This window comes from Treponema sp. SP13 (assembly GCF_050938355.1).
GTDB classification, from domain to species: Bacteria; Spirochaetota; Spirochaetia; order Treponematales; family Treponemataceae; genus Treponema_D; species Treponema_D socranskii.
The window spans coordinates 172,442-230,112 of sequence record NZ_JADOVM010000001.1; the positions used below are offsets into that span (position 1 = coordinate 172,442).

The window sequence follows — 57,671 nt, forward strand, 5'->3', positions numbered from 1 at the left end:
TTCGCGCACCGGAAGGCCCGTCAATTTGACCAAGGGCGCGCCGCTTTTTATGAGCGCAAGCGCCGACGAATAATAATCCATGATGAGTACGAGGATCGCGATCTGTTTTTTCGAAACGCAGTACGCATCGATTTGGTCGAATTGATCCTGCTGTAAAAATCCGTTTTTAATCATTTCCGCAACCGAAAGCACGAGGCGGTCGGCGTCGGGAAGCGCGTCGGGACCGATGAGGCGTACGATCTGTTGGAGATGCTGTTCCCGCTTTAAAAGGTCGAGCGCACCGGTGCGTACCGACGACCACTCGGGATTATGGCGTTCCCACCACCCCTTCACTTCGTCGGCGTATTCGGAATACGAATCGATCCAGCCGATAGCCGGATAATGGCGCGCGTTTGCCAAATCCCTGTCGAGCGCCCAAAAACAGCGTATAAATCGCTTCGTGTGCTGGGTGACGGGTTCCGAAAAATCGCCTCCCGGAGGTGAAACCGCGCCGATAACGGAAACAGATCCTTCCCTGCCGCACAGCGAATTGATGCGTCCCGCCCTCTCGTAAAAACTTGCAAGGCGTGTCGGAAGATAGGCGGGAAAGCCTTCTTCGGCAGGCATCTCTTCCATACGGCCGGAAAGTTCTCGGAGCGCTTCCGCCCAGCGGCTCGTAGAATCGGCCATGATCGCGACGGCCATACCCATATCGCGGTAATATTCGGCAAGCGTGATGCCCGAATACAGCGACACTTCACGCGCGGCGACGGGCATATTCGACGTATTTGCAATGAGGATCGTGCGTTCCATGATGGAGCGTCCCGTCCGCGGATCGACGATTTCGGGGAATTCGGTGAGAACGTCGGTCATTTCGTTTCCGCGCTCTCCGCAGCCGATGTAGACGATGAGATCTGCATCGCACCACTTTGCAACGGCGTGCTGCGTCATCGTTTTGCCCGTACCGAAACCGCCGGGAATCGCCGCAGTTCCGCCCTTCGACAGCGGAAAAAACACGTCGATAACGCGGAGCCCCGTAACGAGGGGCTCGGATACCGTAAGCTTTTCGATATAGGGACGCGGAGTACGCACCGGCCAATACTGCGAAAGTTTTATCTCTTCGTCCAATTCCGTCGTCGCAATGACATCGTCGACGGTACAATCGCAGCTTCCTTTAAATGTTTTAAGCACGCGCCCGCGGATATAGGGCGGCACCATAATCGTATGCAAAACGGACGGCGTTTCCCGCACCGTTCCGAGCGGGAGACCCGGCGCGATCGGAGAGCCCTCCCCGATCGTTTTTCCGTCGGAAGTTTTTCCGGCATCGAAGTGCCACGTTTTTTTCGTGTCGAGCGGTTCGGTGCGCTGCCCCGGAAGCAAAAACGCAGTCCCGTCTTCGTACATCGATTCGAGCGGGCGCTGGATACCGTCGTAAATCGTACCGACAAGTCCCGGCCCGAGCCTGAGCGACAGAGGGCGTCCGTAGCTTACGATCTTTTCACCGACGTGCATGCCAGTGTCGTCTTCGTAAACCTGAACGGTTGCTTTGCCTTTATTTTGCCTGATGATTTCGCCGATAAGCTTTTTTTCGCCGACATCGACGACATCGTATAATCCGCATTCGTCGAGCCCTTCGGCAAAAACGATGGGGCCGGAAATGCGCGTAATTTTCCCTTCAACTGTCATGAATCAAACCTCCCGCCGAACAGAGCTTTGGCGAGTTCCGCGCGGTGTTCCGTTTCAAGCTCGCCGACGATCTGTGAAAGCGTCAGACGGCAGCGGATCATTTTATCTTCCGTTTCGAGGATGATACCCTCTTTAAATGTCAAGCCGGCGATCTCTTCGTCACCGCTTTTTTCGTATGCGACGGACGAGCAGGATGCAAGCGACACGCCTTCTTTTTTCAAAGCCGCTTCCGCACGCGCGGCATCGAAGCCGAACACAAGCGCGTTCACTTTTTGAGAAGCGACAACCGCTTTATATGCGTTCCATCGGCGGACGGCGAGCGCGATACGCTTTTCTTCCCCCAGCGCTTCGAGGTAGGAATCGATCGCTTTAATAATCGCGCTTTCCATAAACGAAACGAGAAAACGCTCTTTTTCAAGCGGGACGACGGCGTCTCTGTCGGCTTGATAGCTTTCCGTCTTTTTTTGATATTCGGCGGTTTTTTCTTCCGTAAATTTTTCGATGCGGTGCGCCACATCGGCGACGAGCGCTTTTCCGTCGCTGTCGGCTTTTGCCAAAATGCGTTCCGCTTTTTTCCGTGCGTCCGTTTCGATTTCTTTGTCGAGAACTTCGGTCGAGCGTAATTCTTCCATAACGATAATCCTTTAAATTTTTACGCCGATTGCTTCCCCGATCGCTTCGGTAAGCGTTTTGCGCCCGCTCAAATGGCCTTCGAGCCCGGGTATCTCTACGATAAGCGGATAGTCGGCCGTCTTTTGCCATTCGAGCTCTTCGTCTTGAATATAAGAGGCGGCGCTTTCCGTGAGAATGAGGACGCGGGGAATTTTTTCAACGGGAACGGATACGGTACCGCTCCTGCCGGTAACGCGGTTAAACGATTCCAGCACTTCCTGACGCGTTTCGGCTATTGCACCGTCGACGCCGACAAGTCGGAATGCGAGAACCATTTCGCGTTCACCGATCACAAAATAGTTCAAATCGGTGTATCCTCGATCAGTTGATGATAAGGAATCCGATCAAAAAGCCCCAGAGGCAAATACCTTCGGCAAGACCGACGAAAGGAAGCGCTTTTCCCGAAAGGTTCGCGTTTTCGCTCATCGCGCCCATAGCAGCCGCTCCGATTTTGCCGACGGCCATGCCGCCGCCGATACACGCGATACCGACCGCAAGAGCCGCAGCGATGTAGCGGATGCCGCCGCTCACGGAAGCTTTCGATTCCACGGCAGGTACGCTCTGCGTTTCATTTGAAGACTGCGCGAAAAGCGCGCCGACCGAAAAAATTGCCGAAAGAACGGCAACCGCGATAAGTTTTTTATACATAGAAACTCCCGTTTTCGGACATCATCAGCATCCGAAAAAGTTTTTTAATCATGCGCGTGCTTCGAAGCGCAGAGCCTTACTCCGACGTTTCCTGCAAGCGCACGCTATATATTCGAGTCTGCGACGCAAACTCACCGGGCAGCCTATTGCACGGCGCCCTGTTTATACGTAAAGCAAAACGGCGAAAACTCGACACCCGTTTCATTGAAAAACTTCGAAAAGAATTCGTAGTATTGCAGACGCACGACTTGGATCGCGACGATCATGCCTTCGAGCACGATGACGAGCGCGTTTCCGAGTACCGTTACGATGATACCGCCCGGAGAGCCGATCATGTCGGCGAGCATCGAAATGACGAACGCGAGCACCGCGTGCGCAAGCGCAAACGCACCGACGCGCAAAAAGCTCACCGAATTCGAAAGATAGGTCGAAATCACTTCGATGAGTTCGACGACGCCCGAAATGACGAGCGCACCGATGCCGTTTTCGGCGATGGGACGCTCTCCGTCGACGAGACGCTCAAAGGGCTCTCCGAATGCGGCAAAAAACATGAGCACGCCGATCACGATAAAGTCGAAACGCGACGCCGTTTGATGGAAAAACAAAACGCGTACGACGAGCGCGACGATGTACCAAAAAAAGCACGCGCCGGCAAGCCCCGTCTTTCCGAAAAGCGCACGGCCGGGTTTTCGCACGATGAATTTATTCGTGATATTGATTATTAAGCCGATCGTATTGATGAGAAAGCCGACGGCAATCGCAACGCCGAACATCGCAAACATCGCCGACGTATCGGTTCCCGACGGCATGAGCTTTATGATCGGCGCGTGCGGCTTTCCGAAAAATCCCGTCACCCAATATGCAAAGGGTTCGAGCAGCGTTTCGTTCGTAAAAAACTCGCCCGTCAAAAGTCCCATGATCATACTGCTCGCTCCGACTGCGATAAAGACGGGTGCGGATCTGTTGTACGAACCGATGCGCACGATTCGTTTTTCGAGCAAAATGCCGAGCAGAAATATGACAAGCCCTTGTCCGAAATCTCCGAACATGATGCCGAACAAAAGCGTAAAAAAGAGCGCGACAAAGGGTGTCGGATCGATCGTACCGTAGACGGGCGCGCCGTAGCTGAAGAGCATGCGCTCGAAGCCTTTGACGAATTTCCGGTGATGCACTTCGACCGGCACCTGCTCTTTTCCGTTTATGACCGACGGCACTTCGGACGGCAGATATTCGCGGATAGCGATCCGTCCCTCCGTGAGCTCATCGAGCTCTTTCATCATCGCTTTGCTGTCGCGGGATGAAACCCAGCCGGTCAAACGGTAGACGAGTTCGGTCGACTGCAGCTTCGATTCGACGTCCTGAATCTGCATGCCGATCGAAAACGAGCCGAGGAGCGCGAGCAGTTTTTCGCGGTGCGTTTCGGCAAAATTGCTGCGCTCTTTTTCCAGTACGGTGACTTTTTCCGCAGCGACGCTTTTTTCATTTTTGAGACCGGAAAGCACATCGTCGGGAATCCCTTTAAAATCTTGGGGGATTTCCATATTGACGAAATTGAATTTTTTCAATTCCGTGTCGAGTACGAAGCGTCCCTTTTTCGAAGACGCCGCGAGGATGCGCGAATTGTCGTTGCCGAGCGGAATGACGACAGCCCGCTCCCCGACCGCATCTTTGAGCGCTTCAAACAACGTCGGATCGATTTTGCCGATTCTCAGCGAAAGGAACGAAAGATGCTCGAGCTCGGAATACGACGCTTTTAAGTTCGAAAACGCGAGCGCTTCTTTGTATGCGTCGTCGACACGCTTGGCTTCTTCGATGCTTGCGGTAACGCGATGTTTCAAATCGTCCACTGCGGCAAGCAGTTTTGCAGCATCGTCCCTGTCCGCGTCGGAAGGCGCGCTGCACGATCGCCCGTCATCGGTTCTGTCGGGGACGGCGAGAAAGATGCGTGCGCGCTGAAGATTGTCGAAAAATTCTTTGTCGGCATTTTTAAAAGCGTCGGAGGGGGAAGCGTCCCCTCCCTGCAGTTTTGTCTGAAACTGAAAGTTACCCTTTTTACCGAGGTATTCGATCACTTTTGAAATATCCTGCCGGAGCGTCATAAGCTCTATGAGCCGCATTTCAGTCGTTCGTGCCATATTTCACCTTCTCGCTTTTTGCTGCAATATTATGATCGGGCATTCGCCGCCACTCCCGCAATCTTCATCCCTTCTTCCGCGCCGACATTGAGGCGGATACTTTCGGCCGCCGTCCGTATGATATCGCATTCGTGTTGCTTTATCTTAAACCACGAAATAAGCACGACATCGGTCAGCGGATATCGGTGGAAGAGACGTTCGGCGCGGCGGTTTATGTCGACTTTGCACGCATCTTCCATCCAGCGCGGATCGAGCTTCCACACAGCTCCCTCTTCGTGAGGATTGAGCAGCGGCGCATACTGCCAGTCCTTCCAATCGGCGTAGGTGTCGACCGCTTTGTCGAGAATCGCGATCGCAGGAGCGGCAAGAGGATCGGATGCTTCATGCCGGTCGTCCGCGTACGCAAGATGCGTCAATATCTCTTCCTTTTTCATGTCGTAGTACACTTTCAAACGGAGTGCCCACACGATGTTTTGCATAACATAGTAATGCGTAAAAAAATCGACGACGGGCTTTTTAATTTCTCCGCGCACTTCGTTTACGCACTGCCACATGAGCTTAACGTATTGACTGTCGAGCTTTGCGTTGACAATATGCTGGTCGTGGATATCGGGCACCGAATCGTACCACGCAAACGGTGTTCCCTTTGTGATCGAAGCGATATCCGGCCACGCTTTATAATCGAGCACACCGTATGAGCCGAGCGCAGAGAGGTGCGGCATCTTTTCTTCTTTTAAGCACAGCGCCGCGCTTATCGTTTTTAAATTTTCGATAACATAAAAGTACAAAAGCTCGGTCAAAATAGCATGAGGCTTGTCGTACATTTCAACGAGCGAAATATACTGCGCCAAAAAACGGTCTTCCGCTTCTTCTTCCAATTTTTCGCCGAGCATAGTCTGCGGGATGAGCGGTACTTCCGTACCGAACACGAGCGTCCACAATTCGGGAAGCGTCTTTACGGCAAACAGAGCTGAAGCTCTCTCGCCGACAAAAGCTTTTCGGAGCATTCCCGCAGCTTTGGCGTTTACATAAGAAGCAGCACCGGAGTATTCCATACGCGCGCCCGTCAATGCACGGCAAGCAGCGTATCGAGCAGCTTATAAAAAGCTTCGGTATCCTGTGTCGTATTTTGAATTTCGGATCGATATGCGGCGATCGTCTCAGCGTGTTTTTCGTCGATCGCTTTTGTTCGCGCAGCATAATCGCTTTCGAATTTTGCCAAGATTTCGTCGTGCTGTTTTTTATAATCGTTTTCCGCTTCGGCGCGGTACACGGAAATGCGCTTATCGGCTTCCGCCTGCGCGTCGGACGTCATACCCGATGCACGCCGCTCCACTTCAAGCAGATGATTGATAACATTGACTTCGCTTTCCGCCATAGGCTACCCCTGTAACGACATTTCAAAATTGCATACGGCGTCGAATATTTCCTGCGGCGTCTTTTTTTCCATAATTGTTTTTAAAAAATCGGGCGATTGCAAAAGATTCGCGACATCCTTCATCGTCTGAAGATGTGATTCCGTATCGCCCTGAGCAAAGAGCATCATGATGATAAAATTGACGGGGCTGCCGTCGAGGGAATCATATTCGACGCCGGTGCGGCTTAAACCCAGCGCCAAAGCCGTGCCGCGCACCGAAGCGCACTGCGCGTGAGGAACGGCGATACCGGGGATGATTCCGGTAGTCTGCTGCGCTTCCCTGAGCATGAGCGCATTCAGCGCATCCTGCCGATCTACGGACGGCTGGGATGCAACGACCATTTCGAGCATCTCTTCAAATACTTCGTCTTTTTCCGTGCTTTCCAAATCGGCTTTGATATTCGCGGGAGTGAGTAAATGACTTAACATCGCTTATCTCCTCCCGAATCACTGCTGCGGCTCAACCGCTGCGCTTCCGGCATCGTCCGCCTGAGCCCCTTGAGCATCGGATGACTTCCACCAATTGTTCGATTGCGTATCGGCAGGAGAGGTGCTCGGCTGCACGGTTTCGGCAGGAGCGAGATTTTGTTCGAGGCGCGGCCGCTTGTTCAACAGCGCGAGCGCTAATGCAAAGGCAAAAAAGAGCACGACGAGCACAAAAGTCGAGCGAGTCAGGATATTTGCGGAATGAGAACCGAATGCCGTCGTTCCGCGTCCGCCTAAAAGGCCGCCCATACCGCTCGAACCGTCATCCTGCACGAGAATAATAAGGATAAGCAACGCACACGCAATGATAAATGCGACGAGCAGAATTACACGAATAGCACCCATAACTATATACTCCCGTAAACACTCCCCGCAGAAAAGCGAAGAGAATGATATCGATAGTTTTAGTATATTAACCTAATTGTGCACTTTGGTCAATCGGCGTTTCGGCGTTTTGATCGACTTTTGAGACAGCCCTTTATTAGTTTAGAAAACGATAGACGAAATCCTGTTATTTCCCATTCCCTTGTACGCATAAAAAATACGGCGGCAGCTCATTTCGTCCGTAAGCACAAAATAAGCGCCGCCGCAAGTACACGTACCGTTTTTATAAAGCAGTCGTTATTTTAATTCATCTATAACCGCGTCGGCCGCAATCGCGCCCGTATAGGCACTGATACCGACGCCGCTTCCCGAAGAAACATAGGCGCCGGAAAAAACGTTTCCGAAAATCAATTCGCCGCAGGCAAACAGATTTTTTATAGCCTGATTCTGCGCATCCAATACACGGCAGTTTTCATCGACTTTTATGCCGGGGATGGAACCGATTAATACGGGATTGGTAACGATGCCGTAGAACGGCCCGTTTTTAATATCGTTCGCTTCGGCGGTACGTTTAAACTCCGCTTCATCGATACCGTAAGAAGAAGCCAAAGCTTCAAGCGTATCGAATTTCTTTGCAACTCCCGCAGCTACGGCTTCTTCCAAACGGTCGGCCAATTTTGCGTTCGTTTCGTCATAGATACTTATCCCCATCGAATCCGTTTGATCCAAAATCAATTTTAAACCGTCGGCATAAAAGGCTTTTTTCAGACCGAAATCTTTACCTTCTTTATTTACAACCGCTTTTGCACTGAACACAAGATTTCCGATACGGCCGTAATAACCGTAAGAAGCGGTAGTTCCGCGAATTCCCATCATACCGTTTCCGACAATTTGAACGCCGAGATTTTCAGTCAACATAAAACCGTCCCCGGTACTGCCGGCACAGGTAAAGGGAATAGCCTTTGTATAGTCGGGTGCATATTTTTTTACCAGTTCCGGATTCCGAGAAAAACCGCCGGTAGCTAAAATTACTTTTTTAGCATTCAGCGTATATTTTGAAGTTTCGTCTTCAACTTTCACTCCCGTAACGGCGCCGCTTTCGGTAACAAGTTCGGTTACTTTACTGTTCAAACGGATTTTAACTCCCAAACCTTCGGCTATTTTTCCGACAGCGTCGAACATTTGACTTTCACCGAGTTTCCATGCGTACCTTCCCTCATACCTCGATTCAAGTACGGGCAATTTACTGTCGGGGTGCGCCAAATACCAGCGCTCTTCGGAGACGGGCAATCCGCCTTTAAGGAAATAATCAAACACATCGGCAGACTTATCGTAAATATTGGCAATCAATTTTTTGTTTAAGGGGGCACCCTTGCTCCGTTTTTCATAAAATGCAATCAGCTCTTCTTTAGTGCTGTCCAATTTTACTTTTTTATTCATCTCGGAATTGACGACCCACATACCGCCGCCGCACACTCGCGCAGAGCCGCCCGTATACGCTTCTTTTTCCAGCACAACGACGGATAAATTGCTGTTGCGCGCAAATTCGATCGCGGCGCTCACACCGGCAAGACCGCCGCCGACAATCACAACGTCAACGTTTTCGGCTTCGGTTTTTTCCGTTTTTTTAACTGCGTCGCTGCCTTTTTTATACGGATCGAGTACCGCACCGGCTTCGGTCAAAGCATTTGCAACGGCGGTTTTTATCGCAAAGCTCGTTATCGTTGCACCGCTTACGGTATCGACTTCAATATTTTGCTGAGCGCAGATTCTTTGAGGAATCGAATTGACGGCGGCATCGCTGATTACGGGTGAGTCTTCGTTTTGCACAACGGTTACGGCTTTTATTTCCCCTTTTTCAAGCGTAACATCCACGACGATCGGAGCGCGCATACCCTGAGCCGAACCGCGGAAAGTGCCGTTCAGCTTTTTATTTACGCCCGACTTCCCCGCACATCCTGAAAACACCAAGAAGGCGGCAAAAAAAACCGTTACAATTTTTTTCATAAAAACTCCTTTCAGGTACAAACTTTACTGCATAAATTAGAAAAAAATGTACCACGAATAAATATTTATTGAACTTCTATTATTTTTTATTAGAAAAGTCAAGGTCGCATTCCAAAAACAAGATACGCATACAAGAGAATTTTCACTGCAGAAGATTCCATCTGCATTGCGCTTTTAGCTTTCGGGTGCTACACTGTGCGTATGAATTACGGATTTTTTCGTACGGCGGCGGCGAGTCCCGAAACCGTCGTTGCGGACTGCACGACAAATGCAAATCGTATCATAGACGCATGCAAAAAAGCGGGTGCACAGGGCGCATCCCTCATCGTATTTCCCGAACTCGCCGTGACGTCATATTCGTGCGGTGATCTCTTTTTGCAAACGACGCTCCAAGAGGCGGCGATTCGCGAAACGGAGCGCATCGCAAAAAAGACGGCTTCCCTTCCGATTCTCATCGCAGTCGGTCTTCCGTTCGCATCCGGCCGATCGCTGTACAACAGTGCGGCTTTTATCTTTGCCGGAAAAATTCTCGCGCTCGTGCCGAAAACCTATCTTCCGAACAGCGGAGAATATTCCGAGCGGAGATGGTTTTCGCCGAAAAAAAATGCCGAACCCGAAACGGTATATTTTTCAAAAGCTCATCCGGCCGTCCCGTTCGGATGCGATATCATTATCTCGGATGCGGACGATGAACGCTGTGCGATCGCTTTGGAAATAGGCGAAGACCTTCGGGCACCCGTACCGCCCTCTTCATACCACGCGCTTTCGGGCGCCGCGATCATCGCAAATCTTTCGGCGAGTTCCGAAACGGTCGGCAAAGCCGAATACCGCAGGCTCCTCGTCAAAAGTCAGTCGGCACGTACGCTGTGTGCCTATGTCTATGCCGATGCGGGACACGGGGAATCGACGCAGGACGCCGTATTCGCTTCTCACAAGATCATCGCCGAAAACGGAACGATCATCGCCGAATCGAAATCGTTCGACGATACAATTTGTTTTGCCGACATCGATATCGAGCGGCTCGCTTCAGAGCGGCGGAAAGATACGACGTTTTCGGACTGCGCGGAAAATGCAAATACGCGGCCGTACCGAAAAATTTCCGTCGACCTTTTATCCCGCGCAAAAGCTTTTTCAAAAAATACGCCGCTTTTCCGAACGATCGATGCTTCGCCTTTTGTTCCGAACGACGAAAGCGGGCAAAACGAACGGTGGAACGATATACTTGCCGTACAGGCCGAAGGTCTTGCAAAACGGATGCGCCACACGGGCGTAAAAAATGCCGTGATCGGCCTTTCGGGCGGTCTCGATTCGACGCTCGCCCTCCTCGTCACCGTCCGTGCATTCGGTCTTTGCGGTTTAAATGCGAGCGGGATTCATGCGATTACGATGCCCTGCTTCGGCACGAGCGACAGGACTTACCGCAACGCATGCACACTTGCAAAGGAGACGGGAGTCGCTCTCACGGAGATCAACATCGCCGAAGCGGTGCGCGTCCACTTCCGCGACATCGGTCAGGACGAAAGCCTACGCGATGCTGCGTACGAAAACGCTCAGGCGCGGGAGCGCACGCAAGTGCTCATGGACATCGCAAACAAAATAAACGGCATCGTCGTCGGCACGGGCGATCTGTCGGAACTCGCGCTCGGCTGGTGTACATACAACGGAGACCACATGTCCATGTACGGCGTCAACGGCTCGGTTCCGAAAACCCTCGTCCGCCGCTTGGTGCGATTTTGCGCGGACAGTACGGACAATAAAAATCTTTCGGCTGTCTTAAACGATATCCTCGCTACTCCGGTGAGTCCCGAACTGCTTCCTTCCGAACGGGGAGCCCTTTCGCAAAAAACCGAAGACATACTCGGTCCCTACGAACTGCACGATTTCTTTTTGTACTATATGCTGAGATTCGGTTTTTCGCCCGCAAAAATTTTATTTCTCGCGGACAAAGCCTCTCTCCCGTACACGCATGAAGAAAAGCTCCGCACGCTCCGCATATTTTACCGGCGCTTTTTTTCGCAGCAGTTTAAGCGCTCGTGCATGCCCGACGGCGCAAAAGTCGGCTCGGTAAGTCTCTCCCCGCGGAGCGACTGGCGCATGCCGAGCGACGCAAGCGCTTCCTTATGGCTTACGGAAATCGATTCGCTGAAATAATATGCTGAGCTACCGGCACGCTTTTCACGCGGGAAATCACGCTGACGTTTTCAAGCATACGCTTCTCGTCATGCTGCTCGAACGCTTTAACGCAAAAGAAACGCCGTATACCGTCATCGACACGCACGCAGGATCTGCGCGCTACGATTTGAATGACGAGCGTGCACAAAAAACGCTCGACGCGCAAAGCGGAATCTTGAAATTGCTCGAAACGGCTCGATACGTGGAAACACAGTCCCCCGATCGCGAACAGCCTGCCCCGGAGTTATCCCTGATATCGCGTGACGATTTGCAGTCGGCCCGAAAATCGTCCGAGTCGGTTTTACGTGAATTGCTTTTATCGGAGTGCCGAAGCGATTTTATCGATTTTCAAAAATATCTTCGCTTTGCAAAAGCCTGCCTCGATGCGGGCTTTTATCCGGGCTCTCCGGAAATCGAGCGCGCTTTTATGCGGGCAAAAGACTGCCTCATACTCTCCGAACTGCACCCTGACGAAATCGGCGCGCTGCAGCGCAATATGCGCTTAAACGCCGCTGCAACCGAAAACGCGCCCGCAGTACACATCCATCACCGGGACGGATTCGAAGCGCTCCGCGCGCTCACGCCGCCGAAAACGAAACGCGGCATAGTGTTTTGCGATCCGAGCTATGAAGATACGTCCGACTGGGAAAAAGCGGCAAACGCGCTTATCGAAACGCATAAACGCTGGGCAAGTGCGACCCTTGCGCTTTGGTATCCGCTCGTCGCGGTAAAAAAAATCGAACGGGATGCGATGAAGCAAAAGATAATCGCCGAAATAAAAGGCGGAAAAACCGAAAGAGGCATACTCGATGCACTCTTATGCGTAAACACCGAAAACTCACACCGTGAATCGGCATTGAAAGATGTGAAACGCTCCGAACCGCCGCGCCTCTACGGGAGCGGCATGCTCGTAGTCAATCCTCCGTGGAAGCTCGACGAAAAACTCGACGTCGTGCTGCCCCGCCTTGCCGACGCGCTCGGAAGTGGCGGCGCGGGTTCATATAAAATTAATAATTATTAATTTCAGCAGTTAAAACCAAAAGCGCAAGCCGACGCTGCTCGGAAAGTAGACGGGTATATAGAAAACGCCGTTTGCCCTGCCGTCTTCACCGAACGTAAACTGCAGTTCAGGTTGAATCGCCTGCTGTACGTAGAGTTCCAAAAAGCCGTCGGCAAAATGCCAATTCATGCCGGCGAGAACGCGGGGACCGGTCGCAAAGTAAAAATTTTTCCCGTTCGCCGTAAAATCCGTTCTGACTGCACCTCCGACACCCCAAAACCACCGCCACAGACCTATGATTTCGGGATTCATAAACCAATAGTCGGCCGTAACTTGCAAACCGAGTCGTGCGGTCGCGACGACAGCTCCGTCATCGTCCTTATAAAAATGCGGTGCGATATCGAATATGCCGGCAAAATACAGCGGGATACTGTCGAACTTGGCAGAACATGCGAGCCCCCATGCGGGTGGAGTGATGTACCGGGCAGCGACCGGGTCGAAGTTGAGCTGCGGCCCGATCCCCGTAGCAAACAGTCCCGCGCTTGCAGATACGACGACGGCTGCAAAAACGGCAATCAATTTCTTTTTCATAGATTTCCTCCATAAAAAACTTTTGCAAAAAGCTGTAACTTCCGAAAGAGCTTTCGAAAATCATAACACTTTTTATCGAGCGGGTCAAATATGCCGCTTGCAGTTTTCAGAACAGAGAAAGAGTTGACCGACGCGTTTTTTTTCGATATAGTGATAGCCGTATCGGCAATTTTTTACCGCTACGTTTCGGGCTATAGCGCAGCTGGTTAGCGTACAAGTCTGGGGGACTTGGGGTCCCGGATTCGAATTCCGGTAGCCCGATGAACGAGGCAGGATCGGAAGTTTTGAAAATTTCCAATCCCGCCTCATTTTTATTAACCCGATTTTTCAAACGCTTTCTTACTTTGTTATAAGGGTTACCGTAACGGGGATCGACGCTTCAACGCTTTCTCCGCGCATGAGCTTGAGCGCCGTCTGTACGGCAGTCTTTCCCATTTCAGCAGGAAGCTGAGCGACCGTTGCCGCCATGCGGCCGTCTTTTACGGCGGTAAGGGCATCGTCGGTCGCATCGAATCCTACGATAACGATATTTTTTCCGGCAGCCGCCGCGGCTTCAAGCGCACCGAGCGCCATCTCATCGTTATGTGCGAAAATACCTTTTATATTCGGATTCCCCTGCAAAATATTTTCGGTCACGGACATTCCCTCTACGCGATTAAAGTTCGCCGTAAGACTCGCAACGACGTTCGCCTTTCCGTCAACGGCTTCATGGAAACCTTTACCTCTGTCGATTGCGGCGGAAGAACCCGGGATCCCCTGAAGTTCCGCGATATCCGCAGCCGATCCGGTAAGTTGTAAAAGATATTCCCCCGCCATCTTCGCGCCTGCAACATTGTCCGATGCGATCTGACAGGCTACGCTTTCGCCGATAACCGCGCGGTCTACCGAAATCACGGCAATTCCGGCCTTTTTGGCGGCGGCAACAGCCGGTGCGATTGCAGAAGAGTCTACGGGATTGACGATAATCACGCGAACTTTTTTTGACACGAGGTCTTCGATATCGCCCGCTTGTTTCACAACGTCATCGCCCGCATCTACGACCGTCAGCTCGATCCCCTGCCCCGCAGCTTCCTGCTTCGCTCCTTCGACAAGCGTCACGAAAAACGGATTGTTCTGTGTCGATACGGCAAGCCCCACCGTATTTTTAGCCTGCTGTTTTACGCAGCCTCCCAGCACTAACGCGGAAAGCGCAATAATACCCATCACCTTTTTCATACAACCTCCTGCTATGAGATAAAACAAATCCCTGCTTTACCATGTACGTACGATCATAACCGTCCGCGCAAGTTGCAAAGCGTTCACACCGTTTAGAAAAAAATCCAAACCCGAACGACAATCGATCGGCAGAATTTCCGCCCTGCGGATCAGCGTTTGCGATCGGACAGGACGGCGAGCAGAATAACTGCGGCTTTTGCGACTTGCTGATAGTATGCGGAAATACCGAGTATATTCATGCTGTTGTTGAGCGTCGCGATAATCAGCGCGCCCGTAATTGTCCCCAATATCTTCCCACGTCCGCCGCTCATACTCGTTCCGCCCAACGCGACGGCGGCGATCGCATCAAGTTCGTAGCCCTGCCCCATCGTAGGTTGTGCGCTGCCGAGCCGCGAAACGATTATCAATCCCGCAAGCGATGCCATCAATCCCGAAAGACCGTATACGATCATTTTCGTTCTGCCTATTGCAACACCTGCAAGAGCCGCCGCTTTACTGTTGCTTCCTATAGCGTAAATCTTTCGTCCGAGAACCGTTGCATGGAGCATAAAATAAAATCCCGCAAACAAAATAAAAAGGATTATTACGGGAATAGGAATACCGCCGAAGCTGCCTTTGCCGATCCCTTCCAAAAGGCGGTTGCTTCCCAAAGCGGAAATCGGACGGCCTTTACTGAAAATCATCGTTGCGCCGCGGTATGCGGTCATTGAAACCAACGTCGCGATAAACGGCTGGAGCCTTCCCTTTACGATCATAATACCGTTCAGTATTCCGAGTACGATTCCGATCGCGAGCGCTATGAACATCGCAAGCGGTGCGGAGAATCCGCTCTTGATCATTCCAGCGCACAATATCGCCGAAAGACACAGCGTTGAACCGACGGACAAATCGATTCCGCCGGTAAGGATTACGCAGGTCATTCCGAATGCAATGAGTCCGTTTATCGCAGATTGCCGCAACAAAGAAAGTACATTGCCGACGGAACGGAATTCGGGACTGATTATACACACGGCAATAACAAGGAACAGCAACGCGATCTGCGCACCGTAATCCTCAAGCTTTTTCGCCGTCTCTCGAAAGTCAATCATGCAGCGCGCCTCCTGTCGCAAGCGTCATTATCTTATCTTGTGTGGCATCGCGACGTTCAAGCAGGCCGGCAGCTTTCCCGTCGTGTATGACTAAAATCCTATCACTCATACCTAAAACTTCCGGCAATTCGGAAGAAACCATGACGACGGCAGCGCCGCCCTCCGCGAGTTTTGTGATTATCGAATAAATTTCCTGCTTTGCACCGACATCGACACCGCGTGTGGGTTCGTCGAGTAAAAGAATTCTCGGTTCCGTATGCAGCCACTGTGCAAAGACGACCTTTTGCTGGTTACCGCCGCTGAGATTTCCGCATATATGCTCGCCGCCGGTACACTTTATGCTGAAATTACGAATCGATTCTTCGCTGAGCCGCGCTTCTTTTTTGCGGTTTAAAAAAATACGCATATCCGTTATAGACGGAAAATTCGGCAGATCGAGATTGCAGGTGATCGAATTATCCAGCATCAACCCTTCGTCTTTTCTGTCTTCCGTGATAAACGCCATTCCCAGTTCAATCGCTTTTGCAGGACTGTGATTTTTCAGCGGCACTTCTTTTCCGTCGACAAAAATCCGACCGCCGTTCGCACGGTAACTTCCGAAGATCGTCTTCATAATCTCCGACCGCCCCGCACCCATGAGCCCCGCAATTCCGAAAATTTCGCCCGCTCTGACTTCAAACGAAATATCGGAAAACATATCTTTCTTTGAAAGCGAACGGACTGCAAGACGCGTTTTACCGAGCGGGATATCCTTTTTTTGAAACAGATTCCCCAGCGGCCGGCCGATCATCATCCGTATGAGCGCATCCGGAGTTGTCCCCTCAGCGGGCACCGTACCGGCGTATGCACCGTCGCGCATAACGGTAATCCTATCGCAAATTTTGAATATTTCGTCCATGCGGTGGGAGATGTACACAAAAGCTACGCCCTTGTCTTTCAATATGCGGATAACCGAAAAAAGTTTTTCGACTTCAGTTTCCGTCAGCGCTGCCGTCGGTTCGTCGAGGATGATGACTTTTGCATTTCCCAGCAAAGCCTTCGCAATTTCGACGATCTGTCTTTGACCTACGGAAAGCAAAGCGAGCGGCGTAAGCGGATTAAGCTCGACTCCCAAAGTGTCCAAAACGCGCTGCGTTTGCCGTCTCATCGCTTTTTTGTCAAGCACGCCGAATTTTCCGAATACTTCACGCCCCAAAAATATATTTTCTTCGATGTTCATATCGGGAAAAGTATTGAGCTCTTGATAGACAAAGCTTATTCCCGCTTTTTCCGCCTCTTTGGGATTCGCAAACGAAACTTCTTTGCCGTCGATATACAGTACACCCGCATCTTTCAAATGGACGCCGGTGAGTATCTTCATCAACGTCGATTTCCCGGCACCGTTTTCCCCCATAAGGGCGTGAACTTCTCCGGGCATAAGGGAAAATTCGGCATTATCAAGAACAAGAGCGTTTCCGAAATGCTTTTTTATACCCTGCATTACGATATGCATCTGTGCGCCCCTTCCGCCGTCCGCCTAAAATATACAAGCCGATTGTAAGATGATATTCGCATACGGACTCGCTTCCCCGCTCCGCACGACAGCCTTGCACGATAAAAGCTTTTTTTTGAATTCTTCATGCGGCATAAAATCCGTCCTGACACCGGGTAAAAGCGTTTGGATTTCTTTGAGCACTGCCGGATTTTTTACGCGTATCTCCTCCGCTAAAAAAATCTTTTCGACGCTCATATCGTTTACTACGGCTTTAAGAACCCGAACAAAATCCGGCACCCCTTTTTCAAGCGAAATGTCGATCAATTCCGTTTCGTCGGGGCACGGAAGTCCGCAGTCGCTTATGCAGATTGTGTCGGTATGCCGCATATACGACAATACTCTCGAAATATCGCTGTTCAAAACCCCTGATTTTTTCATATCCGCCTCAGTTAATCGATTACGTAATCGATTAACTATACTGAATGATATCATGAACAACAAGAGTTGTCAAATTTTTTAGAAAATTCGTTTACACGATTCGCGGATTATCAAATGCGGCTCAAGAATAATTTTTTTTACATCGCGGCTTGAGTTTTCAACCTTTTGCAGCAGACGTTCGGTCGCAATCTCGGCAATCTCTTCTATAGGCTGCGCAATCGTCGTCAACGTCGGCGATACGACAGCGGAAAGTTCCGTATTGTCGAATCCTATGACGGAAATATCGTCGGGAACGCGTACGCCGTATGCAGCGGCGGTATGAATAAATCCGATCGCCATCATATCGTTGCACGCGAACACCGCCTGCGGCATTTTCGAAAGGAGATGCAAGTGTAAAAATGCATCCCTTCCTCCGCTGTAATGAAAGTCGCCGCCGTATACAAACTTTTCATCGAATGCAATGTCGTTTTCTTCAAGCGCCCTCTTAAAACCCGCCATACGCTGCATACTCGAAGAAATTCCCTTGGGTCCCGTTATACATCCGATCTTCGTAAATCCGAGTCCGATCAAATAGGACGCAGCGTCATAACCGCCCTTTTCATTGTTTACGATTATATTGTCGGCGGAACCGTGATGCACATCGCGATCAACGATAACCGCAGGAACCGAAGCCGTTTCGCATTTCCGAATATCGCCGCCTGCCCCGTTGCTCGATATAAATATAACTCCGTCAACTTGTTTGGAAATCAGCATATCGATGTAATACGACTGCTGCGCGGCGTTGTTATCCGTATTGCACAAGATGATATTGTAGCCCAATGAAAAACAAACCCTGTCTACGGCGCGCGCGATTTCAGCAAAAAAAGTATTCGTACAGTCGGGAACAATCAGCCCCAGCGATTTGGAAGCCCCGCCCCGTAGCCTCCGTGCAGCGACATTCGGCTTATAATTCAGTTCCCTTACCACCATAGCTACTTTTGACCGCAAATCATCGCTCACATAACGCGTATTGTTGAACACGTGTGAGACCGTCGCAGTAGAAACTCCGGCACGCTTTGCTACTTCATAAATCGTAGGATTCATCGGATATGAATTTACCTCATAATTTTTATTTTTACAAGATAAGATACAGTCGGTCGGTACGCATCCGGCAACAGGCATTCGCCATGCGGCGTTATTTTTTATACTACCCGCTGCCCCTGCCGACGGCAACATCGATTTTATTTGACGATTTTAAAATATACCGATATAGTATAAGCATACGGCAGAGCTATCTGCCAAAATTTTTCAAAGATGCTAACGCAATCTTAAAGGAGGTACGATAAAAAGCGCCGTCTGAAATTTCGCCGTCGCTGGAGTCTGGAGATGAAAAACGCCAAAGCGTTTTTCTTTTATAGGAGACACTTACGATTTCTGCGCATTGCTCGAAATCGCAGCGTTCTTATCGCGAGTTTGCACGGGTGTTTGCAGAAGCTATGTGTACGTATCATTTTGATGAAAATCGAATGAATACGATACAGTATAGTTTCGCAAACTCGATTATTGAACGTGTGCGCTTTTGCGCACGACTAAAAACTTTTTCGGATGTTGAAACATCCTGCAAAAGTTTTTATGGGAGTAGCTATGGACAAATACGAATGTACCGTGTGCGGGTACGTGTACGATCCCGAAAAAGGCGATCCCGACGGCGGCATAGCGCCGGGCACAAAGTGGGAAGACATCCCCGACGATTGGGTATGCCCGCTGTGCGGTGTCGGAAAAGATTCGTTTCAAAAACAATAGAAAATAGTAAATCAGGGAGGCTGTCCAAAAACTTCAGTTTTTGGACAGCCTCATAACTTTGAAAATGCGAGCCGAAAACCGCCGCTACAGCGTATAACGTGCCCGCTCTCCGCCGATAAGGCGGGGACGAGTACGCGCGCATACGACGTGTGCTTCTCCGATGCTTTTTTGTTCGATGCGGACGGGTACGGCTACATCGCGCAAATGCATGCCGATAAGCGTATCGCCGATGTCGATTCCGGCATCGGCTTTTATATGCTCCGTAACGGCAGGCTTTTCGAACAGGCGGTACGCTGCCGATGCAAAAGAGCCGCCCGCGTGAATCCACGGAACGACGGAAACCCTCTCATAACCGTATTTTTCAAGGCAGGCTGCTTCGATGACAAGCGCGCGGTTCAAATGTTCGCAGCACTGCGCTGCAAGGAATATGCCGCGTGGCCGAACGATATCGTATATCGCCTTAAAAACTTCTCTCCCCGCCTCTTCACTCGAAGTCGTTCCGATTTTATTTCCGAGTATTTCGCTCGAAGAACATCCGACGACGAGGATGTTTTCTTCTTTCAGCTCTGCCACTGAAAGCAATTGATTGACAGCATTTTTTACATCTTCGGTAATCAGGCTCATATTCATCTTCCCCTGTTTTAGAGATTTCCTTTCATTATTATTGCGGTATGTTTTTTATCACGCTATACGTATTTATATATTCAATTATCTTTTTTTCGTACTCTTTTTTGCCGAGCGCATAATTGACCGCGTGCGGCGCACCGTGCACGACGAGCAGTTCTTTCGGCGCTTTACACGCTTCGTAATTTTGCTCCGACATATACGGCGGCACAAACGTATCTGCATCCCCGTGGATAAAGAGCACGGGAATTTCATTTTCATTGAGCGCATCAAGCGTCGAATATTCGCTCAAGCTAAAACCGGCAAGAGCGCGGGCGAGCATATCGGAAATCGCGAGCGTTGGGAAAATGGGCAGGCGGTACGACGTTTTCAGCACGTGCACTATTTCATCGCGCGGAGAAGTATAGCCGCAGTCGGCGATAATGAATTTAACGTTTTCGGAAAGCTCCGTGCCCGACGCCATGAGCACCGTAGCTGCTCCCATCGAAACGCCGTAGAGTATGATCGGCAGGGCGCCGTCGTTTTTTCGATCGATCGCCGTCACCCAATCGCGGCAGTCGAAACGCTCTTTTATGCCGAAGGTGAGACAGTTGCCGCCGCTTTCCCCGTGCGCCCTTTCGTACGGCAGCAAAACATTCCATCCCCGTTCATGAAAAAAACGCACGGCAAGCGAAAAATCGCTCATCGGGCTTCCGTGATAACCGTGCATACAGACAACGGTTCCCTGTGCATCTTCCGCACGCACGTACCATGCGGTGAGTTTGATACCGTCACAGGACGTAATCCGAACTTTTTCCTTTTCCATGCGATGAAAAAAATCGACGGCGCTGTGGAGTTCCGCAAGGTACGGCGCGAGGCTCGGCGCGTCTTCAAAAATTTCAGGCGCGCTTTTCTTTTGCCTGACAACCGTCGGACAAAAGAGAAAAGCGTACACGAGCAGCGTCTGGACGGCAAACAAAGCCGCGCAGATGCCGAAAACGATACAAAAGATGCGCATAGGGCGAGTATACCGCTTTTGCATAATTATCGCACTATGCCGCCGTTTCCGACAGGGCGAACGATCACTAGACAGTATGTTAAAAACATATTATGATTTTAAAATATCGTTCCATAATGTAAATGTATATATACGGTAGAGTCGCGATCGGATTTTCGGCGCTGCCGTGTTTATAAGAAAGTTTTTATGAGGAGGATGTACTATGAAAAAATTAGGTATGCTTTTATGCATTTGTTTGACGGCCTGTCTGTTTTTCGGCTGCGGCGGAAAATCGAGTACGGGGAAAAAGGCGGGTGAAAAAGTATTCCGCCTCGCCGTCGTCGATCCGCAAGTTCCGCTCGATATGCATTTAAACACGTACTCCGATATCATGCGGCTCACCGACAATGTTACGGAATCCCTTTTTATATCGCGCGAAGACGGTTCCATCGCTCCTGTTCTTATAGAAGGGACGCCTTCTTTTTCGCCCGAAACGCTGACGTATGCTTTTACGATTAAATCGGGCGTACAATTTCACAACGGTAAGCCGTTGACAAGCCGCGACGTAAAATATTCTCTCGAACGCGTCGTAAAAAAACAGAGTATGGCGAGCCTTCTCGAAACGGTCGTCGGATACCGCGACTTACAAAGCGGCGCCGCGAACGAATTGGCAGGCATCAAAATAATCGACGACACACATTTTACGATTACGCTGTCCCGCATCTATACGCCGTTTCTCGCAGCGCTTTCGACGCCCTATACGGCGATCTATCCGGCGGATGCATGCGAAGAAGCCGGCGATACGTGGGGTACGAAGACGCTCATCGGAACGGGGCCGTTTAAATTGGACAGCTATACACCCGACGTCGGTGCGGAAATGTCGAAATTCGCAGAGTATCACGGAGGTGCGGCGATCCTCGATAAAATCAACTATAAATTCGTTCCCGATGCGAATACGCAAGTGCTCGAATATCAAAAGGGCAATGTCGATTTTGTCGGTTTGAAAAATTCGCTGTATCCGGTGTATGCGAACAATCCGCAGTTGAAAGACCAAATCCACAGCTATCAGCAGCCCGGCGGATATTATTTTCTCCCGAACGTAAAAGTGATTCCCGACGCAAAAGTGCGCGAAGCCATTTCGCTTGCGATCGACAGAAAGGCGATCTGCGAAAGCGTGCTGCACGGCACGGCATCCGTTCCGAGCTCTTTTATCCCGCCGGCGCTTATCGGTCACGATAAAAACGCTTTACCTTTCGAATACGCCCCCGATCGCGCAAAGGCGCTGCTTGCCGAAGCGGGTTTTGCAAACGGATACGATCTGCGCGTTACGGTTATTTCGTCGAACAGCTTGGGTTTGCAAATCGCAACCGCGTTTCAGGAAGAAGCGAGACCAGCAGGCATCAACGTTCAGATCGAACAGGTAGACCGCTCGGCATGGACGGATATGAAGCGGAACGGCGGCATCGACTGCAGCGTAAGCAACTGGTACGTCGACTACAGCGACCCCGACAGCATGCTCTACCCCGTCAGCGCGGGCAGAGTCGATCTCTCATCGTCGTTTTGGCACGATCCGCGCTTTGAAAAATTGATGGACGACGGAGTGCTCACCGACGATACGGCCGCCCGCCAAAAGATATACGAACGAGCCGAGCACATTTTAACGCGCGAAGATTTCGCGGCGCTCCCCCTTATCAACGAAGTGAATTTTTATCTGCTGAATCTGAAAGTAACCGGTTTTACAATCGATTCGGCAAATCGCATTGATTGCAGAAAAGCCGACATTCAATAACGTCAAAACCGTGCGCCGCGCGGAACGCGCGGCGCACGATATGTAAGGAAATACGATGGCCGCATATATAGCAAAGAGATTGCTGCAAACCGTTATCGTCATATTCGGCATCACGCTGATCACCTTTATCCTGCTGCAAGTCGTACCCGGAGATCCCGTAGCGATGATGCTCGAACGGAGAGCAACGCCCGAAACGATTGCTGCCGTCCGTCACCAGCTCGGCCTCGATATACCGCTTTCGCGGCAGTATGTAAATTTTATCTCAGGTGTCGTCCGTATGGATTTCGGCGTTTCATATTTTTCAAAAGAGCCCGTTATCCTCGCCCTCTCCCGCGCATTCCGCGTAACGCTCAAACTGGCGATGATTTCGTTTTTATTCGCCGTCGTACTCGGCATCGGCTGCGGACTTGCGGCCGCGTTGAACCGCGGTACGTGGATCGATTCGGCGTTTATGGCACTGTCGGTATTCGGCGTGTCGGCGCCTTCGTTTTGGATCGCCATTATTTTGCAGATCATATTCGGTTTAAAATTAAATCTCTTCCCCATTTCGGGATTCGATTCACCGGTCGCCTATATTTTGCCGAGCATAGCGCTCGGAACGCGGTATGCCGGAAGCATCGCACGCATAACGCGGACAAGTATGCTCGACGTCATCAAACAGGATTATATCCGTACGGCGCGCGCAAAAGGCGTAACGCGGAGTGCGCTTATCATACACCATGCGCTTAAAAACGCGATGATTCCGATCGTAACGCTTGTCGGAACGGAACTCGGAAACATGCTCACCGGCTCCATGCTGATAGAAAAAGTATTTTCCATTCCGGGCATCGGAAAACTTGCCGTCGATTCCATGACGAACCGCGACTTGCCGCTGCTCGAAGGAACCGTCATGTATATCGCATTCGTTTTCGTCGTCGTCAACTTGCTCGTCGACGTTTCCTATGTCCTCATAGATCCGCGCATACGCTACGGTAAAGGAGAGGCATGATGAAAGCGTTTTTTTCATTTTTTAATAAACAAAAGCGCTTTGCCGACGGCATTGTAAACGGCGACATAGAATATTCGAGCTATTATAAAGACAGCTTTAAACGCTTTCGAAAAAATAAAGCCGCGATGACCTGCCTCGTAATCATTTTGCTGCTCATCGCCGTCGCGATCTTCGCTCCGCTTATCGCTCCCTACGATCCGAGCCATCAGGATTATCAATCGGTGCTCGCTCAACCGAATGCAAAACATTTGCTCGGTGCGGACGAATACGGACGCGATATCCTGTCGCGCATCATATACGGCACGAGAATTTCGTTGAGTATCGGCATTCTCGCGCAGCTCCTCGCTTCGATCATCGGCATAACGCTCGGCTCCCTCGCAGGCTATTTCGGAGGCATCGTAGACGCGGTCATCTCCCGCATCATGGAAATATTTTCCGCGTTTCCGGATCTCATCTTCGCTATGGCGATTATGACGTTTTTGGGACAGGGTATTTTGAATCTCTACATCGCACTCGGTTTTTTGACATGGGTCAGAACCGCGCGCATGATCAGAGGAGCGGTCATACAGCTGAAAGAAAAAGAGTACGTGGAAGCCAGCCGTGCAAGCGGCGGCAGGTCGTTTCGGATCATCGTCAAACACTTGATTCCGAACTGCCTTTCAACGATCATCGTACTCGTAACGCTCGGCATTCCGCACGCTATCATGTACGAAGCGTCGTTGAGTTTTCTCGGTCTCGGCATCCAGCCGCCCACGCCGAGCTGGGGCAATATGATAAGCGCGGCGCAGTCGGTTATCGGTTTTTTACCGATATACAGCATTATGCCGGGAGTCGCGATCATCATTACCGTCATAACGTTTAATATTTTCGGGGACGGACTGCGCGACGCGCTCGATCCGAAACTCCGTGTTTGAGGTAGCGGTATGATCGAAGAAACGCTGCTGAAAGTCGATAATCTGAGCACATGGTTTTATACGGACGACGGGATAGTCAAAGCCGTCAACGACGTATCGTTTTCGCTGAACAAAGGGCACACGCTCGGTATCGTCGGAGAATCGGGCTGCGGAAAAAGCATCACGTCTCTTTCCGTCATGCGCCTCATCGACTCTCCTCCCGGAAAGATCGTCGGCGGAAAAATCGTATTTAAAGGTGAAGATCTCTTGGCAAAAAGCGAAGAAGAGATGCGGCGAGTACGAGGTAAACGGATCGCAATGATCTTTCAAGAACCGATGACGTCTTTAAATCCCGTATACACCGTCGGCCGTCAAATAGAGGAAGCGCTTTTAATTCACGAATCGATGACAAAAAAAGAAGCGAAGCGGCGCGCTCTTGAAATGCTCCGCTTAGTCAGAATTCCGCTGCCGGAAAAACGATTCGACGAATATCCGCATCAGCTCTCCGGCGGTATGCGGCAGCGCGTCATGATCGCGATAGCGCTCGCATGCAGTCCCGAACTTTTAATCTGCGACGAGCCGACTACGGCGCTCGACGTAACGATACAAGCGCAGATACTCGCCCTCATCGACGAACTCAAAGAAAAAACGGGAACGTCCGTTATAATGATCACACACGACCTCGGCGTCATTTCCGAAATCGCGGACGAAGTGCTCATCATGTATGCGGGCGAAATCGTCGAATACGCGCCGAAAGCGCAGCTCTTTCAAAATCCGCTTCATCCGTATACGCAGGGTTTGATCGCGTGTGTTCCGAAACTCGGCCGCGATTCCGACAGACTTCAGACGATCGAAGGAACGGTTCCGTCTTTCGACGATATGCCGGCCGGCTGTACCTTTTGGCCGAGATGTCCGTTTGCGGAGTCTATCTGTAAAGAAAAAAAGCCCCCGCTCATAGACTGCGGCAATCGAACGGTACGATGCCACCGCTATGCGGGCAAAGAGGAGGACGCCGATGAACGATAATAATACGCAACACGCTCCGCTGCTGCAAGTGCGTCACCTCAAAAAATGGTTTCCGATGAAAAAATCGCTTTTTACCTTCGGCAGAGCTTACATCAAAGCCGTCGACGACGTGAGCTTCAATCTCGAAAAAGGCGAAACGCTCGGCGTCGTCGGAGAATCGGGCTGCGGAAAATCGACGATGGGGCGAACGGTTCTCCGGCTCATAGAACCGACGAGCGGATCCGTCATTTTCAAAAAAAACGATTTAATAAAGATGCGCGGAAAAGAACTGCATAAAACGAGGAGCGCGATGCAGATCATCTTTCAAGATCCCTACGCATCGCTGAATCCGCGTATGACGGTCGGAGAAATCATCGCCGAACCGCTCGACATACAGCTTCGGATCGACGTCGAAGAAAAACGAAAACGCGTCCTCGAAACGATGCAAATCGTCGGTTTAAACGCAAAATACTACAACCGCTATCCGCACGAATTTTCCGGCGGTCAGAGACAGCGCATCGGCATCGCGCGCGCCATCATTCTTCGGCCGGAAGTGATCGTCTGCGACGAGCCGGTTTCGGCGCTCGACGTTTCCATCCAAGCGCAGGTTATAAACCTGTTGCAGGAATTGCAGGAAAAAATGGGGATCGCGTATATCTTTATTTCGCACGACCTCAGCGTCATCAAACACGTTTCCGACCGCATCATCATCATGTATTTGGGACACATCGTCGAAACGGCGGCGAAAAAAGACATCTACGAAAATCCTGCGCACCCTTATACGAAAGCGCTCCTGTCCGCCATTCCCGTTATCGAAGAAGGCAAAAAAGAAAAAATCATTCTCGAAGGCGATTTGCCGAGTCCCGCCGATCCGCCGTCGGGCTGCGTATTCCATACGAGGTGTTATATGGCGCAGAAGATCTGCAGCGAAGTAAAACCCGAAAACAAGGATTTGGGCGGCGGCCATTTTTGCGCCTGTCACTTTTGTAAATAAAACGTGCCGAACGCCGAGGGCGCGCACGGCTAAAAACTTTTTCGGATGTCGAAATATCCTGCAAAAGTTTTTAGAGGAGGAAATATGAAAATCACCGATATCAAAGTTCAGGCGGTGGAAGTACCGCTCAAAGAGCCGTTCCGCATTTCGCTCGGCGTTATAACGCATGCGAAGAGCGCGATCGTCACCGTCGAAACGGATGAAGGCGTCGTCGGATACGGCGAAGGCGCTCCGGGAATTTTAATAACGGGAGAAAACCTTCCGGGGACGGTCGCCGGTATTGAAATCATGAAAAGCGATCTGATCGGGCTCGATCCGCGCGATTTGGAATCGATCTACTGGGCGATGGGAAAATCGCAAGCGCACGCGCCGAGCGCAAAAGCCGCAGTCGATATCGCCTGTTACGACATACTCGGAAAATCGGCGGGTATGCCCGTGTACAAGCTGCTCGGCGGCTTAAACAATTACATCGAAACCGATATCACCGTCGGTATAGATACGCCGGAAACGATGGCTGCAAAAGCGAAAGATTGGGTTGCAAAGGGCTTTACGACGATAAAGACGAAGGTCGGCACGAATTTGGAAGACGACGTCGCGCGCGTCAAAGCGATCCGCTGTGCCGTCGGACCGCAGGTCAAGATACGAGTCGATGCAAATCAAGGCTGGTCTGCAAAAGACGCCGTCAGGATTATCGAACACTTAAACGAATACGATTTGGAACTCGTCGAACAGCCCGTCCCCTACTACGATATCGCCGGTCTTGAATACGTCACCAAGCACACGGACGTACTCATCATGTCCGACGAAAGCTGTTTTACGTCGCACGACGCGCTGCACCTCGTAGAGCGCAGAGCGATCGATGTGCTGAACATAAAGCTTATGAAATGCGGGGGCATCAGAGAAGCGCTTAAAATCAACGCGATATGCGAAGCGGCCGGCGTCGAATGTATGCTCGGCTGCATGGTCGAAGAGACGAACGTCGGCGTTACCGCAGCCGCAAGCCTCGGAGCGGCGGTAAAAAATATTACGCGTGCGGATCTCGATGCAACCTTTTCTTTAAGCGCACTGCCCTTTAAAGGCGGTATGCATGTAGAAAACGCGAACCGTATAACGCTCGCCGAAGAGCCGGGATTCGGTTTTAAAGGTTTGGAAAAATAGACGCTGCAGAATTCGAGCAGAGTCGATAACGCAGCATGAGGAGATATAGGACGTATGTATTCCGATTTGAAATATTTGGAAGTACCGCTTCCAGAAGACGTACAAAAATTAAAATGGCACGGCGATTTTACGGCGCTCGATGAATGCATCGCGCACAAACTGCAAAAGGATATTCCGCACGCGCTTCGAAAACGCCTTGAACTCGAACGGGAGATCGTCCGGCGCATTCCGCAGCAATATCCGTATTCGAAGGAAAAAGCGCTTGAGTTGTTAAAGAATGCTTTTAAAGATTTTACGGAAAGCGAATTCCGCCGCCTGTGGCTGGAAAATGCCGTCGAATGGATTTACCGGGACGGTGTCGTGTATCTGCACAAACTCTTTATCGACAACTTGGTAAAGACGCGGCCGGACTTCGCCTCTCGCTGCATTCATCCCGAAAATTTCGACGATTCGGCGGCAAACTTTGCGCTTTTAAATACGGCGATCGACGAGATAAAAAAAGAAGGACGGCTGACGTATTATTTCCGCATCAAAAGTACGCTGGAAGTGCCATCGTCATCCGTCGCAGCTTCCGATGCGCTGCGCGTTCACATACCCGTTCCCGTCGAATACGCGCAGGTAAAAAATTTTAAACTGCTCGGCACGTCTCCGAAACCCGATTACATCGCCGCAAGCGATTATCCGCAGCGCACCGTCTGCTTTACTTCTTCCGCGTCGGAGTGCAAAAAGTTTTCGGTCGAATACGAATTCGAAAATCACATCGAGTATAGGGAACCGGCGGCGGAAAGCGTATCGGACGCACAGCCGACGTTCTATACGGAAGAGCAGGCGCCTCACATACGCTTTACGCCGTACATAAAGACGCTCGCTTCGGAAATCATCGGAAAAGAAACGAACCCGCTTGTCAAAGCGCGGAAAATATACGATTACATTACGACGCACGTCATGTATTCGTTTGTGCGAAGCTATATCACGATCGACGCAATTTCCGAATACGTCGCATCGGGATTAAAAGGCGACTGCGGTATTCAAGCGCTGCTGTTTATCACGCTCTGCAGATACGCGGGCATTCCGGCTCGCTGGCAAGCGGGATTGTACGCGACGCCGCTCCGCGTCGGAAATCACGACTGGGCGCAGTTTTATATCGCACCGTACGGCTGGCTTTTTGCGGATTGTTCGTTCGGAGGATCGGCGTACCGTCACAAGGATATGAACCGCTGGAATTATTATTTCGGCAATATCGATCCGTACCGGATCCCGCTCGCATCCGACTTTCAGCATGAATTTGCGCTCTCCGCCGGAAACCTCAGAAACGACCCCTACGACAACCAAACGGGCGAAGCTGCGGTAAACGGAAAAAATTTATTCGGCGACGAATTCGATGCGAAAGCGGAAGCCGTCGCGATTCAAAAGCGATAAGACGCGAAAAACTTTTTGAAAATACAGCGCTCGTTTGCCTATCATGCAAACGGGCGCTTTTTTTGTACGGAATCGTCGGACGAAAAATATTTCACTTCGCTACATATTTTCACCGGCTCATGCGCCGTAATAAAAAAAGGCCGTCTCAAAAGCGTTTGCCTTTTCGACAGCCCCTTCAATCGGCCGCAGACGGCAGCCGATATTATCGATTATTAATTTTTACGCTGCGCACTGCGTCGCACACGATACGCGCCGTGCCGCACGGTCTTAGCCGTACGTTGCGATAAAGACGCCGGCCGCGATTGCGGTTCCGATAACGCCTGAAACGTTCGGTCCCATCGCATTCATGAGCAGGAAGTTCGACGGATCGAATTCCATACCGACTTTGTTTGCGACGCGGGCAGCCATGGGAACAGCGGAAACGCCTGCGGATCCGATAAGCGGGTTGATCTTTTTATCTTTCGGCAAAAAGACGTTCATCAGCTTCGCCATCAAAAGTCCGCCCGTCGTCGCGATGATAAACGCGATGAGGCCGAGCGCGATGATGCCGAGCGATCTCGGATTGATGATCTTTTCGGGAGTCATCTGAGCGCCGACGCCGAGCGACAGCAAAATGGAAACGATGTTCATCAATTCGTTTTGAATCGTTTTGGAAAGACGCTCGACGACGCCGACTTCTTTAACAAAATTGCCGAATGCGAGCATACCGATAAGAGGCGCTGCAGGCGGCAAAAGCAAAATCGTAAGGATGAGCAGCATAAGCGGAAAGAGAATTTTTTCCGTGCGTGAAACGGGCCGAAGCTGCGGCATTGCGATACGCCGTTCGTGATGCGTCGTAAGCAGTTTCATGATAGGCGGCTGGATGAGCGGTACGAGTGCCATGTACGAATACGCGGCAACGGCGACGACCGCCATCATTTCGGGGGCAAGCTTTCCGGCGACGTAAATCGTCGTCGGGCCGTCCGCTCCTCCGATAATCGAAATGGCGCAGGCCTGAAGCATATTGTAATCGACGCCGGGAATCAAATTGAAAAGAGCGACACCGAACATCGTCGCAAAGACGCCGAGCTGGGCGGCTCCTCCGAGAAGCGCGGTTTTCGGATTTGCGATGAGCGGGCCGAAGTCCGTCATGGCGCCGATTCCCATAAAGATGAGCATCGGGAAAAATTCGTTTCCGACGCCCGCCGTATAGATGATGTGCAGCATACCGTGAGGCGCTTCTATCATGCCCGCTCCGAGGATGTTTGCAAAGACGGTGCCGAAGCCGATCGGAATCAAAAGGAGCGGCTCGAAACCTCGCGCGGCTCCGAGATAGATTATTAAAAATCCGATCGCGATCATGATGAGGCTGTACCACGCGGGAACCTGCGATCCCGCAAAGGGATCGTGCGCCTGCTTTGCCGCGGATGCAGCCGCTGTCGCCTGTTCCGCTGCCCTTTCCGCGACGGTTTTCGTGTGGATCATCTGATAGATGCCGGTATTTTCCCAAATGTTTTCGATAAAAGTTCCGACATCGATATTTTTGATACCTTCGGAATTTTTAATCTTCGCCGTATTTATCGTGCGGAACGAAGCACGCTCTTCGTACGTATTTTGCGCGAATACCGCAGGGCGCACGAGGGCAAAGACCGATGCGACGCCGAGTATCAAAAACAGCGTACTAAGGATATGCAGCGTGCTTGGTTTTGTCGTATTCATACTGCCTTTCCTTATTTGATTTCAGCGAGCGCCTGACCCGCCGTAATCTGAGTGCCCGGCTGAACGAGGAAGTGAACGGCTCCGGCCGCGCCTGCTTTGATTTCCAATTCCATCTTCATCGATTCGATCATGATAACCGTCGTATCGGCTTTTACTTGAGCGCCTTCAGCGACTTCATAGCGCAAAAGCGTTCCGGCAACCGGAGCATTTACGGGTTTTCCGCCCGTCGAAGCGGCGGGAGAAACAGGCGCCGCTTTCACTACGGGAGCAGCTGCTGCGGGCTTCGGAGCCGGAGCCGCCGCAACGGTACCGCCGAGACTTGCGATAACTTGTCCCGCCGCAATCTGAGCGCCCGGCTGGGCGATAAAGTTTACCTTTCCGTCGGCCGGAGCTTTTACTTCGAGTTCCATCTTCATCGATTCGATCATCAAAACGGTGTCGCCTTTTTTTACTTCGGCGCCGTTTTGCGCGACGTAGCGCAAAAGCGTTCCCGCAACAGGCGCTTTGATATCCGCGCCGCCCGTAACGACGGGTGCGGATACGGGTGCAGATGAGGGGGCGACATCGCCGAAGGAAACGTTATACGACGTACCGTTTACTATGATGGTATCGCTTCCCGCGCTCGTCGTAACCGAATAGGGAGTGCCGTTTACGCTTACCGTGTATGATCCCGATTTCGGCGCGCTTGCAGGAGCGCTTTCGGAAGCGGGTTTTGCGCCGAAAGTTTTTTGTGCGTCGACGGGTCCATTTGAGCGCTCTTTGAAAAACTTTTCGGCGACTTTCGGGAACATCGCATAAGTCAAAACGTCTTCATCGCTTCCGTCTCCGCCCGCTTTTTTCGCATCTTCGACGCATTTATCCCATTCGTTTGCAATGAGATCGGCGGGGCGGCACGTAACGACCGCGTCCATATTGTTTTGTTTGAGCGCTTCTTTTTGCAGATCGCCGTTGACCGCCGCGGGAGTCGCTCCGTATCTTCCGGTAAGGAGATCGCGGAATTCCTGCGTAAGGCGTGCATAGCGTCCGAAAAGCACGTTGAACACCGCCTGCGTACCGACGATTTGGCTTGTCGGAGTTACGAGCGGCACATAGCCCACGTCTTTTTGCACGAGCGGAATCTCTTTCAATACGTCGTCGATTTTATCCGCCGCACCTTGCTCTTTCAGCTGCTTTTCGAGGTTCGAAAGCATGCCGCCCGGGACCTGCGAAACGAGGATGCGCGTATCGGCTCCGTGGAATTTCGATTCGAGGGATGCGTAGTGTTCGCGCACGTCGCGAAAGTACGCCGCGATTTCGAGGAGCGCTTTCGTGTCGAGTCCCGTATCGTATTCGGAACCTTTGAGCATTTCGACGACGGTTTCCGTCGGACTGTGGGACGTTCCCATCGCCATGGAAGAAATGGCCGTATCGAGGACATCGGCTCCCGCTTCCGACGCTTTCAAAAGCGTCGCAACGCTCAAGCCCGTCGTCGAGTGCGAGTGAATTTCGATCGGCATATCGACTTTTGCTTTGATCGCTTTAACGAGGTCGTAGGCTTCAAAGGGTTTTAACAAACCCGACATATCTTTGATACAAATCGAATCGGCACCGAATTCGGCATAGCGCTTGGCCAGATCGGCATACACTTCTTTTGTGTGATAGGGCGTCGTCGCGTAGGAAATCGCCATCTGCACGTGTTTGCCGGTTTTTTTTGCGGCTTTCGCCGAACGTTCGAGGTTACGCGGATCGTTGCACGCATCGAAAATGCGGAAAATGCCGATACCGTTTTTTGCGGCGGCTTCGACGAACTTATCGACGACGTCGTCGGCATAGTGGCGGTATCCCAAAAGGTTTTGACCGCGCAACAGCATCATAATCTTCGTGTTGGGCATCGCCGCGTGAAGTTTGCGCAGGCGTTCCCACGGATCTTCATTTAAAAAGCGGATGCACGAATCGTAGGTCGCGCCTCCCCATGCTTCGGCGGAATAGTAGCCGATTTTATCGATCATCGGACATGCGGGAAGCATATCCGCAGTCGTCATACGAGTTGCGAGCAGCGACTGATGCGCGTCGCGTAAAACGAGTTCCGTAATGTGGACTTTCTTTGCCATGGTGTTTTCCTTGATGATTTATTTGTGAACGGCGGCGGCGATCGCGGCGATAATCGCGTCGTCGTGCCTCGCCGGTGCAGGTGCGGGAGATTGCGCGGTTTCTTTTTTTTCTTCTTTATCGAGTTTGAGCGCGCGGAGCACAACGTGAAGCAAGTACATGCACGCAATCATGATAATAAGAAAAGAGAATACAACGCCCATTCCGAGCAGCGTCAGTATGCCGCTCTGCTGAAGCATTTCAGCTATTGTCATATTTCCTCCAACGCGGTATTGCGCTCGCAATACCTATTGATTAAAAAAAACGATTATTTCGATTTTAGAATAAAGCGGCCTTTTTTTCAATACATACGATAGAGTATCGCGTTTTCAATGACCGCAGCTAAAACAGATCCTGCATGGTATACACGCGGCCTTTTTGCAGCGTTCCGGTTTTCAGCGCGGAAGAAAATCGTTCGAGAGAACGGACGGCGCCGATCGCAAATCCCTCTCGGCTTCGAGCGCGGTGCGTAAGTTCGATCGTATCGGCTTGTCCGTCGAAAAACACGGTGTGCTCTCCGGGGTTCGAACCGCACCTCGTGCTCGCAAGGCTCAGTTCGTTTTCTTCGGGCCTTCGGTGAAAGGAGTCGGAGACGATTTTCGTTTTCGCCGTATATTCGGCCATAATGCGCCGTGCGATTTCGAGCGCCGTACCGGACGGACTGTCGGCTTTTTGATTGTGGTGCGCTTCCCACACCGCAACGTCGTAGTCGGAATACTCCTTCATAAGGCGGGCGGCTTCGGAGACGATTTTGTAAAACATATTGACGCCGATGGAAAAATTCGACGAATAGAGTAAAGCGCCGCCCGTATCTGCGGCACGTTTTTCTACAGCCTGAAGGCTCTCCGTCCAGCCCGTCGTTCCGACGACAAGCGGGAGCGAAAGCGGAAGGAGCGAGTGGATATTTTCGACGGCAACCGACGGCCGGCTGAACTCGATGACGCCTTCGGCTCCGGAGGATTTTACCGCACGAGCCGTATCGGTCGCCGAAGCGGGTTTTACATCGGCATCGGGAGAAAAGGGATCTGCGGTAAGAACGATGCGGTGACCGAGCCGTTCCGCAGCATTTTTAATCATGTGCCCCATCTTTCCGTAGCCGACGATCGCAATATTCATATACACTCCAAAATTATTAATTCACGCATCAACTTTCAGATTCGAAACGCCGAAGGTCAAGAAAAATACGCTTTGTGCAGTACGCGCACGGTTTTATCGGCTTCTTCGTCGTCGACGATCATGCTGATATTCACTTTGCTCGCGCCCTGACTGATCATCTGCACGTTGATATTTTCATCCGACAGCGCTTTAAATCCCGCCGCGAGGATCGCCGAGGAATGGAGCGCGTCGCAGATGATCGACACGATCGCTTTTCCGCTCCGTGTCCGCACTTCGGCGACGTCGCTCAAATCGCGGATCAAACCCGAAAGATCGGTCTTTGTATTTACCGTCAGCGAAACGGACACTTCGCTCGTCGCAATCACGTCGATGCTGATATTCCATTTTAAAAACTGATTGAATATGTGCGCGAGAAAGCCGACCGCGCCGAGCATGCGCGTCGAAGCGATATCGATCAGCGTTACATGTTTGACGCCCGTAATCGCGCAGACGGGAGACGCTTTTCCGTTATGCGTTTCGACGATGATCGAACCCGGACTTTCGATATTGTACGAATTCTTTACGCGGACGGGAGTTGCAGTGCGGCGGCAGGGAAGCATCGAACGCGGGTGCAGCACTTGCGCGCCGAAAAACGCAAGCTCCTGCGCTTCTTCGTACGTTACTTCGCGTACGGGCTTCGCATCGGGACAGATGCGGGGATCAGTCGTCATGATACCGTCGACGTCTTTCCACGTTTGAATCTCTTCCGCGCCCGTCGCCGCCCCGATGATCGTCGCAGTCAAATCGCTTCCGCCCCGCCCGAGCGTCGTAATATTTCCGCTTTTGTCTTTTGCTATAAAACCCGTCACGACCGGAATGCGCTTGTCTTTTCCAGAGGCGTACGCATGCAAATGCTCCGGTATCGATTGCCACACTTCATCGAGCAGTTCCGCCGACATAAAATTGCCGTCACTTACGATGCCGATATCCCACGCATCGTAAGCTAAAGCGGGAATCCCTTCTTTTGTCAAATAAGCAGAGGCGATACGCACCGACATGCGTTCGCCGAACGACACGAGATAATCGCGCGTGCGTTTTGTCAATTCTTTTATCATCGAAATGCCGGTCAAAAGCTGCGTCAATTCGTTTATTAAATCTTCAATTGTGCCGCTCGGCAATCCGAGTTCGCGCAAAGTTTCAAAATGAAGAGAAGCGATCTGCTCCATGCTCACGACTCCGCCGAGCGCTTTATCGGCCGCTTCGAGGAGGTGATCGGTCGTATCGCCCATCGCGGAGAGCACGACGACCGGCCTGCTCTTTTGATACGCTTTAATAATAGATGCGACATGCCGGATGCGCTCCGCATTTGCGACTGACGAGCCGCCGAATTTCATAACTATCATAGCTGTACTATAACAATGCGCGCCGTCTTTTGCAAGTTTACACATTGCATCATATTAAATCCAGCTGAAAGGTTTTCTTAGGTTTAATGGGGATGATTCACCCCGGAAGCGGTACGGATCAGGCGGTCGATCGTTTTGACCATCGGTTTATATCGTGAGAGATTTTTGTTCGTAAAATTATCCCACGCCGTGTACATGTGGCCGAGCATATTCGGGTTCGTCTTGTACAAAAGCGAATAGTCGATGAGAGCGTTTACCGCTTTAATTCCCTTGAAACTTGTCGGCAGAACACGGAAGCCCTTGTTTAAAAAATAAGGGATGGAGCCGTAGCGTTCCAGCTCGTCATAGTGCCAGTCGCAGATGATGATGTCTTTGGGAATAAGGTCAACGGCGGGGTCGGTACCGTTACATGAGCTTTCGTATTCGCCCTTATAACCGCTTTCTTCATCCTCGCTGTCGATGAGGCGGTCGCCCCACATATACATTGTAAGTCCCCGTTTTTTGACACAGTGATCGTAGAGTCTGTTCACGGCCCCGGCGAACAGTTCGGCCTTGTCTTTTCCGCGGCAAAGAGGGCAGGCATCTTCACCGATCAAAAACACCTCGTCCAAGCCGACATGTATTTTTTTTACCGAAAAAACTTCGGTAATTTCGTCGATTAAACCGAATAAAATCGTGTAAACTTTTTCATTGGAAGAGCAGAGGCTTCGGCAATAAATACCCTTATTGCCGGGGTAGAGGCCGGGCGTTTCGTCCAGTTCGGGGTAAGCTCTGAGCAGGGCGAAGGTTTCGTTTTTCCACGATTGATGGCCGAGGCAGTTTATTTCCGGGATAAGGTCGATGGAAAGCCTCCGGCATTCGGCGGCAATTTCGCGTGCGACGGTTTCGGAAAGCACGTATTTGTTATAGAGTTTCGGATCGCTTTTCCATTGATAGTTGTAACCTATTTGGAGAAAAAGCGTGTTGATTCCCCGTTTTTGTAAATCGGGCAGTTCTTTTATCAGATTTTTACCCGTTTTGTCGGTATTTACAATTGCGTGAAAAGCAATGACGAATTTGCGTTCCGGCACGCCGTTTTTTACGCTTCCGTGTGCCGCAGCGGGCATGGTGCCCTTTGTTTGAGCGTAAACAGCCGGCTCTAAAAGCAAAAGCGGTAAGAGTAAGGCTATGTGTTTGATATTCATATTTGTTTTTTTACTATCAAGTTGTAGCACTGACTCGCTTTTTTTCAAGCCGGTATAAGGGAGACTGCCAAAAGTCACCTACTTTCGGCAGCCCTCTTTTTATTCAATAAAAAACTTTTTTGTATCAGCGGGCATCTTTTAATGCAAGCTTTGCCGCTTCAATCAGAGCCTTGCTTGTCATCGTCGCACCGGAAACGCCGTCGACTTCAAAAGAATTCGCTTTAACCATAGCGGCCGGAATCACATCAAAGGCGGGATCGCTTATACCGGGCGTTTCGCTGTGGCTTACAACCTTAACGGCGGCGATTTTTTTACCCTCTACGCTTACTTCAACCTTAACCGGACCGTTCATACCCTTCGCTTCAGCGGTATACACGCCGTCTTTATACACGGTATTCGATTTTTTTGCCTTTTGTACGGCGGCGGTCATTTTTTTAGCCGATGAAGTCGAATATTTACTTGTTATGCCCTTGGATGCGTTATCGGCGGCAATTTTTCCGGAATATAAACAGGTGGACAGCACCGTACCCGTAGTGGGATATTCATTGTTTACAAAGTTGCCGATTATCAATTCGCCGGTTGCGTACAAGTTGGGAATAGCTTCGTTTTTTTCATTTAAAACTTGGGCTTTTTCGTTGACTTTTAAACCTTTTATCGTTCCGATTATTGTCGGGCGCACTTCGACGGCATAAAAGGGTGCTTTTAAAACGGGAGTCATAACCTTGTTTTTGATACCGAAGTCACCGTCTTCTCCGGCCGCATATGCCGTATTATAGCTTTCAATCGCCGATTTAAAGTTTGCAGCATCGATATTCAATTTTGCAGCCAAAGCTTCAAGGGAATCGGCTTTTACGCTTAAGTTTTCGGCAAGCGCCTTTTCCAGATTTGCAACAAAAGCGGGATTCGAAGAATCGAAGATTCCGTATGCGAGCTTATCCGTTATTTTGTTTAATTCTTTATGAACTTCGGCATAATAGCGTTTTTCGTTTACAAAGCGCTTTCCTTCTTTATTGACATAGACGGCCGTTTGTCTGACCAAACTGCCGATGTCGCCGACATAACCGTAATAATCGTTCATACCCCAAATACCGAGCACACCGTCGCCCGTAAGCTGTGCGCCCGCCGCCAACGCCATAGTGATGCCGTCACCCGTATTTCCCGTTCCGCAAAACGCAACATTATCCGCAAATTCTTTATTATACTTTGCCATCAATTCTTTGCTTTTTGCAAAACCGCCGGTTGCCAAAACGGTTTTTTGGGCAAAAATGTTGTATTTTTTTCCGTCTTTTTCGGCAACTACACCCTGTACCGCTCCGTCTTTTATAATCAATTCTTCGGCACGTGTATTTAAAAGTATTTCAACACTGCTTTTTTCCAACAGCTCTTTGAATTTTGCGACCATAGCCGGACCTTCACCGTCGACGGTAAGACACAAAAGCTGCGGATAATTGGGCGTACCGGGAATCAGTCTTTCTTTGCTGAAAGGCATACCCTTTTGCAGTAAATCATCAACTACGCTGCCCGATACGTCAAGCATCGCTTGGAAAAGTTCGGCGTTGAAATTTTCCGCACCGGCTTTTTCTTTGTAATAATCGAACATTTGCTGGGTCGTTAAGCCCTTGCCCGTTGCTTTGTTTAAAGCCGAATCGATCGACCATAAAAATCCCTTGGCTCTGATTGAAGTTCCGCCGAGACCGGGCATTTTTTCAAGTAAGACAACCTTGCCCTTTTCACTTAATTCCAATGCGCTCATTAAGCCGGCAGCCCCGCCTCCGACAACTACGTAGTCCGCATTCAGCGTTTCAGCCTTTGAATTCGTATTGCAGCTTAAAAAAAGCCCTGCAATACACAGAATACCTGCAACCGATGAAACAATCTTTTTTTTCAAAATACACCTCTATATTTGTAGATTGGAAACCTTTTCAAAAGTCGTTTGCTTTTGAAACGATTAAAAGAATATGAAAATAGTATAAAATATTCGTTTTGCGCTGTCAATCTTTCGGCACAAACACGACGGTCTGCTGCGGGATATCGATATTCGCCGCCTTGACTTCAAGCGTATCGTTGAGTTCATATTTTTTTTGCGGTGCAATAAATGTTTGCATATCGAGCGACGGAATATAGAGCTGAACCTGTTTGTCTTTTTTATCGACGCACACAGCTTCCCCCGTCCGCTCGGGATTTTGCAAGAGGTATACGAGCTTCCAGTGCGTTTCGCTGCACCGCGACGCTTTCCGTGCGGCAATCGACGCGATATCGCCTTCGCTGATGCGCGTAAGCATATCGTCTTTGTCGATGAGCGGCCTGCCGGCCATAAACGCGCGCAGCTGTTCGTGTGCGATCAAATCGCCGTAACGGCGGAGCGGGCTCGTCACTTGGCTGTACATCGAAACGCCGATCGCAGCGTGAGGCGCGGGCGTAATGCCGACGCTGCGCTTTCGCATACAGCGAAGCAAACGAAAGTCGCCGGCAAGTCCCGGAGGCAGATCGGAGGGGATAGCGGGCGCTTCCTGACTCACGTACGGAAAGGGAATATTGTTTTTAAATGCGAAACGCGCCGCGCCTTCTCCTGCAAGGAGCATCATCTCCCGCACCGTATCGCCCGATTCGTAGCGGATTTCCGGTTCGATCGAAACTTTTTTCGTCTCTTCATCGACACTGATATGCACTTCGGGCAAATCGACGGAACAGGCGCCCGCCCTCTTCCGCCGTTCGATATTACGTTTTGCGATATCGAACAAGGGTTTCAATTCGGGCGAATCTTTCATCTCATCCGCTTTTTCATAGGTAAGGCGCTCGACATTGACAAGTGTTTTAAAAACCGCGCAGTCGGAAATGCCGCCCTTGTCGTCGAATAAAATCCGAAACGAAAGCGCGCGGCTCCTCTCGTTCAAACCGAGCGCGTAATCGGCAAGGGAAGTTTCGGCGAGCATGCGGCTCGTCCCCTCGGGCAGATACAGCGTCGTTCCGCGTTCTCGCGCGGCTTTATCGATCGAACTGTCGGGCATAACGCTGGAAGCGGGATCGGCAACGTGAACCCACAGGTATTCACCGTCCCACGAAATCGCATCGTCGGGATCTTCCGACCACGCGTTGTCGATCGCGTATGCCCTGCTTTGCACGAAAAGCCGCTCTTCTTCGGGCGGAACGGCAAGCCCCTCGGATGCCGACGTCATCGAAAGCCCGCAGCGTGTCGGATACGGATTTCGCGTAAGGGGCCATACGCCCGTATCGATGAGCAGCTTGTGCGCCTTTTCGGGCGTCTGCGAAAAACCCGCCTCCGCCATAGCCTTCGATTTGTCGGTCTGACCGAGCGCGAGAGATTCGACTTCGCTCATATACTTGGAGTCGCCGGGAAGTTCGAGTTTTTTTTGTTTGAGCCGCTTGATAAAGGCCGCGCGCAGTTCTCCTTCGTGCGCCTTTTCGTATGCCTTTTGTTTTAATGCCGCTGTTTCCTCTTCGCTCCGCGGCACAAAGGCAAGCGTACCCGATTTAAAAGATGCGGCATCGAGGGCAAATTCATCGCTTCCGGAAATCGCTTTATAGACGGCAAAACTTTCGTCCGCCGAAAAAGACGGGCGCATAAGCTCGGCGATATCGGCAAAAGGGACGGCCGACGATGCGGTGCCGGGATCGGATCGAAGCAGTTCGTAAGCTTCGGAAAGCTGCGCGGAGAGCGCGCCGTCGGAAAACGAAAGGAGCGCATCGAGACTCGAAGCGGGACCCGCATGCAGAGGCACGATATCTTTTTCACGCACTTTCAGCGATACGTATGATTTTTTTCCCGTCGCAGCCGCCGAAGGACAGTATTGAATCGCATATTTTTCACCTTCGACATCGGTGACGAGGGCGCATTGATTTTTATAGAGCACGACCGCATTTTTTCGAATCATACGGAAACTATACCGAAAACAATTGTGTTAGTAAACGCGAACGATTGCAAACTCTTGTGCCGTTAAACGATTGTCCGGGTTGCTCTCTTCCGTCATTCTCCGAGCAGCGCGTTCGGCAGCCACGTGATGAGCGGCGGATAATAAGCGCATAAAAACAGCACGGCGATAAGCGGAATCAAAAACGGAACGATAGCGCGGTACAGCCGTTCGAGCTTTACTTTTCCGACGTCGCCTACGATAAACAGACATACCCCGAAAGGAGGAGTTACCTGACCTATCATAAGATTCAATACGACTATCACACCGAAATACACCATATCCAAATTGAAGCGCTGCGCAATCGGAATGAGGACGGGCAGCATGAGCGTCAGTATTGCGCCCGGTTCCATAAACATGCCGAGCACCAGCAAAATAATATTGATTGTTAAAATCACGATGCCGGGATTGGTACTTACGCCTGCGATAAAGTCCGCGATTTTTCCGGAAACGCCTTCGCGTACCAGTACATACGTAAACAACGTAGATGTACCGATGATAAACAGCGTATTTGCCGAAGTGACGGCGCTGTCCAAAACGCACTTTATAAAGGATTTCCGATCGAGCGTCCGGTATACGAAGATCGCAATGACGAGCGCATACACGACGGCGACGCACGAAGCTTCGGTCGGCGTAAACAAGCCCGCGGTAAATCCGCTCAAAATGATAAGCGGCGTGATAATCGATAAAATGGAACGCGAGAATTCGATTATTAATTTTTTTATATTGAAGCGCTCCCGCGGATAGCCTCTTTTTAATGAGATGATAAGCGTCAGGATCATCATCGTCGCGACGATCAATACGGCGGGTACAACGCCGCCGACAAACAATTTCGATACGCTCACGCTCGCGATCGAACCGTAAATGATCAACGGAATGGACGGAGGAAAGATCGGCCCGACGACGGAAGACGCGGACGTCACCGCTGCGGAAAAATCCCGATCGTAGCCTTTCGACGTCATCGCTTCCATTTCGATCGTACCGAGCCCGCCAGCATCGGCGGCCGCGCTGCCCGACATTCCGGCAAATATCAAACTCGCGACGATATTCGCATGTCCCAATCCGCCGGGAATCCAGCCTACAAGAGAATTCGCGAAATTGAAAATCCGGTCGGTAATCTTTCCGGCATTCATCAGATTTCCCGCAAAAATAAAAAGCGGAATCGCTATCAACAAAAACGAATCGATGCCGAAAACCATCTTTTGTCCGATGACCATGAGCGGATAGCCGAGGTTAAGACAACCGATAACGGCGCTCGCGCCGATGGAAATGCTGATAGGCATGCCGATCAATAAGAAAACAATAAATACCGCAAAAAAAACGATCATTTTCCGTCACCTCTCAGCTGCTTCGATTTTTCGATGATATTGTAAACGGCTTTCAATACGAAAAAGCCGCCGCTTACGGCAAGCGGTAAAAACTGCCACATTTTTGAAAAGTTCGGCATCGAAGAATAATACTCCGTAACCACAAACGGATATAAACCGCAAAACGAAACGATCATAACGATGCCCAAACCGAGCGTAACCGCGTGCCGCACGAACCAAAATACCGTGCGCACCTTTCCTTGCGTCCTGCTGTAAATCATATCGATCGATATGAGCTCTTCTTTGTCGTATAAAACGGTGATCCCCAAAAACGCCATCCACAAAAACAAAAGCCCCGCAAGCTCCGTCATACCGCGAAACGATTTATTGAGGACATTACGGATGACAAGCTCGTTGAGCATGAGCGCCACGATTCCGAGCACGGAAACGATAAGCAGCACACACACAATTTTGATAAAACCGTCAAGAATTTTTTTATACATATTCATAGCGTACGCGCCTTAAAAAATAAATTCTTTGCTGTGTCAGTTGGACGGCGGGTTTTGAAAAACATAATTTTATTATATCGATACTTTCAAAACCCGCCGTTTGAAAACTATTTTGCAAGCTGATCGACGATCGACTGATCGTACCAGCTTTCGGACGCATAGCGGGCGTAGTATTTTGATCCGCCCAATTTATTTTTAAAACTCTTAATATCGGGATTCATATCGAATTGGACACCCGCCTTTTTCAAAACTTCCATCGCGCTTATATTGTCCTGCGCGATAGTGTCGAAAGAATATTTTGCGGCAATGACGGCCTGCTCTTTCAAAATTTTCTGCTGCTCCGCGCTGAGCGATTTCCATTTCTTTTGATTGACGGCCATCGTACATCCCATCCACATATAATTGATAAAACTGTAATACTTGATGTCGTCATAGGTCGCATTCGCCACGAGATGGTAGGTCGCATTGTCCTGCGCTTCCGCCGTACCGTTGGAAAGCGCGATCGCAAGCTCGTTCAGCGCAAGCGCAACCGGCGTAGCACCGAGCGCCGACCACACATCGAGATACATTTTGCTCGTCGGAACTCGAATCTTCAATCCCTTTACGTCATCCACCGTATGGACGGGACGCTTTGTCGTCGCAATGTGACGCATACCGTTATCGCCTTCGGCGAGGTATACGAGACCGACCGACGGAAGGTTTGCGAATATCTTTTCGCCGATCGCGCCGTTTACTTTTTCATACGCGTCTTCCGCACTCGAAAACAAAAACGGCAAATCGAGAATTTTCGCCTTGTCGTAAAAGCTCGTAAATCCCGACGTACCGGCAAAGATGACATCGATCGTACCCATGCGCGTCGACTGCAGCGCTTCCGCATCGTTGCCGAGTTCGCCGCTCGAGTGCACGTCCATAACGATAGTACCGTTCGACGCCGCGCGGACGAGTTCGGCATACTTTGCAATCGTCTTTGTCGGTACGCTCGTCGCGTTGCCCGGAGAATAGACGATTAATTTAACCGGTTTGCTTCCCGATTTTTTTACATCCGCGCCGAAGACAGCGCTTCCGATACTCACTGCGGCTAAAACCGCCGTAATCGATTTTTTCATATTTTCCTCCTAGTAAAAAAATAAATAAACACATTAACAAAATTACAGTGAACGAAATTCTCGCCGAAAGCACGGCTTCATCAGTTTATGCTTTCCGAACCCGACATCAGACCTATAAGACATCGGCGATATCGCGTATCGCATTTTCGACGATCTTTTTTTGTTTGGCGGAAAGCGGCGCGAAAGGTTTACGGCACGGACCGATATCGAATCCCTGCAGCGAAAGCGCATACTTTGCAGCCGGAAAAACGTTCGTGTCTACAAAGGCCTGTACGACATCGTTCAGCCTGCACTGTGCCGCGTGCGCTTTTTCGTTTTTACCCGCCGCAAACGCATTTCGAATCGCAAGGAACAATTTCGGACAAACGTTTACCGTCGTCCCGATCGTCGCCGTCGCCCCTGCTGCAAGCGCACTCGCATAGATTTCGTCAAACCCGTTTATCAAAATTTTTTCGGGATACGCTTTACCTATGCGTTCCAAATCGTAGAGATTCATCGACGTATGTTTAATCCCGACAACCCGCTCGTTTTTCAGCAGAGGGTTTGCCGTCGTAAATGAAATGCCGGTAAACTGCGGGATATTGTATACGATGATTCCGATATCGACAGCAGAAAGGATATCGAGATAATATCGATTGATCTCCTCCTGCGAATAATGATAATAGATCGGCGGAATCGCGGATACCGCACAGGCGCCGGCTTTTTCGGCATGCTTTGCCAAGTCGATCGCGCTGCGCGTATTGAGAGAGCCGACATGCACGATGACCGGCACGCGGGCTTCCTCCAGCACGACTTCGGCGATCGTCTTCCGCTCGTCGTCGGAAAGCAAGAGCCCTTCGCCCGACGAACCGCAGCAATAAAATCCTTCGACGCCCGAATCCGCTTCGTGCCGCACCAATTTCCGCAGCATAGTCACATTCAGTTCGCCGTGTTTATCGTAGGGCGTCAAAAGCGCCGAATACACCGCCGAACGATCGAGTGCTTTTTTTACCATGCAGTCCATCCTCCGTCCATAACCAAATTGGAACCGGTCATATATTTTGAAGCGTTCGACGCAAGGAAAATAATGGCACCGTTATATTCGTCGGCCTGCGCCATACGTCCGACCGGCATACGGTTGCAATAATTTGCCTGAAACTCTTTGTCCTGCGTATCGCGGAAGACACCGGACGGCGTAAACGTGTTGACGCGGATCCCCTGCTTTCCCCAATACGTAGCGCAGTAGCGCGTAAGATTGTATATGCCGCTTTTCGCAGCCGAGTATGCAACCGGTTTAATAAACGCGATGCCCGTCTTTTCTTTTTTGTACGCATAGATGTCCTGCACAGGACTCACCATGCCGTAAATGGAACCTATATTGATAATCGAGCCGCTTTTTTTTGCAAGCACCATCCGTCGACCGACAGCCTGCGTCATGAGAAAAGTACCGACGAGATTTACGTTTACGACTTCGCGGAACACTTCTTCCGGAAAATCTTCAAAGGGACCGGACACTTCCGGAGGCGCGCTCGGCTGCGTATCGATACCGGCATTGTTTACAAGCACGTCGGGAGTTCCCCATTTTTTTTCGAGCGTATCGAGGAACGCATTTATTTCGCTTTTGCTTTGAATATCGACGGCGCACGGAAAAATGCGGCCGCTTTTTGCAAGTTCGCTTCCGAGCACTTTTTCGATTCGCTCGGCGCTTACGCTGCGCGCGACGACGGCAACTTTCGAATCGCGGCGATGGAATTCTTTTACCAGTTCCGCGCCGATCTGCCCCAACCCTCCGGTGACGATCACGATCTTATCGGAAACGTCGAATAACGGATCTTTCATTGTATCAAATCTCCCGGTTAACATCGTTATAAGATTGCCCTCTTGTCTGACAATCTTACAATAATATTCTACACCGTATTTTCAAATTGTCAAGGAAAAAATACGTGAAATTTTCGAAAAAACGCATAAAAAACGGGAATCGTCTCATTGACAAATATAAAAATGTATTATAGTCTGATGTCAGACAATATGAAACCGATTATGCGAATTTCCGTTACGTCGCAAATTGTCGATTCCATAAAAGAATCGATTGAAAACGGACAATTTCCGGTCGGAAAAAAACTTCCGGCCGAATTGGAACTCTGTAAGCTGATGTACGTCAGCCGCTCATCCGTTCGAGAAGCTCTGTACCAGCTTCAAGCACAGGGATATGTCGAACTGATAGCGGGAAAAGGCGCCTTCGTCCGCAGCAAAAAACCGAACGACAACTACGAAGCCATACGGCAATGGTTTATTTCAAGCGCACCGAATCTGGAAGATTTTATAGAAGTCCGCCTTGCCATAGATCCGCTCGCCGCATCGCTTGCGAGCATCAAGGGAACGGAAAAAGAGATACGACAGCTCGCCGACATCCATGAACAGTTTGTCAAAGCGAATACCACGAACGACGTTCCGCGCCTCGTATCGCTCGACGAACAGTTTCATTCGCAGATATTAAAGATGAGCCACAACGTGTTGCTGAAACAGATAAGCGAACTGCTGCTCAAAGAATTAAAACAATACCGCACGATGTCGATCACGGCAAAAAAGAATTCCGACAACACCGTCGCCGAACACGGTGCCGTCATGCAAGCGATCGCTTCGAGGAATAAAGGAGGGGCGCAAAAAGCGATGATCCGGCACCTGCATAAAGTGCGGGAGGACATTGACGCCGTCATCAATAAAAAACGGATATCACATAAACCGCACTCAGGCTCTTAGGGCAGTATCTCGTAGGTTTTCGGAAATATGACGCCGTTGACGATCCACACATCGGAAAAATCGGGACTGCCGTCTTTTACCGCGCACACGATATAATCGCCATCTCCGTGAGGAACGCCGTCACGATTCGCGGTAAGCATTTCACCCCAGCTCGTTTTTACGCGGAACTGCATATCCTTCGGAACGAATATCGCAAAGTACTCGGAACCGGGAAGCGTTTTTACGCGCAATTTCGTATCGACGGGAATATCGGCTTCGGAGAGCACTGTACCGTCGAGTTTTCGGTACGTCTTTAAAACCTTATCCGTTTTCGAAAGCCACTCTTCGCCTTCCGTGCCGGTAATGATGACACGGTTGTCTTCAGGTTTAACATCGTATCGTACGTCTTCGAGCTGATTATAGACGCTCACGGGAACCGACGATTTTCTAATCGCCACTTCATAACTCCGCTTCGTCACTTTAATAATTCCCTTCGCCGAAGCGATATCGGAAACCGGTTTTGTCTTTACCGTCGCACACGAAGCCAACAGAGCCGAAATCGCGATCACCGCAGCCGTAACATATTTTTTCAAAATTTCTCCTCCTTGAATTACCCTTATTGAATTGACAGTACCGCCGCATTTTTTCAAATCATGCACCGTACGTATACGTCCAATAAAATCCGAACGACCACGCCGAACGGTTTTTGCCGTCGAAAGCGGTACGGTTTTCGTAGTCGAAGTCTGCTGTAAACGAATGACGAGGGGTGAGCAAAAACGTAAACTGGGGACGGATATCGAAAATAAAGCCGCCGTTGTAATCCTTCGTGTGCGCGTATTCGGCATAGCCCGAATCGTGCCATCGCTTATCGTAGGACCCCCAAGCAAGCGACGACCAACCGCTCAAAATCATCTTGGAGGAAATTGCAAAGCGCGCGAGGATGCCGGCATAAACGGCAGGCGTATAGTTCCGATCTTCAAACCAATTTATGCCGCCTTCGGGACGCAGCGTCAAATCGACCTTCGGAAAACCGATCGTAACCGCCGCTCCCGTCGTCCACGCCATATCGGTTTCGCGCTTGTCCGTATCGATAGAATCCCAGCCGAACCACGCATCGACGGAAAATTTTTTCGTAAACACAAGCGATGCACCGGTATACAGATTCCCGTCCTGTTGGAACAGTCCCTCGTATGCAAACGCCGCACGCAAAAAATCAACAGGGTGTACTTCGAAACCGAAATTAATAATCGGAGCATCGGTATTTGCACCGCTCGGGATCGCAGCTCCTATTTGAAACAGATCTCGATAGCGGTAGCGCGCACCGATCGCCGTCTTTGCGTATTTGTTTGCGACGGGAACGAAACCGACGACATCGTAGGAACCGGGCGCATCGGGGGTATACCGATAACGGTGAGCCGAGCCGCTCCACACGTTCCAATCGTCGCCTCCGCGCGCCACTCCATGCCGGTCGTCGTACGCCGTACTGAAACCTCCGGCGCGTATGTGCGCATCGGCTTTCCACACCCAATTACCGTAGCCGGGAGCGGGGCCGACCGACCAGTTGAGTTTTGTGCCGACACCGGCATCGAAGCCTTTAAACGGATGCATCAGAAAATTGATATAATACGAATCCGACCGCGTGTTCAAATGTCCGTTCGCGGCGTTGTTATACGTTACACCTGCGGGCGCTCCTATGCGGTGCACGTTGTTCGTATCCTCTCCGCCGTTGTAGTAGTGGTACGAAAGCGCCGAACGTTCGGTATTTTCGAGCGAAAAATTATCGAGTGTATTGTTACCGTCGTTCCAGCGCGCAAGCGCACCCCAGTTGATCATACCGTCGATCGTAAAAATACCGACGTCTACGCGGGCTTGGAGCGTATCGATAATGCCGTAATATTTAGCTCTTTGAGAGCCGAGCGGTCCGCCGAATCCCGTCCACACCGTATTTTCAACTCCCGTTTTTTGAAGGACTTGAGCTTGAACCGAAGCGGCGATAAAACCCGCTGCGGCAAAAATCATGCATAATTTTTTCATAGTATATCTCCCGATACAAAGGACACATTCGAAGGCTTCCGCTTTCGGATATGGCCGTGAATCATCTGCGAATTCTATATAAAACGGAATGAGCCGTCAATGGGGTGCTTATAAATAAACAATCCGAACGGCGCGGAGATAAAAAAACCGCCGCATCGCTGCGGCGGTTTTGCAACCGATAAATCGGTTTACCACTTCTTTTCGACTTTATCGCAGATATTAGGCTCACCTTCTTCCATAGAGAAGAATTTCGCCTTTTCCATATTCGGAACGAAGTTGAGCGTATCGCCGAGACGGAAGTCCGCACTTGCCGACGTTTTAACGATAAGGTTTTGTCCCTTATTCGTAACGACATAGAGGTGCGTTTCAGAGCCGAGCGGTTCTTTGTTCGTAAGCTTCATCTGCATATTGTTCGACGCGGCAGGCTTTTCAGAAAACGCGACGTCTTCGGGACGGATGCCGAACGATACTTCTTTGCCGACGAAAGCTTTCAGCTCTTTCGCCTGCGCGTCCGTCGGAACGATTTCAAACGAACCCTCGTCACACACGATCTTTCCGCCCTTTTCGGCGACTTTGACCGTCATAAAATTCATCGGCGGCGTACCGATAAATCCCGCAACGAATTTGTTGATCGGAGAATTATACAGATAGAGCGGCGCGCCGATCTGCTGAATAAATCCGTCTTTCATAACGACGATCTTCGTACCGAGCGTCATAGCTTCGATCTGATCGTGCGTAACGTAAATCATCGTCGCCTGCAGCCTCTGGTGTAAAGAAGCGAGTTCGGAGCGCATCGTAACGCGGAGCTTCGCGTCGAGGTTCGACAGAGGTTCGTCGAAGAGGAATACTTTCGGATTGCGGACGATTGCACGGCCGACTGCGACGCGCTGGCGCTGACCGCCGGAAAGCGCTTTCGGTTTTCGGTTCAAATACTGCGTCAAATCGAGCTGCTTTGCAGCATCTTTTACGCGGCGGTCGATTTCCGCTTTGTCCATTTTGCGGATCTTCAAACCGAAAGCCATATTGTCGTACACCGTCATGTGCGGGTACAACGCATAGTTTTGGAACACCATAGCGATGTCGCGATCTTTCGGCGGAACATCGTTCATCTCCACGCCGTCGATGTACAGCTTGCCTTCGGTGATGTCTTCAAGACCCGCAACCATGCGGAGCGTCGTTGATTTTCCGCAGCCGGACGGGCCGACGAAAACGCAAAATTCTTTGTCTTCGACCGTGATATTGGCGTCGGTGACGGCACGCGTCATGCCTTCGTATACTTTTCCGACACCCTTCAGTTCAACTTTTGCCATAAAAGGCCTCCCTTGGGGTTATATTATAAGAATAAGTATACGGTAAAAAATATGAGCTGTCAAACGATTTTTTTTAAATCGGCAAAACAATCATAAGGGGCCGTTTTATCAAATATAAATCCTTTTTCATTCCATTTCGGAATAACGTCGACATGCGCAAAGACAACCTTCGCTTTATCCGTAAATCCGTTATGGGAAGTAAATACATACTTAATTCTATTTAAATCCAGTTTTTCCTTTAATGCTTTCAAGGATTCAATATTCATTTCACTGTTGCAGTTGAACAGATCAAAAAAACACCATCCGCCGTCTTGATTCAGCGCAATGGAGTCTCCCGTAAAAAGCAGTTCGTTGTCGATTAAATACATTAAATGCCCGAGAGTATGACCGGGAACTAAAAACGGCTGAATTGTCAAATCACCGACGGAAACGGTTTGGCCGTCTTTAAGAAGGTGATAATTGTCTTTTATTTTTACGGAATTTTTTAATCCGAACGGGCCGATTTTTTTACGATATACGGTATTTGTCAGATAATTTTCTTCAATTTCGCCGAGATAAATTTCAGCGTTAATAAAACAATTCTCACAACGAATATCCAAGCCGCCTGCATGATCCGGATCTGCATGTGTAAGAAACAGCGCCTGAACCGCTTTAGGATCGATTCCGATTTTTTTACAGCCCGGCAAGAGAGAAGGATGATTTTTGTACCCGGAATCTATTGCGATCAGTGTGTTACCCTTGCGGATAAAAAAGATATTGACATCGTACTCTCTTACGCAGCTTACCGTTTCCGTCAATTGCCCGGTTTCAGAAGGATGGAAAGCTCCTTTTCCTCTGTACAGTTTCGGAACAACATGAATTGCAAAATAGTCCATCAAACTCATAAAACACCTCTCGCACAAATTTTATCGTAGGCTATACGCCACCGCGTCACCTGCGCTCAGCTTTACGGCGTTCCGTCGGTCGGCGTGAATTTTTTCGTTACGTCTTTTATAAACGACACTGCGATCAAAATCATTACAATCGAAATGGGCAGAGCGGCGATAATCGAAACCGACTGTAAGCCGTGCAAGGAATTTTCCGAAAAAATCAAACCGATGGGAAAGATGATAAATACGATCGCCCAAAATGCACGCATCGCTTTATGCGGCACTTCCCCCTGCGAAATCGTCCGGTATGAATACATCGAAATGACCATCGTCAGCGAATCAAATGTCGTCGAATAAAACATCAAAATCGTCACTATCAGCAGCAAAAGCGCACAAGTCGGAAACGGCAGCGTTTTGATAATCGACACGATGACATAGGGCATCGGAATACCACGGGCGAGATTTTGCACCGCGTCGAAAACTCCGTGCATTTTGAGCGCAAGACCGTAATTGCCGAATACGATGAACGAAGTAAAGGTACCCGCGAGCCCCGCAATATATACGCCGAATACGACATTCCGCACCGTACGTCCTTTACTGACGGTCGCGATAAAAAACGGAGTTGCAACACACCATACCATCCAGTATGCCCAATAGAACACCGTCCAATTTTGCACAAACCCTGTTTTTCTGAGCGGATCGGTGTACACGGCAAGCGGAATAAAATGGTGAATCATATTTCCGAGCGCGGTAAATCCCGTTTCGAGAATATAACGCGTTTCGCCGCCGAATATGCCTACCCAAAAAAGGAAGGCAAAAAACACATAGATGCACAGCTTCGCCATCAACATGATCCCTTTAAACGAAAAGAGCACCGCTATCGTATACAACACGGCGATGCAGATAAGCATACCGACGGACAGCAGTGCGGAATCGGGAATGCCGGTGATGCTGCTTACCGCGGCGCTCAAAAGCGGCGTCGCAAGCGAAAACGTCGTCGCCGTTCCGGCAAGCAGCGAAAAAATCGCAATAAAATCGATAAGGCTCCCGCACGCTCCGCCGATCTTATCGCCGAAAAGCGGGCGGCACGCTTCGCTGAATTTTTGACGCGTCCTCCCCTTTACGTAAATCATATATGCAAACGCAATCGCAAGCACGATATAAAAACTCCACGGAATCGGCCCCCAATGAAACAGCGGATAAACCGACGCCCATTCCTGCATACTCCCCAAATCGCCGATACGCTTTTCCTGCGCATACAGCGCCCACTCGATAAACGAATAATACAAAATATCCGCCGCCATCGTACTCGTAAAGATCATCGAGCCCCACGCAAAAAGCGAATATTCGGGCTTTGCCGTACCGCCGAGTTTTATCGTACCGATTTTTGAAAACGCAAAAAACAAAGTCAGTACGACGCTCGCAATACCGAACGCGAGATAATAGATGCCGAGCGTGTTTCCTATCCACGCACGCGCTCCGTCTATAACACGTTTGGAAACATCTGGAAAAAAGATAAACACGCAGCACAAAAACGTAACCGTCAAAAACGGAAAAACGATAAGCGGTATGTCGATATTCTTTTTACGCAGCATCGATGCCGTCGGTATGTTCACAATGACGACTCCTTATTAATAATCAGCCTTCGGATAATCCGAGCGAAAAAAAACGTGAAAGCGCTATAGATGAAAAATCGCGGGCATACGCATACTGCGCGCGTTCGTATTCGTCAAATGAAACGCCCTTTTTCTTTTTATATTCGCACCAGTACGTCCATAAAAGCGCACAAGCGGCTACATAGCACGTAATCTTCGCGCGGTTTTCGGCGGGACACTTGCATTCGTAATAAAGATCGATCGTCCTGTCGATCTGCGCAAGATCGTATCCGGCATAGATGCAAAACATTGCGATATCGATATCGCCGTCGCTCATCGCCGCATATTCCCAATCGATCAAACAAAGCGTACCGCCTCTGCAAAATAGAAAATTATCCTGTACGGGATCTATATGGCAGAGCGTACGGCGATGCGGCAATTTTTTTAAAAGCGGCCTGAGTGAAAGCACGCGGCTCCGCGTTTCTTTCCATCCGTCGAACGGCAGAACGGTCGAACGGCAGAGCTTTTCATACGCGGCAAGTTTTTCGAATACGTCGAATTGCGCGCTTACCGAAAGATCGAGCGAGTGGAGCCGCCGGAGCAGCTCCATACACCGCTTCGTGTCTTTTACATTTTGCGGATTACAGGGGCGGGCATCCCGTACAAAACGTTTAATTTTATATCCCGTATCGGGTTCGCAAAACACGACGTCATCCGTAATGCCGCAGCCTGCGACCGCCCGATACGCTTCATATTCCTGCATGCGGTTGATAAGACTGCGCGTACCCGCTCCCGGCACGCGCAAAAGATACCGTTCTTTGCCGAGAAAAAACAATATCTGATAATTCGTCATACCGCCCGAAAACGATTCGTGTCTGCCGGTAAATGCACCTCTCACATCGAGCACGCCCCGCTCTTTCAGAGCGCAAAGCGTATCGTGTGCATCGTCATAGGAGCATCGCAGCTTTTTTGCCAAAACGGACGACGTAACGCTGCCTTTTTGCAGCGCAAGAGAAATCGCCGTCCACTCAAACGGACCGAAACGGTACGGATTCTGCGAACTGCTATGTTTTCGCATCCAGCACCATCTGATAAAATTTTTCCGCCGTTTTGCGGCATTCGACGAGCTGATCGAATTCGTCCTCTTCGTCTTTGCCGTAGATGCCCACTTCAAAGTCCGCAGGCAAATCGAGCGGCGCTTTCGCCACATACCGTGCGATTTCATTCCAATCCATCGTACCGTGTCCCCGCGCGTCCATAGGCACCCAATGTGCGTCGTGTTTCAATATTTCCGCATCATCGTCCGTCAACGCTTCCGGAATGGAAGCGTTTTCCTGTAAGTGAGTCGCAAAAGTTCGACTGTAATATTTTTTCAAAAAATAATTAAAATCATGACGACACTGCAGCGTTGCATGTCCGGAATCGAAGGCGAAACCGAGAAAATCGGAATCGTAGCGATCGAACATACGATCGAACGCTTCTTCCTGTACTTGCCACGGCGTTACGATCAAATTTTCGAGCGCACAGCGAACGCCTGCAGCTTTCGCATACGGGGCAAGTTCATCGAAAGACTTGCACACTTGCGCATAATAATCCTCTTTATCTTTTTCGCTTTCGGCAAACAGTTTCCACGGAAGCTGCATGTGCAGCACCATAACCGACGCACCGATGTAGGTACACAGATCGACTCGATTTTTTAACAAATCGACTCCGGCAAGCCGGCAGTATTCGTTCATCGACGTATAATCTTTGCGGATGTCGGTCAGGCGATAACGGTTTCGGAAAATCTTTTTTCCGTCTTTATCGATAATCGTACGCCTGCCGCCCTCGGACGCATGAATCGTATGTGCCTTTAAGCCGAGTCCGTTCAGCAGATCGCGCGCTTGAAACATTTCGCTTTTGCTGTAGATATACTCGCCTTCCCAATCGTGAATCCACTGCGTATGCGTAAAGCCCGCTTTTGCGATATTCGTAACCTGCCGCTCTATCTCATTCCAATTGTGCAGATCGTTGTTATAATCGCTGTTTACCGAACTGAGCAATTTCACCGCAACACCTCCGCATAATAATCAATAATAGACTGCCGTGCCGGAGAGGACACGACGCACTTAAGCCGTCTTTTCGGCAGCGGCTTTTTTATTCATCGCGATAAGAATAAAGCCGAATACGAAGCCCGCAGCGGAAAGGCAAACCATCGCAATCCAGCAGTGGCGATAGCCGGCAAAGGGAGTCGCGGTACCGGCATATCTATCGACCATTGCGCCCGACACGGCGTAGAGAAATATTTCGACGGAATACGTTACAAGCGAAATAACTCCCGAAGCGGTTCCCGCAAGCCGCTTCGGCACACCGACTTCGTCGATCGTCGAAAAATAGAGCGCTTTGATGCTGTACAAAAAAAGGCCGTAGCAGATAAAGTTCGCTACGATAAGCGGCACCGATTTCGCTCCGACGGGAATGATAATGTACATCGACGCAAAGACGACCATACCGATAAACGCATAGGCGATAAATCTGACGCGGCTTCCGACTTTATCCGAGATAAGCCCTGCCACAAAGGCGCCGATCATCATCATACCGTAGGTACGGACAGTATTGAGAAGCGCAACCGTACCGGCCGGAAGGCCGAACGCGTTCGACATATATCCGGTGATGTATCCGTGAAAAATAAGCGCGGAATAATTACACACGCCGAGAAGTCCCGCGAGCCACACGCGCGGCATCTTCGCGACTTCAAGAAAATCTTTCCAATTAAGAGCATTTTTTTCCTGCACTTCTCTCTGTGCGGGATTATCCTTTCCGAGAAAAAGAATCGCGAGGACGCCGGCGATAACAAGTCCGACGCTGTAATACATAATCGTATTTTTCATGCCGCCGATATCGTTACCGGCTCCCGCCGCATTGAACGCTATGACGGAGCCGAGCGCGGCAAGCGTACCGATAAGTCCGCGTCCCCCTTCGAGCGAGCCGAACAAGCGTCCCTGCTCTTCGGGACCGCCGAGATTGTTAATCGATTTGACCATAGCCGCCCAAAACGTAAACACCGTCGTTATCGCAAAGATCGCATGGATGACGACGAGCCATACGAAGCCGGGCATCATATAGTACCAAAAACCCGCAAGCGCAGTGCCGATGCATGAAAATGCGATCAATCCCCGCGAACTGAATTTATCCGCAAGCACACCGCCCGGAAAATAGCAGATAAAGTTTACGATGCCGTATGCGCTCATAAGGATGCCGAGCTGCGCCATCGTAGCTCCCGTCGCTTGTGAAAGCGGCTCCATGTACGTTTCGCGCAAATACGGCAGTTTGGTAATAAGTCCTCCCGCAAACGCCACGACTGCGATCGTCAGCCACTTACGCAATGTCGATTTGGTCGAATCAGCCACAGTAAAACCTCCTTATATCGATTACGAGGTTAATTGTAAGGCCGATTCCCGAAAAACGCAAGGATTTTATTATTTAATAATTATTGAAAAATTATTGAAAGTTTCGAAAAAAATTCAATTTTTAGAGGAGTTTCATTATATATCCGCATCAAACGTGCAATTTAAAACGCGTTCAATCCGCCGGGCTTTACTTGAAAATGGCTGAACTCCATCGAAAACGACGCCCTGCCCTGCGTCGCCGAACGGAGACTCGTCGAAAAACCGAACATCTTCGCCATCGGTGCCTGCGCGTGAACGATTTCGCCCGTCTGCTTCGAATCCTGTCCGAGGATAATGCCGCCGCGGCCGGTCATCTGATTCATCGCGTCTCCGACGAATTCTTTCGGACAGGAAATATCGACGTCCATAACGGGTTCGAGCAATTCCGGTTTTGCGGCCGAACACGCTTTGTCGAAAACCGCGGCGGCGCACGCTTCAAATGCGAACGTCGTCGACGTCAATTCGCTGTAATCGACATCGGTTACGGTGACGGCGGTATCGGTACAGGGATAACCGAATTTGATTCCCGATTGGAAAGAACTTTCGAACGCGCTTTCCATCGCTTCGAAAATTTCGTCGGGGATATCGCCCTTCTTTACGGTACACGCATAGGAGTTTCCGGCTCCTTGAGGACGAGGTTCGACGTGAACCGTTATGCCCGCCGTATTTTCTTTTCCGCCGAGCACTTTGCTGTAGCTTTCGCTTGCGTCCGCGCTTGCGGTCACCGCTTCGCGGTAAGTCACTTGCGGAGAGCCGACACGGCACTTCACTTTAAAATCGTCCTGCATGCGCGTGACGAGTACATCGAGGTGCAGCTCTCCCATGCCGCTGATTATCAGCTGACCCGTTTCCGCGTCTTCGTGATACGTAAACGTCGGATCTTCCCGCGAAAGGATCGCAAGCGTATCGTTCATCCTGTCGCGTTCGGCGAGCGATTCGGGTTCGAGAGAAACCGATATGACCGGTTCGGGAAACTGCGGTTTTTCGAGGAGCACCGGCATCCCCTCGCTGCCGAGCGTGTCGCCCGTCTGCGCGAGTTTCAATCCGATAAACGCTGCGATATCACCTGCAGCGATACTGTCGATCGGCTCTTCTTTGTCCGCGTTGATTCTGAAAATTCTGTTGACTCTCTCGCGCTTTTTTTTGTTCACGTTGTATACTTGCGTGCCGCTCGCAATTTTTCCCGAATACATGCGCACAAAGCACAGGAGTCCCATATTCGGATCGTGCTGAATTTTAAACACCAAGCCGACGGCGGCCCCGCTTTCTTTACACGGCACTTCGATCTTTTCTTCTTTGTCGCGCTTTATGTGCAAACCGACGGCGGGCGGCACTTCATCGGGTGCCGGAAGATAATCGATAAGTGCATCGATGAGCGGCTGTACGCCCTGATTGCGGCGGGCGCTTCCCATCACAAACGGAACGATTGCACGCGCTATCGTCTCTTTGCGGATCGCATTTTTCAGCTGCTCCGCCGTTATCTCTTTTCCTTCGAGGTATAATTCCGCAAGAAAATCGTCGGCCGATGCGACCTGATCGACGAGCTTCGCCCGCCATTCGTCCGCTTTTTCTTTGCGTTCGGGAGCGATATCGGAAAATGAAAAAGTTTCTCCGTCATCGTCTTCGTTCCAGCGGATTTCCTGCATCGTCAAAAGATCGATGACGCCTTCGAAATCGCTTCCTTCGCCGATCGGAATCTGGAGAGCGACGCATTCGACTCCGAACTTTTCGTGCACGTCTTCCATCGAACCGAAAAAGTCGGCGCCGACGCGATCCATTTTATTCATAAAACACAGGCGCGGCACTTTAAACGTGTCCGCCTGACGCCACACCGTTTCCGTCTGCGGCTGCACGCCGTCGACTGCGCAGATGACGGCGACCGCACCGTCGAGCACGCGCAGCGAGCGCTCGACTTCGGCGGTAAAATCGACGTGCCCCGGCGTATCGATGATATTGATTTGAAAGCCTTTCCACTCGGTCGTCGTCGCCGCACTCGCAATCGTAATGCCGCGCGCCTGTTCCTGCGGCAAAAAATCCATCGTCGCCTGTCCGTCGTCGATTTCGCCGATTTTGTGAATTTTTTTCGTATAATAGAGGATGCGCTCCGTCGTCGTCGTTTTGCCCGCGTCGATGTGCGCCATGATTCCGATATTTCGTATTTTATTCAGCTGCATAAAACGAGTATATAGAAAAGAGAAAGAAGGGGCAAGCGAACGAAGAGCGGGCCGGAGTTTGTTATCGTGCGAATTAATATCCTGCGCGCTATTTTTCGATTTTGCCTTTCCAGCTCATAATGCCGCCGATATTGACGACGTTCGTATATCCCATCGACGAAAGTTTTCCGGCGGCAACACGGCTTCTTTGTCCGCTCCTGCAGTACACGAGAATTTTTTGATTTT

The 57,671-nt window shown here is 50.5% G+C and carries 52 protein-coding genes and 1 tRNA gene (2 of these 53 running past the window's edge); 12 read left to right on the forward strand and 41 right to left on the reverse strand.

Going from position 1 to position 57,671, the window contains the following annotated elements:
* The 10 genes from IZU26_RS00775 to IZU26_RS00820 form a co-directional block, all read right to left on the reverse strand.
* Positions 1-1,665 carry the 5' portion of a V-type ATP synthase subunit A gene (locus IZU26_RS00775; protein WP_433276000.1) on the reverse strand. Its footprint begins 126 nt before the window's first position, so the window shows 1,665 of its 1,791 coding nt (coding positions 1-1,665); its start codon is at positions 1,663-1,665; its stop codon lies beyond the left edge, outside the window.
* Positions 1,662-2,297, reverse strand: coding sequence for a hypothetical protein (locus IZU26_RS00780; protein ID WP_433276002.1), 636 nt, complete (start codon positions 2,295-2,297; stop codon positions 1,662-1,664). The genes IZU26_RS00775 and IZU26_RS00780 overlap by 4 nt, the downstream gene beginning before the upstream one ends.
* A 12-nt stretch (positions 2,298-2,309) precedes the next feature.
* Entirely contained in the window at positions 2,310-2,642 is a 333-nt protein-coding gene (locus IZU26_RS00785; RefSeq protein ID WP_433276004.1) for a V-type ATP synthase subunit F, read from the reverse strand.
* Positions 2,643-2,658: 16 nt separating this feature from the next.
* Positions 2,659-2,985, reverse strand: coding sequence for an ATP synthase subunit C (locus IZU26_RS00790; protein ID WP_433276006.1), 327 nt, complete (start codon positions 2,983-2,985; stop codon positions 2,659-2,661).
* Between the two features lie 143 nt (positions 2,986-3,128).
* Complete coding sequence (locus IZU26_RS00795; RefSeq protein ID WP_433276008.1) at positions 3,129-5,120, reverse strand: V-type ATP synthase subunit I; 1,992 nt, start codon at positions 5,118-5,120, stop codon at positions 3,129-3,131.
* Positions 5,121-5,149: 29 nt separating this feature from the next.
* Positions 5,150-6,175, reverse strand: coding sequence for a V0D/AC39 family V-type ATPase subunit (locus IZU26_RS00800; RefSeq protein WP_310822834.1), 1,026 nt, complete (start codon positions 6,173-6,175; stop codon positions 5,150-5,152).
* Positions 6,176-6,186: 11 nt separating this feature from the next.
* The gene (locus IZU26_RS00805) at positions 6,187-6,498 is read right to left on the reverse strand and encodes a hypothetical protein (RefSeq protein WP_433276010.1); all 312 of its coding nucleotides are present in this window, start codon (positions 6,496-6,498) and stop codon (positions 6,187-6,189) included.
* A 3-nt stretch (positions 6,499-6,501) separates the two neighbouring features.
* Positions 6,502-6,966, reverse strand: a complete 465-nt coding sequence (locus IZU26_RS00810) for a PTS sugar transporter subunit IIA (RefSeq protein WP_433276012.1) — start codon at positions 6,964-6,966, stop codon at positions 6,502-6,504.
* A gap of 18 nt (positions 6,967-6,984) precedes the next feature.
* Complete coding sequence (gene secG / locus IZU26_RS00815) at positions 6,985-7,368, reverse strand: preprotein translocase subunit SecG (protein ID WP_433276014.1); 384 nt, start codon at positions 7,366-7,368, stop codon at positions 6,985-6,987.
* Positions 7,369-7,644: 276 nt separating this feature from the next.
* The gene (locus IZU26_RS00820) at positions 7,645-9,354 is read right to left on the reverse strand and encodes an FAD-dependent oxidoreductase (protein ID WP_433276016.1); all 1,710 of its coding nucleotides are present in this window, start codon (positions 9,352-9,354) and stop codon (positions 7,645-7,647) included.
* A gap of 201 nt (positions 9,355-9,555) precedes the next feature.
* Here IZU26_RS00820 and IZU26_RS00825 point away from each other — a divergent pair, with 201 nt between their 5' ends.
* Together IZU26_RS00825 and IZU26_RS00830 are read left to right on the forward strand one after the other, a co-directional pair.
* Complete coding sequence (locus IZU26_RS00825) at positions 9,556-11,505, forward strand: NAD(+) synthase (protein ID WP_433276018.1); 1,950 nt, start codon at positions 9,556-9,558, stop codon at positions 11,503-11,505.
* A 1-nt stretch (position 11,506) separates the two neighbouring features.
* Positions 11,507-12,547 (forward strand): 23S rRNA (adenine(2030)-N(6))-methyltransferase RlmJ, encoded by a 1,041-nt coding sequence (locus IZU26_RS00830; protein WP_433276020.1) that lies wholly within the window; start codon positions 11,507-11,509, stop codon positions 12,545-12,547.
* A 9-nt stretch (positions 12,548-12,556) separates the two neighbouring features.
* Here IZU26_RS00830 and IZU26_RS00835 read toward each other — a convergent pair whose 3' ends face one another.
* On the reverse strand, positions 12,557-13,117 hold the full coding sequence (locus IZU26_RS00835) for a hypothetical protein (RefSeq protein ID WP_433276022.1): 561 nt from the start codon (positions 13,115-13,117) through the stop codon (positions 12,557-12,559).
* Positions 13,118-13,304: 187 nt separating this feature from the next.
* Between IZU26_RS00835 and IZU26_RS00840 the strand changes: the two genes are divergently transcribed.
* Positions 13,305-13,378 (forward strand) — tRNA-Pro (locus tag IZU26_RS00840).
* Positions 13,379-13,456: 78 nt separating this feature from the next.
* Here IZU26_RS00840 and IZU26_RS00845 read toward each other — a convergent pair.
* The 5 genes from IZU26_RS00845 to IZU26_RS00865 all read right to left on the reverse strand — a co-directional run bounded on the left by IZU26_RS00845 (position 13,457) and on the right by IZU26_RS00865 (position 18,415).
* Positions 13,457-14,332, reverse strand: a complete 876-nt coding sequence (locus IZU26_RS00845; protein ID WP_433276024.1) for a substrate-binding domain-containing protein — start codon at positions 14,330-14,332, stop codon at positions 13,457-13,459.
* Positions 14,333-14,481: 149 nt separating this feature from the next.
* Positions 14,482-15,420: an ABC transporter permease gene (locus IZU26_RS00850; RefSeq protein WP_433276025.1), complete on the reverse strand. Its 939-nt coding sequence runs from the start codon at positions 15,418-15,420 to the stop codon at positions 14,482-14,484.
* Positions 15,413-16,912: a sugar ABC transporter ATP-binding protein gene (locus tag IZU26_RS00855; RefSeq protein WP_433276027.1), complete on the reverse strand. Its 1,500-nt coding sequence runs from the start codon at positions 16,910-16,912 to the stop codon at positions 15,413-15,415. Before IZU26_RS00855 ends, IZU26_RS00850 begins: the two co-directional genes overlap by 8 nt.
* A gap of 24 nt (positions 16,913-16,936) precedes the next feature.
* Entirely contained in the window at positions 16,937-17,332 is a 396-nt protein-coding gene (gene rbsD, locus IZU26_RS00860; RefSeq protein WP_021330061.1) for a D-ribose pyranase, read from the reverse strand.
* A 78-nt stretch (positions 17,333-17,410) separates the two neighbouring features.
* Entirely contained in the window at positions 17,411-18,415 is a 1,005-nt protein-coding gene (locus IZU26_RS00865; protein WP_433276030.1) for a LacI family DNA-binding transcriptional regulator, read from the reverse strand.
* Positions 18,416-18,955: 540 nt separating this feature from the next.
* On the opposite strand from IZU26_RS00865, the gene rd reads away from it, so the two are divergent.
* Positions 18,956-19,114, forward strand: a complete 159-nt coding sequence (gene rd / locus IZU26_RS00870) for a rubredoxin (protein WP_021330089.1) — start codon at positions 18,956-18,958, stop codon at positions 19,112-19,114.
* An 84-nt stretch (positions 19,115-19,198) separates the two neighbouring features.
* Here the strand turns inward: rd and IZU26_RS00875 are convergent, their stop codons facing one another.
* Complete coding sequence (locus IZU26_RS00875) at positions 19,199-19,744, reverse strand: TIGR01440 family protein (RefSeq protein ID WP_433276032.1); 546 nt, start codon at positions 19,742-19,744, stop codon at positions 19,199-19,201.
* A 31-nt stretch (positions 19,745-19,775) separates the two neighbouring features.
* The gene (locus IZU26_RS00880; protein ID WP_433276034.1) at positions 19,776-20,735 is read right to left on the reverse strand and encodes an alpha/beta hydrolase; all 960 of its coding nucleotides are present in this window, start codon (positions 20,733-20,735) and stop codon (positions 19,776-19,778) included.
* 202 nt (positions 20,736-20,937) lie between these two features.
* Here IZU26_RS00880 and IZU26_RS00885 point away from each other — a divergent pair, with 202 nt between their 5' ends.
* From IZU26_RS00885 to IZU26_RS00915, 7 genes are all read left to right on the forward strand, one after another.
* The gene (locus IZU26_RS00885) at positions 20,938-22,503 is read left to right on the forward strand and encodes an ABC transporter substrate-binding protein (RefSeq protein WP_433276036.1); all 1,566 of its coding nucleotides are present in this window, start codon (positions 20,938-20,940) and stop codon (positions 22,501-22,503) included.
* Between the two features lie 55 nt (positions 22,504-22,558).
* Complete coding sequence (locus tag IZU26_RS00890; RefSeq protein ID WP_433276038.1) at positions 22,559-23,491, forward strand: ABC transporter permease; 933 nt, start codon at positions 22,559-22,561, stop codon at positions 23,489-23,491.
* Positions 23,488-24,405: an ABC transporter permease gene (locus IZU26_RS00895; protein WP_231364273.1), complete on the forward strand. Its 918-nt coding sequence runs from the start codon at positions 23,488-23,490 to the stop codon at positions 24,403-24,405. Before IZU26_RS00890 ends, IZU26_RS00895 begins: the two co-directional genes overlap by 4 nt.
* Before the next feature lie 9 nt (positions 24,406-24,414).
* Complete coding sequence (locus IZU26_RS00900; protein WP_021329595.1) at positions 24,415-25,410, forward strand: ABC transporter ATP-binding protein; 996 nt, start codon at positions 24,415-24,417, stop codon at positions 25,408-25,410.
* Complete coding sequence (locus tag IZU26_RS00905) at positions 25,400-26,383, forward strand: ABC transporter ATP-binding protein (protein ID WP_433276040.1); 984 nt, start codon at positions 25,400-25,402, stop codon at positions 26,381-26,383. Before IZU26_RS00900 ends, IZU26_RS00905 begins: the two co-directional genes overlap by 11 nt.
* An 84-nt stretch (positions 26,384-26,467) precedes the next feature.
* Positions 26,468-27,541, forward strand: a complete 1,074-nt coding sequence (locus IZU26_RS00910; protein WP_433276042.1) for a mandelate racemase/muconate lactonizing enzyme family protein — start codon at positions 26,468-26,470, stop codon at positions 27,539-27,541.
* A 54-nt stretch (positions 27,542-27,595) separates the two neighbouring features.
* Positions 27,596-28,960, forward strand: a complete 1,365-nt coding sequence (locus IZU26_RS00915; RefSeq protein WP_433276044.1) for a transglutaminase-like domain-containing protein — start codon at positions 27,596-27,598, stop codon at positions 28,958-28,960.
* 267 nt (positions 28,961-29,227) lie between these two features.
* Here the strand turns inward: IZU26_RS00915 and IZU26_RS00920 are convergent, their stop codons facing one another.
* The 13 genes from IZU26_RS00920 to IZU26_RS00980 form a co-directional block, all read right to left on the reverse strand.
* Complete coding sequence (locus IZU26_RS00920) at positions 29,228-30,658, reverse strand: sodium ion-translocating decarboxylase subunit beta (RefSeq protein ID WP_433276046.1); 1,431 nt, start codon at positions 30,656-30,658, stop codon at positions 29,228-29,230.
* Between the two features lie 11 nt (positions 30,659-30,669).
* Positions 30,670-32,748: a sodium-extruding oxaloacetate decarboxylase subunit alpha gene (gene oadA, locus IZU26_RS00925; RefSeq protein WP_433276048.1), complete on the reverse strand. Its 2,079-nt coding sequence runs from the start codon at positions 32,746-32,748 to the stop codon at positions 30,670-30,672.
* Positions 32,749-32,766: 18 nt separating this feature from the next.
* A complete protein-coding gene (locus tag IZU26_RS00930; RefSeq protein WP_187419749.1) occupies positions 32,767-33,000 on the reverse strand; it encodes an OadG family protein in 234 nt (77 codons plus the stop codon).
* 127 nt (positions 33,001-33,127) lie between these two features.
* A complete protein-coding gene (gene dapB, locus IZU26_RS00935) occupies positions 33,128-33,901 on the reverse strand; it encodes a 4-hydroxy-tetrahydrodipicolinate reductase (protein ID WP_433276049.1) in 774 nt (257 codons plus the stop codon).
* Positions 33,902-33,957: 56 nt separating this feature from the next.
* Entirely contained in the window at positions 33,958-35,283 is a 1,326-nt protein-coding gene (locus tag IZU26_RS00940; protein WP_433276051.1) for an aspartate kinase, read from the reverse strand.
* An 83-nt stretch (positions 35,284-35,366) separates the two neighbouring features.
* Entirely contained in the window at positions 35,367-36,467 is a 1,101-nt protein-coding gene (locus tag IZU26_RS00945; protein ID WP_433276053.1) for a family 20 glycosylhydrolase, read from the reverse strand.
* Positions 36,468-36,591: 124 nt separating this feature from the next.
* Positions 36,592-38,355 (reverse strand): FAD-dependent oxidoreductase, encoded by a 1,764-nt coding sequence (locus tag IZU26_RS00950; RefSeq protein ID WP_433276055.1) that lies wholly within the window; start codon positions 38,353-38,355, stop codon positions 36,592-36,594.
* Between the two features lie 103 nt (positions 38,356-38,458).
* A complete protein-coding gene (locus tag IZU26_RS00955; RefSeq protein WP_433276057.1) occupies positions 38,459-40,360 on the reverse strand; it encodes a ribonuclease catalytic domain-containing protein in 1,902 nt (633 codons plus the stop codon).
* A gap of 92 nt (positions 40,361-40,452) precedes the next feature.
* Positions 40,453-41,724, reverse strand: coding sequence for a TRAP transporter large permease (locus IZU26_RS00960; RefSeq protein WP_021329581.1), 1,272 nt, complete (start codon positions 41,722-41,724; stop codon positions 40,453-40,455).
* Complete coding sequence (locus IZU26_RS00965; RefSeq protein WP_231364277.1) at positions 41,721-42,206, reverse strand: TRAP transporter small permease; 486 nt, start codon at positions 42,204-42,206, stop codon at positions 41,721-41,723. The genes IZU26_RS00960 and IZU26_RS00965 overlap by 4 nt, the downstream gene beginning before the upstream one ends.
* Before the next feature lie 113 nt (positions 42,207-42,319).
* Positions 42,320-43,318: a TRAP transporter substrate-binding protein gene (locus tag IZU26_RS00970; RefSeq protein ID WP_021329579.1), complete on the reverse strand. Its 999-nt coding sequence runs from the start codon at positions 43,316-43,318 to the stop codon at positions 42,320-42,322.
* 112 nt (positions 43,319-43,430) lie between these two features.
* Positions 43,431-44,312 carry a dihydrodipicolinate synthase family protein gene (locus IZU26_RS00975; RefSeq protein WP_187384630.1) on the reverse strand — a complete coding sequence of 294 codons (882 nt, stop codon included), beginning with the start codon at positions 44,310-44,312 and terminating at the stop codon, positions 43,431-43,433.
* Positions 44,306-45,136 carry an SDR family oxidoreductase gene (locus tag IZU26_RS00980; protein ID WP_433276060.1) on the reverse strand — a complete coding sequence of 277 codons (831 nt, stop codon included), beginning with the start codon at positions 45,134-45,136 and terminating at the stop codon, positions 44,306-44,308. Before IZU26_RS00980 ends, IZU26_RS00975 begins: the two co-directional genes overlap by 7 nt.
* A 177-nt stretch (positions 45,137-45,313) precedes the next feature.
* Between IZU26_RS00980 and IZU26_RS00985 the strand changes: the two genes are divergently transcribed.
* The gene (locus IZU26_RS00985; protein ID WP_433276062.1) at positions 45,314-46,057 is read left to right on the forward strand and encodes a FadR/GntR family transcriptional regulator; all 744 of its coding nucleotides are present in this window, start codon (positions 45,314-45,316) and stop codon (positions 46,055-46,057) included.
* Here IZU26_RS00985 and IZU26_RS00990 read toward each other — a convergent pair.
* The 10 genes from IZU26_RS00990 to IZU26_RS01035 form a co-directional block, all read right to left on the reverse strand.
* The gene (locus IZU26_RS00990; protein ID WP_433276063.1) at positions 46,054-46,629 is read right to left on the reverse strand and encodes a hypothetical protein; all 576 of its coding nucleotides are present in this window, start codon (positions 46,627-46,629) and stop codon (positions 46,054-46,056) included. The genes IZU26_RS00985 and IZU26_RS00990 overlap by 4 nt on opposite strands.
* Positions 46,630-46,687: 58 nt before the next feature.
* Entirely contained in the window at positions 46,688-48,070 is a 1,383-nt protein-coding gene (locus IZU26_RS00995) for a hypothetical protein (RefSeq protein ID WP_433276065.1), read from the reverse strand.
* A gap of 188 nt (positions 48,071-48,258) precedes the next feature.
* On the reverse strand, positions 48,259-49,380 hold the full coding sequence (locus IZU26_RS01000) for an ABC transporter ATP-binding protein (RefSeq protein WP_021329570.1): 1,122 nt from the start codon (positions 49,378-49,380) through the stop codon (positions 48,259-48,261).
* Between the two features lie 59 nt (positions 49,381-49,439).
* Positions 49,440-50,264, reverse strand: coding sequence for an MBL fold metallo-hydrolase (locus IZU26_RS01005; RefSeq protein WP_433276067.1), 825 nt, complete (start codon positions 50,262-50,264; stop codon positions 49,440-49,442).
* Between the two features lie 62 nt (positions 50,265-50,326).
* Positions 50,327-51,865 carry a BCCT family transporter gene (locus IZU26_RS01010; RefSeq protein WP_433276069.1) on the reverse strand — a complete coding sequence of 513 codons (1,539 nt, stop codon included), beginning with the start codon at positions 51,863-51,865 and terminating at the stop codon, positions 50,327-50,329.
* 22 nt (positions 51,866-51,887) lie between these two features.
* On the reverse strand, positions 51,888-53,018 hold the full coding sequence (locus IZU26_RS01015) for a choline/ethanolamine kinase family protein (protein WP_433276071.1): 1,131 nt from the start codon (positions 53,016-53,018) through the stop codon (positions 51,888-51,890).
* A complete protein-coding gene (locus IZU26_RS01020; protein ID WP_021329582.1) occupies positions 52,909-53,892 on the reverse strand; it encodes a sugar phosphate isomerase/epimerase family protein in 984 nt (327 codons plus the stop codon). The genes IZU26_RS01015 and IZU26_RS01020 overlap by 110 nt, the downstream gene beginning before the upstream one ends.
* A gap of 60 nt (positions 53,893-53,952) precedes the next feature.
* Complete coding sequence (locus IZU26_RS01025; RefSeq protein ID WP_310822785.1) at positions 53,953-55,233, reverse strand: MFS transporter; 1,281 nt, start codon at positions 55,231-55,233, stop codon at positions 53,953-53,955.
* A 161-nt stretch (positions 55,234-55,394) separates the two neighbouring features.
* On the reverse strand, positions 55,395-57,446 hold the full coding sequence (gene fusA / locus IZU26_RS01030; RefSeq protein WP_433276074.1) for an elongation factor G: 2,052 nt from the start codon (positions 57,444-57,446) through the stop codon (positions 55,395-55,397).
* Between the two features lie 88 nt (positions 57,447-57,534).
* On the reverse strand, positions 57,535-57,671 hold the final stretch of the coding sequence (locus tag IZU26_RS01035; protein WP_253725293.1) for a rhodanese-like domain-containing protein. Its footprint extends 268 nt past the window's final position; 137 of the gene's 405 nt are visible here — the last part of the coding sequence; the start codon falls outside the window, past its right edge; its stop codon occupies positions 57,535-57,537.

Bases quoted from the DNA above. Each gene is read 5' to 3' on its own strand.
- IZU26_RS00945 (WP_433276053.1), bottom strand. From the start codon at position 36,467: ATGAATATCAAACACATAGCCTTACTCTTACCGCTTTTGCTTTTAGAG.
- IZU26_RS00830 (WP_433276020.1), top strand. From the start codon at position 11,507: ATGCTGAGCTACCGGCACGCTTTTCACGCGGGAAATCACGCTGACGTT.
- IZU26_RS00895 (WP_231364273.1), top strand. From the start codon at position 23,488: ATGATGAAAGCGTTTTTTTCATTTTTTAATAAACAAAAGCGCTTTGCC.
- IZU26_RS00795 (WP_433276008.1), bottom strand. From the start codon at position 5,120: ATGGCACGAACGACTGAAATGCGGCTCATAGAGCTTATGACGCTCCGG.
- rd (WP_021330089.1), top strand. From the start codon at position 18,956: ATGGACAAATACGAATGTACCGTGTGCGGGTACGTGTACGATCCCGAA.
- IZU26_RS00810 (WP_433276012.1), bottom strand. From the start codon at position 6,966: ATGTTAAGTCATTTACTCACTCCCGCGAATATCAAAGCCGATTTGGAA.
- IZU26_RS00845 (WP_433276024.1), bottom strand. From the start codon at position 14,332: ATGAAAAAGGTGATGGGTATTATTGCGCTTTCCGCGTTAGTGCTGGGA.
- IZU26_RS01005 (WP_433276067.1), bottom strand. From the start codon at position 50,264: ATGAGTTTGATGGACTATTTTGCAATTCATGTTGTTCCGAAACTGTAC.
- IZU26_RS00890 (WP_433276038.1), top strand. From the start codon at position 22,559: ATGGCCGCATATATAGCAAAGAGATTGCTGCAAACCGTTATCGTCATA.
- IZU26_RS00915 (WP_433276044.1), top strand. From the start codon at position 27,596: ATGTATTCCGATTTGAAATATTTGGAAGTACCGCTTCCAGAAGACGTA.
- IZU26_RS00780 (WP_433276002.1), bottom strand. From the start codon at position 2,297: ATGGAAGAATTACGCTCGACCGAAGTTCTCGACAAAGAAATCGAAACG.
- IZU26_RS00850 (WP_433276025.1), bottom strand. From the start codon at position 15,420: ATGATTGACTTTCGAGAGACGGCGAAAAAGCTTGAGGATTACGGTGCG.
- IZU26_RS00995 (WP_433276065.1), bottom strand. From the start codon at position 48,070: ATGAAAAAATTATGCATGATTTTTGCCGCAGCGGGTTTTATCGCCGCT.
- IZU26_RS00865 (WP_433276030.1), bottom strand. From the start codon at position 18,415: ATGAATCCTACGATTTATGAAGTAGCAAAGCGTGCCGGAGTTTCTACT.
- IZU26_RS00875 (WP_433276032.1), bottom strand. From the start codon at position 19,744: ATGAATATGAGCCTGATTACCGAAGATGTAAAAAATGCTGTCAATCAA.
- rbsD (WP_021330061.1), bottom strand. From the start codon at position 17,332: ATGAAAAAATCAGGGGTTTTGAACAGCGATATTTCGAGAGTATTGTCG.
- IZU26_RS00835 (WP_433276022.1), bottom strand. From the start codon at position 13,117: ATGAAAAAGAAATTGATTGCCGTTTTTGCAGCCGTCGTCGTATCTGCA.
- secG (WP_433276014.1), bottom strand. From the start codon at position 7,368: ATGGGTGCTATTCGTGTAATTCTGCTCGTCGCATTTATCATTGCGTGT.
- IZU26_RS00900 (WP_021329595.1), top strand. From the start codon at position 24,415: ATGATCGAAGAAACGCTGCTGAAAGTCGATAATCTGAGCACATGGTTT.
- IZU26_RS00985 (WP_433276062.1), top strand. From the start codon at position 45,314: ATGTCAGACAATATGAAACCGATTATGCGAATTTCCGTTACGTCGCAA.
- IZU26_RS00825 (WP_433276018.1), top strand. From the start codon at position 9,556: ATGAATTACGGATTTTTTCGTACGGCGGCGGCGAGTCCCGAAACCGTC.
- fusA (WP_433276074.1), bottom strand. From the start codon at position 57,446: ATGCAGCTGAATAAAATACGAAATATCGGAATCATGGCGCACATCGAC.
- oadA (WP_433276048.1), bottom strand. From the start codon at position 32,748: ATGGCAAAGAAAGTCCACATTACGGAACTCGTTTTACGCGACGCGCAT.
- IZU26_RS00980 (WP_433276060.1), bottom strand. From the start codon at position 45,136: ATGAAAGATCCGTTATTCGACGTTTCCGATAAGATCGTGATCGTCACC.
- IZU26_RS00820 (WP_433276016.1), bottom strand. From the start codon at position 9,354: ATGAAAAAAATTGTAACGGTTTTTTTTGCCGCCTTCTTGGTGTTTTCA.
- IZU26_RS00790 (WP_433276006.1), bottom strand. From the start codon at position 2,985: ATGTATAAAAAACTTATCGCGGTTGCCGTTCTTTCGGCAATTTTTTCG.
- dapB (WP_433276049.1), bottom strand. From the start codon at position 33,901: ATGAATATTGCGATCGTCGGCTACGGAAAGATGGGGCACATGATTAAA.
- IZU26_RS00805 (WP_433276010.1), bottom strand. From the start codon at position 6,498: ATGGCGGAAAGCGAAGTCAATGTTATCAATCATCTGCTTGAAGTGGAG.
- IZU26_RS00940 (WP_433276051.1), bottom strand. From the start codon at position 35,283: ATGATAGTTATGAAATTCGGCGGCTCGTCAGTCGCAAATGCGGAGCGC.
- IZU26_RS00960 (WP_021329581.1), bottom strand. From the start codon at position 41,724: ATGATCGTTTTTTTTGCGGTATTTATTGTTTTCTTATTGATCGGCATG.
- IZU26_RS00800 (WP_310822834.1), bottom strand. From the start codon at position 6,175: ATGGAATACTCCGGTGCTGCTTCTTATGTAAACGCCAAAGCTGCGGGA.
- IZU26_RS00930 (WP_187419749.1), bottom strand. From the start codon at position 33,000: ATGACAATAGCTGAAATGCTTCAGCAGAGCGGCATACTGACGCTGCTC.
- IZU26_RS00965 (WP_231364277.1), bottom strand. From the start codon at position 42,206: ATGTATAAAAAAATTCTTGACGGTTTTATCAAAATTGTGTGTGTGCTG.
- IZU26_RS00855 (WP_433276027.1), bottom strand. From the start codon at position 16,912: ATGCATATCGTAATGCAGGGTATAAAAAAGCATTTCGGAAACGCTCTT.
- IZU26_RS00970 (WP_021329579.1), bottom strand. From the start codon at position 43,318: ATGAAAAAATCGATTACGGCGGTTTTAGCCGCAGTGAGTATCGGAAGC.
- IZU26_RS00910 (WP_433276042.1), top strand. From the start codon at position 26,468: ATGAAAATCACCGATATCAAAGTTCAGGCGGTGGAAGTACCGCTCAAA.
- IZU26_RS00955 (WP_433276057.1), bottom strand. From the start codon at position 40,360: ATGATTCGAAAAAATGCGGTCGTGCTCTATAAAAATCAATGCGCCCTC.
- IZU26_RS00975 (WP_187384630.1), bottom strand. From the start codon at position 44,312: ATGGTAAAAAAAGCACTCGATCGTTCGGCGGTGTATTCGGCGCTTTTG.
- IZU26_RS00880 (WP_433276034.1), bottom strand. From the start codon at position 20,735: ATGCGCATCTTTTGTATCGTTTTCGGCATCTGCGCGGCTTTGTTTGCC.
- IZU26_RS00920 (WP_433276046.1), bottom strand. From the start codon at position 30,658: ATGAATACGACAAAACCAAGCACGCTGCATATCCTTAGTACGCTGTTT.
- IZU26_RS00905 (WP_433276040.1), top strand. From the start codon at position 25,400: ATGAACGATAATAATACGCAACACGCTCCGCTGCTGCAAGTGCGTCAC.
- IZU26_RS01000 (WP_021329570.1), bottom strand. From the start codon at position 49,380: ATGGCAAAAGTTGAACTGAAGGGTGTCGGAAAAGTATACGAAGGCATG.
- IZU26_RS00885 (WP_433276036.1), top strand. From the start codon at position 20,938: ATGAAAAAATTAGGTATGCTTTTATGCATTTGTTTGACGGCCTGTCTG.